The 44712-nt window shown below is 68.3% G+C and carries 50 protein-coding genes and 1 pseudogene; 26 read left to right on the top strand and 25 right to left on the bottom strand.

The window, feature by feature from the left end:
- A partial coding sequence (locus ACYVII_RS17795) for a DUF222 domain-containing protein (RefSeq protein WP_460537614.1) occupies positions 1 to 634 on the bottom strand: 634 nt, incomplete at its 3' end.
- Between the two features lie 224 nt (positions 635 to 858).
- Between ACYVII_RS17795 and ACYVII_RS17790 the strand changes: the two genes are divergently transcribed.
- On the top strand, positions 859 to 1392 hold the full coding sequence (locus ACYVII_RS17790) for an aspartate/glutamate racemase family protein (protein ID WP_460537612.1): 534 nt from the start codon (positions 859 to 861) through the stop codon (positions 1390 to 1392).
- 5 nt (positions 1393 to 1397) lie between these two features.
- The gene (locus tag ACYVII_RS17785; RefSeq protein WP_460537610.1) at positions 1398 to 1919 is read left to right on the top strand and encodes an SdpI family protein; all 522 of its coding nucleotides are present in this window, start codon (positions 1398 to 1400) and stop codon (positions 1917 to 1919) included.
- A gap of 18 nt (positions 1920 to 1937) precedes the next feature.
- Here ACYVII_RS17785 and ACYVII_RS17780 read toward each other — a convergent pair whose 3' ends face one another.
- Entirely contained in the window at positions 1938 to 2258 is a 321-nt protein-coding gene (locus tag ACYVII_RS17780; RefSeq protein WP_460537608.1) for an HAD family hydrolase, read from the bottom strand.
- Positions 2255 to 3160: an aminoglycoside phosphotransferase family protein gene (locus ACYVII_RS17775; RefSeq protein ID WP_460537606.1), complete on the bottom strand. Its 906-nt coding sequence runs from the start codon at positions 3158 to 3160 to the stop codon at positions 2255 to 2257. The genes ACYVII_RS17780 and ACYVII_RS17775 overlap by 4 nt, the downstream gene beginning before the upstream one ends.
- Positions 3161 to 3281: 121 nt before the next feature.
- Here ACYVII_RS17775 and ACYVII_RS17770 point away from each other — a divergent pair, with 121 nt between their 5' ends.
- Positions 3282 to 3752 (top strand): 2'-5' RNA ligase family protein, encoded by a 471-nt coding sequence (locus tag ACYVII_RS17770; protein ID WP_460537604.1) that lies wholly within the window; start codon positions 3282 to 3284, stop codon positions 3750 to 3752.
- 2 nt (positions 3753 to 3754) lie between these two features.
- Here the strand turns inward: ACYVII_RS17770 and ACYVII_RS17765 are convergent, their stop codons facing one another.
- Both ACYVII_RS17765 and ACYVII_RS17760 read right to left on the bottom strand, forming a co-directional pair.
- Positions 3755 to 4501, bottom strand: a complete 747-nt coding sequence (locus tag ACYVII_RS17765) for a class I SAM-dependent methyltransferase (RefSeq protein ID WP_460537602.1) — start codon at positions 4499 to 4501, stop codon at positions 3755 to 3757.
- A gap of 170 nt (positions 4502 to 4671) precedes the next feature.
- Complete coding sequence (locus ACYVII_RS17760) at positions 4672 to 5478, bottom strand: MBL fold metallo-hydrolase (RefSeq protein WP_460537600.1); 807 nt, start codon at positions 5476 to 5478, stop codon at positions 4672 to 4674.
- Positions 5479 to 5657: 179 nt separating this feature from the next.
- Between ACYVII_RS17760 and ACYVII_RS17755 the strand changes: the two genes are divergently transcribed.
- The 7 genes from ACYVII_RS17755 to ACYVII_RS17725 are packed head-to-tail and all read left to right on the top strand — an operon-like array spanning position 5658 to position 12950.
- On the top strand, positions 5658 to 6512 hold the full coding sequence (locus tag ACYVII_RS17755; RefSeq protein ID WP_460537598.1) for a D-glycero-alpha-D-manno-heptose-1,7-bisphosphate 7-phosphatase: 855 nt from the start codon (positions 5658 to 5660) through the stop codon (positions 6510 to 6512).
- Positions 6509 to 7744 (top strand): glycosyltransferase family 9 protein, encoded by a 1236-nt coding sequence (locus ACYVII_RS17750; protein WP_460537596.1) that lies wholly within the window; start codon positions 6509 to 6511, stop codon positions 7742 to 7744. Before ACYVII_RS17755 ends, ACYVII_RS17750 begins: the two co-directional genes overlap by 4 nt.
- Positions 7741 to 8853 (top strand): glycosyltransferase, encoded by a 1113-nt coding sequence (locus tag ACYVII_RS17745; protein WP_460537594.1) that lies wholly within the window; start codon positions 7741 to 7743, stop codon positions 8851 to 8853. Before ACYVII_RS17750 ends, ACYVII_RS17745 begins: the two co-directional genes overlap by 4 nt.
- Positions 8850 to 10139 carry a glycosyltransferase family protein gene (locus ACYVII_RS17740; protein WP_460537592.1) on the top strand — a complete coding sequence of 430 codons (1290 nt, stop codon included), beginning with the start codon at positions 8850 to 8852 and terminating at the stop codon, positions 10137 to 10139. Before ACYVII_RS17745 ends, ACYVII_RS17740 begins: the two co-directional genes overlap by 4 nt.
- Complete coding sequence (locus tag ACYVII_RS17735) at positions 10136 to 10813, top strand: D-sedoheptulose-7-phosphate isomerase (RefSeq protein WP_460537590.1); 678 nt, start codon at positions 10136 to 10138, stop codon at positions 10811 to 10813. Before ACYVII_RS17740 ends, ACYVII_RS17735 begins: the two co-directional genes overlap by 4 nt.
- A complete protein-coding gene (locus tag ACYVII_RS17730; protein WP_460537588.1) occupies positions 10810 to 12264 on the top strand; it encodes a PfkB family carbohydrate kinase in 1455 nt (484 codons plus the stop codon). The genes ACYVII_RS17735 and ACYVII_RS17730 overlap by 4 nt, the downstream gene beginning before the upstream one ends.
- A complete protein-coding gene (locus ACYVII_RS17725) occupies positions 12261 to 12950 on the top strand; it encodes an SDR family oxidoreductase (RefSeq protein ID WP_460537586.1) in 690 nt (229 codons plus the stop codon). The genes ACYVII_RS17730 and ACYVII_RS17725 overlap by 4 nt, the downstream gene beginning before the upstream one ends.
- A 78-nt stretch (positions 12951 to 13028) precedes the next feature.
- Here the strand turns inward: ACYVII_RS17725 and ACYVII_RS17720 are convergent, their stop codons facing one another.
- Positions 13029 to 13292, bottom strand: a complete 264-nt coding sequence (locus ACYVII_RS17720) for a ribbon-helix-helix domain-containing protein (protein WP_460537584.1) — start codon at positions 13290 to 13292, stop codon at positions 13029 to 13031.
- 4 nt (positions 13293 to 13296) lie between these two features.
- Positions 13297 to 13494, bottom strand: coding sequence for a hypothetical protein (locus ACYVII_RS17715; protein WP_460537582.1), 198 nt, complete (start codon positions 13492 to 13494; stop codon positions 13297 to 13299).
- Positions 13495 to 13619: 125 nt separating this feature from the next.
- On the opposite strand from ACYVII_RS17715, the gene ACYVII_RS17710 reads away from it, so the two are divergent.
- Entirely contained in the window at positions 13620 to 13961 is a 342-nt protein-coding gene (locus tag ACYVII_RS17710; RefSeq protein ID WP_460537580.1) for an SdpI family protein, read from the top strand.
- Between the two features lie 11 nt (positions 13962 to 13972).
- On the opposite strand, the gene ACYVII_RS17705 is transcribed toward ACYVII_RS17710, so the two are convergent.
- Positions 13973 to 15118 carry a glycosyltransferase family 9 protein gene (locus ACYVII_RS17705; RefSeq protein WP_460537578.1) on the bottom strand — a complete coding sequence of 382 codons (1146 nt, stop codon included), beginning with the start codon at positions 15116 to 15118 and terminating at the stop codon, positions 13973 to 13975.
- Between the two features lie 149 nt (positions 15119 to 15267).
- On the opposite strand from ACYVII_RS17705, the gene ACYVII_RS17700 reads away from it, so the two are divergent.
- Genes ACYVII_RS17700 through ACYVII_RS17685 form a run of 4 tightly spaced genes read left to right on the top strand, consistent with a single transcriptional unit; the run spans position 15268 to position 19313 of the window.
- Complete coding sequence (locus ACYVII_RS17700) at positions 15268 to 16680, top strand: aldehyde dehydrogenase family protein (protein WP_460537576.1); 1413 nt, start codon at positions 15268 to 15270, stop codon at positions 16678 to 16680.
- Complete coding sequence (gene rfaE2, locus ACYVII_RS17695; RefSeq protein WP_460537574.1) at positions 16677 to 18134, top strand: bifunctional HldE family protein; 1458 nt, start codon at positions 16677 to 16679, stop codon at positions 18132 to 18134. The genes ACYVII_RS17700 and rfaE2 overlap by 4 nt, the downstream gene beginning before the upstream one ends.
- Positions 18131 to 19072: a glycosyltransferase family 2 protein gene (locus ACYVII_RS17690; protein ID WP_460537572.1), complete on the top strand. Its 942-nt coding sequence runs from the start codon at positions 18131 to 18133 to the stop codon at positions 19070 to 19072. Before rfaE2 ends, ACYVII_RS17690 begins: the two co-directional genes overlap by 4 nt.
- Before the next feature lie 49 nt (positions 19073 to 19121).
- A complete protein-coding gene (locus ACYVII_RS17685; protein WP_460537570.1) occupies positions 19122 to 19313 on the top strand; it encodes a DUF2795 domain-containing protein in 192 nt (63 codons plus the stop codon).
- A 4-nt stretch (positions 19314 to 19317) separates the two neighbouring features.
- Here the strand turns inward: ACYVII_RS17685 and ACYVII_RS17680 are convergent, their stop codons facing one another.
- The gene (locus ACYVII_RS17680; protein WP_460537568.1) at positions 19318 to 19779 is read right to left on the bottom strand and encodes a winged helix-turn-helix transcriptional regulator; all 462 of its coding nucleotides are present in this window, start codon (positions 19777 to 19779) and stop codon (positions 19318 to 19320) included.
- Positions 19780 to 19852: 73 nt separating this feature from the next.
- Here ACYVII_RS17680 and ACYVII_RS17675 point away from each other — a divergent pair, with 73 nt between their 5' ends.
- Positions 19853 to 20389: an SRPBCC family protein gene (locus ACYVII_RS17675; RefSeq protein ID WP_460537566.1), complete on the top strand. Its 537-nt coding sequence runs from the start codon at positions 19853 to 19855 to the stop codon at positions 20387 to 20389.
- Positions 20390 to 20662: 273 nt separating this feature from the next.
- Here the strand turns inward: ACYVII_RS17675 and ACYVII_RS17670 are convergent, their stop codons facing one another.
- From ACYVII_RS17670 to ACYVII_RS17625, 10 genes are all read right to left on the bottom strand, one after another.
- The gene (locus ACYVII_RS17670) at positions 20663 to 21097 is read right to left on the bottom strand and encodes a PPC domain-containing DNA-binding protein (RefSeq protein ID WP_460537564.1); all 435 of its coding nucleotides are present in this window, start codon (positions 21095 to 21097) and stop codon (positions 20663 to 20665) included.
- A complete protein-coding gene (locus tag ACYVII_RS17665; RefSeq protein WP_460537562.1) occupies positions 21097 to 24141 on the bottom strand; it encodes an FAD-binding and (Fe-S)-binding domain-containing protein in 3045 nt (1014 codons plus the stop codon). Before ACYVII_RS17665 ends, ACYVII_RS17670 begins: the two co-directional genes overlap by 1 nt.
- Complete coding sequence (locus tag ACYVII_RS17660; protein WP_460537560.1) at positions 24138 to 25262, bottom strand: aminoglycoside phosphotransferase family protein; 1125 nt, start codon at positions 25260 to 25262, stop codon at positions 24138 to 24140. The genes ACYVII_RS17665 and ACYVII_RS17660 overlap by 4 nt, the downstream gene beginning before the upstream one ends.
- Positions 25263 to 25286: 24 nt before the next feature.
- Entirely contained in the window at positions 25287 to 25895 is a 609-nt protein-coding gene (locus tag ACYVII_RS17655) for a hypothetical protein (RefSeq protein WP_460537558.1), read from the bottom strand.
- 5 nt (positions 25896 to 25900) lie between these two features.
- Positions 25901 to 26464 carry a hypothetical protein gene (locus ACYVII_RS17650; protein WP_460537556.1) on the bottom strand — a complete coding sequence of 188 codons (564 nt, stop codon included), beginning with the start codon at positions 26462 to 26464 and terminating at the stop codon, positions 25901 to 25903.
- 15 nt (positions 26465 to 26479) lie between these two features.
- Positions 26480 to 28021 (bottom strand): FAD-dependent oxidoreductase, encoded by a 1542-nt coding sequence (locus ACYVII_RS17645; protein WP_460537554.1) that lies wholly within the window; start codon positions 28019 to 28021, stop codon positions 26480 to 26482.
- A 58-nt stretch (positions 28022 to 28079) separates the two neighbouring features.
- Positions 28080 to 29123, bottom strand: a complete 1044-nt coding sequence (locus tag ACYVII_RS17640; RefSeq protein ID WP_460537552.1) for a LacI family DNA-binding transcriptional regulator — start codon at positions 29121 to 29123, stop codon at positions 28080 to 28082.
- A gap of 133 nt (positions 29124 to 29256) precedes the next feature.
- On the bottom strand, positions 29257 to 30630 hold the full coding sequence (locus tag ACYVII_RS17635; protein ID WP_460537550.1) for an ABC transporter substrate-binding protein: 1374 nt from the start codon (positions 30628 to 30630) through the stop codon (positions 29257 to 29259).
- 66 nt (positions 30631 to 30696) lie between these two features.
- Positions 30697 to 31641 carry a carbohydrate ABC transporter permease gene (locus tag ACYVII_RS17630; RefSeq protein WP_460537548.1) on the bottom strand — a complete coding sequence of 315 codons (945 nt, stop codon included), beginning with the start codon at positions 31639 to 31641 and terminating at the stop codon, positions 30697 to 30699.
- Positions 31641 to 32543, bottom strand: a complete 903-nt coding sequence (locus ACYVII_RS17625) for a carbohydrate ABC transporter permease (protein WP_460537616.1) — start codon at positions 32541 to 32543, stop codon at positions 31641 to 31643. The genes ACYVII_RS17630 and ACYVII_RS17625 overlap by 1 nt, the downstream gene beginning before the upstream one ends.
- A gap of 405 nt (positions 32544 to 32948) precedes the next feature.
- Here ACYVII_RS17625 and ACYVII_RS17620 point away from each other — a divergent pair, with 405 nt between their 5' ends.
- Positions 32949 to 34859, top strand: a complete 1911-nt coding sequence (locus ACYVII_RS17620; protein WP_460537546.1) for a glycoside hydrolase family 15 protein — start codon at positions 32949 to 32951, stop codon at positions 34857 to 34859.
- A gap of 35 nt (positions 34860 to 34894) precedes the next feature.
- On the opposite strand, the gene ACYVII_RS17615 is transcribed toward ACYVII_RS17620, so the two are convergent.
- Together ACYVII_RS17615 and ACYVII_RS17610 are read right to left on the bottom strand one after the other, a co-directional pair.
- Positions 34895 to 35224, bottom strand: coding sequence for a hypothetical protein (locus tag ACYVII_RS17615; RefSeq protein ID WP_460537544.1), 330 nt, complete (start codon positions 35222 to 35224; stop codon positions 34895 to 34897).
- Positions 35221 to 36237, bottom strand: coding sequence for an SDR family oxidoreductase (locus ACYVII_RS17610; protein ID WP_460537542.1), 1017 nt, complete (start codon positions 36235 to 36237; stop codon positions 35221 to 35223). The genes ACYVII_RS17615 and ACYVII_RS17610 overlap by 4 nt, the downstream gene beginning before the upstream one ends.
- A 185-nt stretch (positions 36238 to 36422) precedes the next feature.
- Between ACYVII_RS17610 and ACYVII_RS17605 the strand changes: the two genes are divergently transcribed.
- A complete protein-coding gene (locus ACYVII_RS17605; protein WP_460537540.1) occupies positions 36423 to 36629 on the top strand; it encodes a hypothetical protein in 207 nt (68 codons plus the stop codon).
- A gap of 80 nt (positions 36630 to 36709) precedes the next feature.
- Here the strand turns inward: ACYVII_RS17605 and ACYVII_RS17600 are convergent, their stop codons facing one another.
- A complete protein-coding gene (locus ACYVII_RS17600) occupies positions 36710 to 36880 on the bottom strand; it encodes a hypothetical protein (protein WP_460537538.1) in 171 nt (56 codons plus the stop codon).
- Between ACYVII_RS17600 and ACYVII_RS17595 the strand changes: the two are divergent.
- Positions 36852 to 37130 (top strand): annotated as a pseudogene (locus ACYVII_RS17595) (FtsX-like permease family protein); the annotation flags it as partial. The gene ACYVII_RS17600 and the pseudogene ACYVII_RS17595 overlap by 29 nt on opposite strands.
- On the opposite strand, the gene ACYVII_RS17590 reads toward ACYVII_RS17595, so the two are convergent.
- Positions 37118 to 37327, bottom strand: a complete 210-nt coding sequence (locus ACYVII_RS17590) for a hypothetical protein (RefSeq protein ID WP_460537536.1) — start codon at positions 37325 to 37327, stop codon at positions 37118 to 37120. The pseudogene ACYVII_RS17595 and the gene ACYVII_RS17590 overlap by 13 nt on opposite strands.
- A 113-nt stretch (positions 37328 to 37440) precedes the next feature.
- On the opposite strand from ACYVII_RS17590, the gene ACYVII_RS17585 reads away from it, so the two are divergent.
- The 3 genes from ACYVII_RS17585 (at position 37441) to ACYVII_RS17575 (ending at position 39627) form a co-directional block, all read left to right on the top strand.
- On the top strand, positions 37441 to 38085 hold the full coding sequence (locus ACYVII_RS17585; protein ID WP_460537534.1) for an ABC transporter permease: 645 nt from the start codon (positions 37441 to 37443) through the stop codon (positions 38083 to 38085).
- A 106-nt stretch (positions 38086 to 38191) separates the two neighbouring features.
- Positions 38192 to 38785, top strand: a complete 594-nt coding sequence (gene sigK / locus ACYVII_RS17580; protein WP_460537532.1) for a sigma-70 family RNA polymerase sigma factor — start codon at positions 38192 to 38194, stop codon at positions 38783 to 38785.
- On the top strand, positions 38782 to 39627 hold the full coding sequence (locus ACYVII_RS17575) for an anti-sigma factor (protein ID WP_460537530.1): 846 nt from the start codon (positions 38782 to 38784) through the stop codon (positions 39625 to 39627). The genes sigK and ACYVII_RS17575 overlap by 4 nt, the downstream gene beginning before the upstream one ends.
- 44 nt (positions 39628 to 39671) lie before the next feature.
- Here ACYVII_RS17575 and ACYVII_RS17570 read toward each other — a convergent pair whose 3' ends face one another.
- Positions 39672 to 41378, bottom strand: a complete 1707-nt coding sequence (locus ACYVII_RS17570; protein ID WP_460537528.1) for a cytochrome c biogenesis protein DipZ — start codon at positions 41376 to 41378, stop codon at positions 39672 to 39674.
- Positions 41379 to 41570: 192 nt separating this feature from the next.
- Between ACYVII_RS17570 and ACYVII_RS17565 the strand changes: the two genes are divergently transcribed.
- The 3 genes from ACYVII_RS17565 to ACYVII_RS17555 are packed head-to-tail and all read left to right on the top strand — an operon-like array spanning position 41571 to position 43245.
- Positions 41571 to 42227: a fasciclin domain-containing protein gene (locus ACYVII_RS17565; protein WP_460537526.1), complete on the top strand. Its 657-nt coding sequence runs from the start codon at positions 41571 to 41573 to the stop codon at positions 42225 to 42227.
- Between the two features lie 38 nt (positions 42228 to 42265).
- Positions 42266 to 42679 carry a DUF4383 domain-containing protein gene (locus ACYVII_RS17560; protein ID WP_460537524.1) on the top strand — a complete coding sequence of 138 codons (414 nt, stop codon included), beginning with the start codon at positions 42266 to 42268 and terminating at the stop codon, positions 42677 to 42679.
- A gap of 2 nt (positions 42680 to 42681) precedes the next feature.
- Positions 42682 to 43245, top strand: coding sequence for a hypothetical protein (locus ACYVII_RS17555; protein WP_460537522.1), 564 nt, complete (start codon positions 42682 to 42684; stop codon positions 43243 to 43245).
- 208 nt (positions 43246 to 43453) lie between these two features.
- Here the strand turns inward: ACYVII_RS17555 and ACYVII_RS17550 are convergent, their stop codons facing one another.
- Positions 43454 to 43834 carry a hypothetical protein gene (locus ACYVII_RS17550; RefSeq protein ID WP_460537520.1) on the bottom strand — a complete coding sequence of 127 codons (381 nt, stop codon included), beginning with the start codon at positions 43832 to 43834 and terminating at the stop codon, positions 43454 to 43456.
- A gap of 4 nt (positions 43835 to 43838) precedes the next feature.
- On the opposite strand from ACYVII_RS17550, the gene ACYVII_RS17545 reads away from it, so the two are divergent.
- Positions 43839 to 44712, top strand: an 874-nt coding sequence (locus tag ACYVII_RS17545) for a DUF222 domain-containing protein (protein WP_460537518.1), incomplete at its 3' end; no start/stop codon positions are given.

Below are 44712 nucleotides of genomic sequence, written 5' to 3'. Positions count from 1 at the left end.
CCATGCCGTCCTCGGCCGGTTCCACACACACCCGGCGACGCTTCCTGGCCTCCTCATGACGTTGCTCCAGAGTGTCCGCACACAAGCGCTCCCGCAACAGGCGGGCCCGGCGACCCAACGCGCCGGGAGTCAGACGTTCGGCGATCCCGGCCAGGCGTTCGTCGAAGGTCGCGAACACGGCGGGATCCGAGAGTCCGCTGGACGAGTCGACCGCGGCGCGCACATGCTGCACACTGATCCGACCACTGACGAACAGTTCTTTCAACCGCGGCAACGACGTCGTGAGGACCTCTGCTTCCCACGCCAGGTTCCGCACCACGTTCTCACTGACATGCAACCGCTGCGCGAGATCGAACGCGACCGACCGGAGAGCGAAATCCACCTCATCCGCCTTCGGATCACGCTCCGTGATCCCAACCGGCACGTAGATCCGCGGATCCTCACGCGCCATCTGAAACGCTTCCCGGATCGCGAACATCTGCCGAGCCGCCTCGATGTTCACCATCGTCTGCGAGCCGACCGCATCATCCAGAGCGAAACCGATCACATCCTGCGCCGAGACAAACGACGTGCGCTGCGAAGGCTCCGCCGTCCAATCGACGTCCTCAGGAACATCCAGCTCGTCGAACCACACGCCGAAGTCGTCGGCCGGTGCCGACTCCGCTGCGCGTACTTCATCCATAACCCGACGCTACGCGGCACCTCCGACATTCGATCCGGCGCCCGCGAGCCGCATGCCAGCTGAGAACCTTCAGCTGTGCATATGGCGAGTTCGCATGATGCGTGACTACTGGCGAGGGGGACCGTCTTGTGTGCTCGGATGTCGGCGGTGCCGTGGCCGCTGGTTAGGGTCGGAACGTGATCATCCGGAGTGTGACGGCAGCCGACGCAATTGCCGTGGCCGAGCTCAGTCTGGGAAGGCTTGGCGCGTGCCCCGTTCACAGCAACTCGTCCCTGGAACCATCGGCTTCGCGCCGGCCACGGACTATCGGTATCTGCACGAGATCCAAGCATCGGCAGCAAGCGAAAGCCTTCAGCACCCTTGGCCTGCTCTCCACTCGTCGCACACTCGAGTCCGGCCGGTACCAGCGGGCCGCCGAATCGCTGGGCGCGAGCATCCTGCAGCCACCGGCCCCGATGGTCGCAGAGATCGACGCGATGATCGACGCAGAAGCAATTCGCGGCATCAACACTTCTGAGTCGCTCACGCTTCTGCAGGATGCCGTGAACTCACTCGCGGCTGCGGGCGCGGACGCCGTCATCCTGGGTTGCACGGACTTGGTTCTCTTCGGAGCCTCGAACATCGGAGCAGGAATCTTGCCGGTCGTGGACTCCACGACCGCTCACGCACAAGCAGCCGCAAGGCACGCGCTCAACGGTACGGAGGAGTGACCGGTATGGCCGACGAAGACCGTCCGGCTCTCCCCGATGAGAGCGATCACCACTCGCTCGGCCTCATCATCGCGGCCGTGCTGTCATGGGTTCCGCCCGTCGCCGTTCTTCTGAGTCGTCTCACCTCGCCGGACCTTCCCGCTCGCGTTCCGATCCACTGGAGTACCAACGGCGCCGTCGACGGCTGGAGCTCGATCCGACTCGACTTCTGGACCACCCTCCCGGCCGGCTTGATCGGAGCCGCGCTGGTCACCTTGATCGTGATCTTCGGAGGCGACAACATCCCGCGCATCAAGGGAAGCCTCGGCCTCGCCGGGATCGTCCTACTCGCAGGGGGGATCAGCTTCACCTGGTTCGTGTCGCTCGCGGTCGCACGCCACCACGATGCCAGCGGTCAGGCATTCGGGATGCTCGCGCTCGGCACTGTGATTCTCGCTGGACTGGTGTTCGTCTGCGGCGCTCTGCCGCGACGCAGGGCCGACCGTCGTTCGGAAGGTGCTCGAGCGCCCTCCGACGCTCCGGGCTGAAGGCTCACGCCCACCCATCTACTGGTGCACAGGAACGTTGTTGTCGCGCAACGCCTGCCGCAAAGCGCGCGTGGTCGTGAAATGGTGCGTGCGCATTCCGCGCACTGCTGCTCCGGACCTTTTGGCGGGCGAGTCATCCGTGAAGAACACGGCTATTGTTTCGATCCATTGCCGCCTGCTGATGCGGCCGGTCGTGACGTCGTCGATCACTGGATGCGAGAACGCGAACTCTTCGATGCTGCCCGCTTGAAGACCATGACGGAGCTCGATCGCCGCCACGTATTCGGGATAGAAGTGCCGCACGACGCCATCCAGGTCGAAGAGCACGGCACGAATCATCGTTCGATCATTGCGCGTTCGAAGAGCGGGCGATTGTCCTCGAGGACTCGATGGTCGTTGCTGGCCCACTCCACCGCCGAACGTGCGTGAGCACGACGGGCGTCGCTCAGTGCCTCGTCGTGGGCATTCGCGCTCTCGCACTCGACGATGTGCGACTGCTGACGTTCGATCGCGTCGAGCACGGTCTCTGCTGGCAAGCACGGATCATAGCCAGCCGCGAACTCGCGTAGCCGCCGCGCTTGGTCGTGGACGGGCACATTGCCGAGCGACTGAATGCACCACGTCCATCCGGCGTATCCCACGTCCTCGAGCGGGTCTCCGGGATGCGCGCTGTCCCAATCGATGAGAGCCACGGGCATCCCGTCGCTCATCACCGTGTTGAAGGGGCCCGGATCACCGTGAACCACGCAGATGCCACCTTCGACGAGCGCCGAACCACGGGTCAGGTCATGCAGTTCGCGGAGCAGCCACCCTACGGTCGCGTAGCTTCGTTCGTCTCGTTGAGAAGGATGGTCCGTCGTGGCCCCTTCGACAAAGGACAAGACGTCGCGGCCCTCCTCATCGATGCCCAGGTAGCGGGGCGCCCATTGATAACCGCGCTCGTTCAACTCGCGAAGCACCTTCGCGGCGAACACAGATCGACGGCTGCGAGGTCGGTGAACGGTGTCTCCGTTCTTCACGACGCCGGGCGTGGTGTTGCCGCCGATAAGAACCTCTTCCATGAGTGCCTCCGATCGACCGCCCCAGTGTACGAGCAGAGCTCTTTCAAACTCGGGCTCGATCTCGTGCCGATTCCGGACTTCCTGTCCGAAGTGGTCGTCGCACCAGCCGATGACGGCATCTTGGGACAGGAGGTTTCGCGTCGCGCCGACTTTCCTGTCCGTGGTTGCCGTTTCCGACACGGATAACGACCACTTCGGACAGGGATTCCGGGAAGCGCAGTGCGACACACGTACCAAACCGACTTCAAGAAGGCCCGGGTGTAGGAGGCCGCGGTGACGCGAGTCACGCTACCCTTCCGCAATGTCCACCAACAAAGTGCTCCTCGCGGTCGTTGCGACACCTGAGCCCTTGCCCGAACCGGTGGACCGCTCGCGCTGGCCCGTTCATGTCACTATCGCTGGGAACTTTCGTGTTGACGCAGGATCGGTCGATGCGATTCCGAGCATGTTGCGTTCTGCAGCGGAGACGATTGCTGAGTTCCAGGTAAAGCTCGGCCCGCCCGAGCAGTTCGGCCCGGGGCGGGACATACCTGTGCTTCTCGGGGCACACGCATCCCTCGACCTGTTACATCTCTTCCTGGCTACGTCGTTGTCGGGGCTGCCGGACTTTCAACCGCAGGACCCTCAATATTGGCGTCGCGGCTATCGCCCGCACGCTTCGCTCGGCCCTGCGGTTGACGTGCACGCCGACGAGACGTTGCCTCTACGAGTGCTCACCTTGGTCTCCCTCGACGCGCGCTTGAGCCGAAGCCTTTACGTCGTTCGGCTTTGAACCTACGAGCGAAATGACCCAGGCGCCGCGATGATCAGCCAAGACGTGTAGCTCTCCGAGACCGAACCACCCAGCCCTGCAACGGCGTCGGCCGCCTCCTGCACCTCCTCGCTCGTCCAGTCGCTGAACGTGCTGAACAATCCGCGGAGTTGCTCGGTCGTCAGGTCGATCGTCCAGCGGTATCGGTGGATGCTCTCCACGGTGAATAATCCTGATCGCGACAGCTTTTCGGCGGTCGCGTCAGCGTCTTCCGGGTTTCCGCGACGCGCCTTTCCGCGACGCTCGACGATTCGCTCGACCACTTCGCGGAACGGCGTCACCTCGGCCTCGGCGTCGCCGAACACGTTGCGCCAGACCAGCAGGCGACCTTCGGGACGCAAGAAGTGCCGAACGACCGGCAGGACGACATCCAGATCCATCCAATGGATCGACGTGGCAGCAACCACCATGTCGAAAGACCCCGCGTCGAGCTGGATGTCTTCGGCCCGGGACCGGATGACTGCGGCGCGCGGGAATCGGGCCTGGAGCAGGTCTGCCAGCTGCGCGCCAGGCTCGACAGCGACGACATCCATGCCACGAGCGAGGAGTTCGCCCGTCGCCTCTCCGGTGCCTGCACCGAGGTCGAGAACGCGGCGTCCCGGAGTCGCCAGACCGGTCGCGACGACGTCTCGCCAGAGAGCATCCGGATACGACGGCCGTGCTGCGGCATACGCGTACGCCATGCCGTCGAAATGCAGCGGGTCGACCACGGTATCAACCTAGCGGGCGGTGAGCACCGGAAGGAGTGCGGTGGTTACGTGATCGTTCCGTTGCGTCCGACGCTCGAGCACAGATACCCGCAGCGACGCAGACCTGTTCCAACGGCAATGGCTAGGCCGGAACCGGGGCCTGCCCGCAGACCGTTCGCCTTCGGCTACGGCTACGACGATCGGATGCGATCCGCTCGTTCCCGCGCGTACTCCAGCTGCGATCGGTGCTCCGCGGGAAGCCAGTCCCGGCCGTATGTCGCGGACGGGCCGACCCGGGCGTCGTCGGGGTCGCGTCCGTCGATCAGGGCCGCTACGTAGGCCCGGTCCTGGTCGATCCGGCGGCGCAACTCTTCGCTGTTGCCGATGGACCCGTGGCCGGGGACCACAACGCCGACGTCATCCGCGATCGTGTCGAACATCCGCAAAGCTTCGAGGTAGTCCTCGATTGTCTCCTCGACGTGGAGGTCGAGGAGCGGGACCTCGACATCAGAGAGCATGTCGCCGGCGATGAGCACCCCGCGGTGCTCGACGAGCAGCGCCGCGTGACCGGGCGCGTGCGCCCGATGCTCGAGGATGCGCATGCTCGGGCCGTCCCAGGGCAGCCGAGCCGTCCCCTCGGGTAGACCCTCGATCAAACCGAGCGAGTCGAGCGGCACCTGTTCGGCGATGCGCTCGGCCTTGGTGCGGGCATCCGTCAGCCGAGCCTCAGCCGTGAGTGCGCACCGGTGCGTGCCGTAACGCGGGGCGGAGCCGAAACGTGTGTGCCAGATCAGGTGGTCCCAGTGCGGATGCGTGGAGAATCCGATGGCGACGCGTAGGTTCAGCCGATCCAGCTCGTCTGCGAGCTCGGTCAAGTCGGAACCGCCCACGCCCGGATCGACGAGCAGCACGCCGGAGCCGCCCATCACGACGACCGCGTTGCTCTCACAGAACCGGCTCTGGCGCACCAGCACGCCCTCGGCGACCTCGCGTAGCACCCCATCAGGGTAGGCCCTTCGACGACGGACAGCCGCAGGCCCGGAGTCGTGGTCGCCAGATGCCGCTGAATCTCCGAAAAGCGGCATCTGGCGACCACTATTTGCGTCCCTTGGCTCGAGAAGCAGAAGAAGTACCGAGACCGGGTTTGCATCACCGCCCGTGCGGGCACTACTTCTTCATGACCGAAAGGCACAGTGACGACCGCGACGGCACCGAAGGGCTCGAAACCGTGCGTCTCGGTACCGAACACCGTGGTGCCGAGAGCCGCGCTGGCGGAATTCGCCGGAGCGCCCCCGGAGCGCCGAGCGCGCGGCCGTTCGACGCCGTGCTGTTCGACCGCGACGGCACTCTCGTCGTCGACGTGCCGTACAACACGGATCCGGATCGGGTCGTGCCGATGCCGACCGCGGTCGCGACGGTGCGGCGACTGCGCGAGGCAGGCATCCGGGTGGGCGTCATCACAAACCAATCGGGCGTCGGCCGCGGGCTCATCACATCGGAGCAGCTGCGCGCCGTGAACGCGGCGATCGATGAGGCGATAGGCCCGTTCGACGCGTGGGAGGTGTGCCCTCACTCACCGGATGCCGGCTGCCGGTGCCGCAAACCGCAGCCGGGGCTCATCTTCGCGGCGGCATCCGAGTGGGGAATCGCGCCATCGCGGATGCTCGTGATCGGCGACATCGGAAGTGACCTGGATGCCGCCTCCGCGGCGGGTGCGTCGGCCGTGCTCGTGCCGAACCCTGCCACCCGTGCCGAGGAAGTGGATGCCGCCCGGTTCGTGGCACGCGACCTCGCCGGCGCCGTCGAGCTTGCGTTCGGCAGGGCGCTACGCGCGGCGGGCGCGGGTTCTGCGGAGGAAATCGGCATCCGGCTCGCCGAGGCTACGGCCCCCTCGGCCAGACTACGAACTTCGCGCCGACGCTACGATCTTCGCGCCGCGACTACGGTCGATGACCAAAGTCTCGACTTCGAAACCGTAGTCTCGGCAACGAGGCTTCGCGCGGACGCTCGATCTGCAGGGGCGCGCGCATGAAGCGGGACGGCGTGCTCGTCGCGCGGCTGGACAGCATGGGGGACGTGCTGCTGGCCGGCCCCGCCGTGCGGGCGATCGCGGCCTCGGGCGCGAGCGTGACGATGCTGTGCTCGCCGCGCGGGGCATCCGCTGCCCGGATGCTTCCCGGCGTGGACGACGTTCTCGTGTGGGACTGCCCGTGGATCAGCGCGGACGCCCCTGACGTCGACCCCGCCGAGGCTCGCCGCCTCGTGCAGGCCATCGCTGTGCATCGGTTCGCACAGGCCGTGATCTTGACGTCGTTCCACCAGTCGCCGCTGCCGCTCGCACTGCTGCTCCGGTTGGCGGGAGTGCCGCGGATCGGCGGCGCATCCGTCGACCATGCGGGCAGCCTGCTCGACGTGCGGCTGCGCCCGGGCGACGAGCCCGGCGATGATCTGCCGGAGAACATCCCAGAGGCGGAGCGGGCGTTGCGCATCGCGGCGGCGTGCGGATTCCGCCTTCCGGAGTCCGACCCCGGGCTGCTCGCCGTGCGCGGCGCGGAGCAGGCAAGCGGGTTGGTCCGGCCGTACGTGGTGCTGCATCCGGGTGCATCGGCGCCGGCACGCAGGTGGAGCGTCGAAGGGTTCGCGGCCGTGGCATCCGCTCTTGTTGGAGTCGGGATGAACGTCGTCGTCACAGGCGACGCGGACGAGCGAGAGCTCACGCACCAGGTGGCCGACGCGGCCGGCCGCGGGATGAGTGCCGCATCGGTGACCGACCTCGGCGGGCGCCTCACGCTGCCGGAGCTCGCCGGCGTGCTCGCCGGGGCCGAATCAGTGGTGTGCGGCAACACCGGCCCCGCGCATCTCGCCGCCGCGGTCGGCACACCCGTGGTCAGCCTGTTCTCCCCCGTCGTGCCCGCGGCGAAGTGGGCGCCGTACGGCGTGCCGTGTGTGCTGCTCGGCGACCAGGATGCCGCGTGCGCGGGAACCAGGGCGCGCGTCTGCCCGGTGGCGGGGCATCCGTGTCTGAACCGGATCGCTCCCCGCGAGGTGGTGGATGCCTGCCTGCGGCTCGCGTCTGGATGGACAGCGAACGGGCCTGCGCGAGGGGACGCGGTTCGTTTCTCAGGAGCGGTGTCGTCGGCCCCGACGCTCCGTCCCGGAGTTCCTGGGCGCGACAACCGCACCCGCCATCCCGTCCTGAGAAGCGAACAGGGCGAAGGCCGCGCGCGGCCCACGAACCACAACCGAGAGGCGGTGGCGGGATGAAGATCCTGATCTGGCACGTGCACGGCGGATGGATGGACTCCTTCGTGCAAGGGCCGCACGACTACCTGCTTCCGACCACGCCGCAGCGCGATGCCTGGGGTCTCGGCCGCGCCTCACGCGACTGGCCGGCGGCCGCGCGCGAGGTCTTCCCCGAGCAGCTGCGCGAGGAGCGGCCGGACGTCATCGTGCTGCAGCGGCCGGAGGAGGTGGCAGAGGCGACCAGGCTGCTGGGCGCGGTTCCGGGCAGCGACCTGCCCGCCGTCTACCTCGAGCACAACACTCCGCGGCAGCACGCGGCGACCAGTGTGCATCCGATGGCCGATCAGCGCGAGATCCCGATCGTGCACGTCACGCACTTCAACGAGGTGTTCTGGGACAACGGCATCGCGCCGACGACGGTGATCGAGCACGGCATCCTCGACCCTGGCCCGCGTTACACGGGCGAACTGGGCGCCCTCGCCGCCGTCATCAACGAGCCCGTGCGACGCGGCCGCATCACGGGCACCGACCTGCTGCCGCGGTTCACCGACGTCGCGCCGGTGCACGTGTTCGGCATGGCGACGGACGCACTCGGCCACTCGACCGGCGACGCGAACATCGTGCCGAGCGGCGACCTGCCCACCGACGAGCTGCACACCGAGCTGGCGCGGCGGCGCGCGTACCTGCATCCGGTGCGCTGGACGTCGCTCGGGCTCTCGTTGCTGGAGGCGATGTTCCTCGGGATGCCCGTGCTCGCGCTCGCCACCACCGAGGTGTCGCGCGCCGTGCCGCCGGGCACGGGGGTGACGTCTACGGACCCGGACGAGCTGAGGGCCGCAGCATCCGAGCTGATCGCCGACCCCGAGGCCGCGAGGCGACTGGGCGCCGCGGGCAGGGCTCACGCGCTGCAGGCGTACTCGCTGGCGAACTTTCTCGAGCGCTGGAACACCGTGCTCGACGACACGGTCGCCGCCTGGCGACTGCGGCACCCGCAGGCGCGGATGCACCCGCGGCGCCTCGGATATCCGGGCGCCACGCACATCGATCACTGGCCGGCTAGCGCACCTGCGCCGGCAACGGCCGGTGGCGCGTCCTCGACGACGCACACAACGGAAGGAGCACCATCGTGAGAATCGCCATGGTTTCCGAGCACGCCAGCCCGCTGGCGACGGTCGGAAGTGTGGATGCCGGCGGGCAGAACGTGCACGTCGCCGCGCTCAGCAAGGCGCTCGCCGCCGACGGCCACGAGGTGACCGTCTACACCAGGCGCGACTCCGCCGAGCTGCCGCGCCGGGTCGGCTTCGGCCCGGGCGTCGAGGTGGTGCACATCGACGCGGGCCCGCCCACGCGCATTCCGAAGGACGATCTGCTGCCGCACATGCCGCAGCTGGCCGAGGGCATCGCTGCCGATTGGGAGAACCGGGGCGCACCCGAGGTGGTGCACAGCCACTTCTGGCTGTCCGGACTCGCCGCCCTGGGCGCCGTCGAGAGCCTTCCGCAGGAGCGGATCCCCGTGGTGCACACGTTCCACGCGCTGGGTTCGGTGAAGCGCCGTTTCCAGGGCGCCGCCGACACCTCGCCGACGGCGCGACGCTGGCTGGAACCGTACGTCGGCAGTCGTGCCGCCGCGATCGTCGCGACATCGGCGGACGAGGTGCTGGAGCTCGGCCGCATGGACATCGCGACCGGCAAGGTGCGGGTCGTGCCGTGCGGCGTCGATCCGTCGGCGTTCAGCGCGAGGGGCCAGCGGGTGCCGAAGGATGCCCGTCACCGCATCCTCAGCGTCGGTCGCCTCGTGCCGCGGAAGGGCGTCGACATCGCCATCGATGCGCTCGCGCGGCTGGTGAAGGCCGGGGAGGACGCCGAACTGGTGGTGCTCGGCAGCTCCGGCGGATCGGCCGAGGCGGATCCCGAGATCGCGCGGCTTGCCGAGAGTGCACGGGCATCCGGTGTCGCCGATCGCGTGCGTTTCATGGGCCAGATCGATCAGACGGAGCTTCCGCGGTGGTACCGCTCGGCCGATGTCGTCGTGTGCACACCGTGGTACGAGCCGTTCGGCATCGTTCCGCTCGAGGCGATGGCGTGCGGTGTTCCCGTGGTGGCCGCGGCCGTCGGCGGGCTGCGCGACACCGTCGTCGACGGGGTGACGGGCCTGAAGGTTCCGCCGTTCGACGCGGATGCCACGGCCGCCGCCATCTCCCGCCTGTTCGACGACGACGAGATGCGGTCGGAGCTGGGCCGGGCCGGACGCGAGCGGGTGCGCACGAAGTACACCTGGCAGCAGGTCGCCCACGAGACCGCCGAGGTGTACGAGCGGCTCGCGACGACGACGCTGCGGCAGGGCTCCGGACTCGACGAGCGGATGCCTGCACCTTCGCGCGCTGGAGCCGCTGCTCTGGGAGGTGTGTACCGATGACGAGCGTCCAGGCGCCCATCAGAGGGCATACTCTCCCCGCTCCGGATGCCGCAGCCGACCACATCCGGACGCTCGCGCCATCGCTGCTGTCGTTGCAGGAGCAGTCCGCGACGATCACCGCGTGGGGCGAGGAACTAGCCGATCGGCTGGTCGGCGGCGCGCGCCTGCTTGTCGCGGGCAACGGCGGCTCAGCAGCCGAGGCGCAGCACCTGACCGCGGAGCTGGTGGGACGATTTCAGAACGACCGGCCGGCGTTCTCGGCGATCGCGCTGAACGCGGAGACGTCGAGCGTGACCGCGATCGGCAACGACTACGGATTCGACCAGGTGTTCGCCAGACAGGTGAGCGCTCATGCCAGGCCGGGCGACATCGTGCTGCTGCTCTCCACGAGCGGAGCGAGCGGAGCGAGCGGAAACCTCCTCGCCGCGGCGGCGGCGGCGCACGAATGCGGGGCTCTCGTGTGGGCCATGACGGGTCCCGTGCCGAACCCGCTCGCCGCGGCCGGCGACGAGGCGATCACGATCGAGGGGCCCTCGGCGCACGTGCAGGAGTGCCAGCTGGTGGGCATCCACGCGCTCTGCTGCGTATTCGATCGGCGGGTCGAACAGCTGCAGGGGGCGCGGTCGCAGGCGGTGCAGCCGCAGACGGCTCGATTCGAGAGGAGGACGCCATGAGGATCACGGTGGTGGGCGACGTGCTGCTCGACGTGGACGTGCAGGGCACTGCCGAGAGGCTGCTGGCCGACGCACCCGTGCCCGTCGTCGACGTGCAGACGATCATGCGCCGAGCGGGAGGCGCCGGGCTTGTCGCCAGCATGCTCCTGGCCGACGGGCACGAGGTCGACATCGTCACGACGCTGTCGGACGACGACGCGGCGGGCCACCTGCGCGGATGCCTTGCCGGAGCGAACATCATCGCCTCGCACTCGGGCATCCCGACTCCGGTGAAGACCAGGCTGATCGCCGGTTCGCATCCGCTGGCCCGCATGGACGAGGGATGCGGCGACCCGCCGCCCGTCAGCGTCACGGGCGAGATGCTCGACGCTGTGGCGGGCGCGGAGGTGATCGTCGTGGCCGACTACGGTCGTGGCCTGGCGGATCATCCGGAGTTGCGGCGGGCGATCGCCGAGCGCGGCCTGGACGTGCCGCTCGTGTGGGACCCGCATCCGCGCGGCGAACGGCCGGTGCTGAGCGCGACCGTCGCCACACCGAACCTGGCAGAGGCCACGAAGGCCGCGCACGTGCCGGGCGGCGTGGGAAAGGATGCCGCGGCGGCGGCCCACGCGGCCCGCGCCCTGCGCGAGGAGTGGGCGTGTCCCATCGCGGTGACCCTCGGCGAGATGGGGGTGCTACTGGCAGACTCCGCCGGTGCCCCGCCGTCGGTGCATCCGGTGTCGAAGGTGACGAGCGTTGATCCGTGCGGGGCCGGCGACCGGTTCTCGTCCGCGCTCGCGGTGGCACTGGCATCCGGTGCGTCGTTGCCGGATGCCGTGGCCTCAGCGGCCGACATCGCCGCGCTCTTCCTCGCCCGGGGCGGAGTCTCCGCGCTCGGCACGCAGCGGGCGCCGCGATATTCGGCAAGCGGATCGGCGCCACGTGAAGCGGTCACGACCGCCAGGGAGAGGCACGGCGCCATCGTGGCGATGGCCTGCGACAACGACACGCTGACACCGGAGGACGTCAGGCGCTTCCTCGCCGCACGCGCCCTCGGGGACTCGCTGGTGCTCGTCATCGACGACGCCCTGCAGAGCAGCATCGGGGCGGTGGAGACCCAACGCATCGACGCGCTCGAACAGGCGTTGCTCGCACTGGAGTGCGTCGACGAGGTCGTGCGCGCACCGCGCGCCGACTTCGAGTCGCTGCTGCGGTCCCTGCGACCGCACGTGTGGGTGGAGTCGGCGGATCCGCGGGACGGCGGACGCCTCGACCCGCAGATCGCGGCGGCGTGGGGCGGCCAGCTCGTGACGCTTCCGTACGGGGAGCGGCACGTCGCCGAGTCGTTCGGACGCGGACGCGCGCTGGAGCGCGCGAGTGCAATGGCGTTCGGCGGCAACAGCCGCGCGTTGCGTGAGCAGAAGCCGAGTGAGCAGAAGCTGAGTGAGCAGAACAGGAGTGAGAGCCGATGACAGCACGACGCATCATCGTCACAGGCGGCGCATCCGGACTCGGGCGTGCCGTGGTGGAAGCATTGCGCGCGAACGGAGACGCGCCGATCGTGTTCGACCGCGCGGTCGGAGACGACGTCTCCGACGGTACGGATGCCGTGACCGTCGACGTGACGGACCGCGGGGCAGTGGAGGCTGCTGTGGCGGATGTCGGGGCATCCGGAGACATCGACGGTGTCGTCGCCGCGGCCGGGATCGATCGTTGCGGATACCTGCACGAGGTGCCTGCCGACGAATGGGAGCGGGTGATCGCGGTCAACCTGCTCGGCACGGTCGCTGTCGTGCGGGCCGCGCTGCCGGAGCTCGAGCGCTCGCACGGCCGCATCGTGACCGTGGCATCGACGCTCGCGCTGCGAGTGGCGGAGGGGGCCACCGCGTACTGCGCCTCGAAGTTCGGCGTGCTCGGGTTCTCGCGGGCGCTGGCCGCGGAGACACGGGGTCGCGTCGGCGTGACGACCCTGGTGCCGGGCGGCATGGACACGCATTTCTTCGATGACCGACCCGACTCGTACAAGCCTCCGGCGGACGCGAAGCTGAACCGTCCGGATGACACGGCGCGTGCCGTGCTCTTCGCACTCAATCAGCCGAGCGGATGCGAGGTGCGCGAGCTCGTGGTGTGCCAGGAGTATGAGGGTTCGTGGCCGTGAGGTAGCGCAGGCGGTCTCAGCTGCCCATCAAGGACTGCAGGAGCAAAGCCGATGCCGGCGCCCGGACTATGTGTGGACTCAGAGTGCGTCGATGAGGTCCCGCATCAGCTGTGAGGGCGTCGTGTGCCGCTCCTTCGCAGCTTCATCAAGCTTCGCCCGTCGCTCGGCGTCGAGGCGAAGCGTGAAGGGGCGCGCGCGTGCACCCACGCTGATGGGGCGCCCGGGCATCGACGGGCCCAGGTGCTTGCCGGTGTATCCCTGCTCGGACTCTGCCTCACCGGCCCATCGCTCGATGTCTTCGTCTGTGAACGGGACTCCATTCACGTCGCTGTACTTGTCCATCCGTCTACCTCCTCAATCCGACCTCGATGAGAACCTTCTTCGTCGCGGGCATTGCGTGGAAGACAAGCCAGCCGTCGGGTTCGTCTTCCACCGCGATGTACTCCAGCAGTCGCCCGCCGGTGTCCGCTCCAACCCCGACCCACTGAACCGGATGAGTATCGCGGGCTCGGGATCTCAGGGTGTGCTCGAACGCCTCGACCACGTCCGAAGTCGTGACCTCGGGATGCTGATCGGTGGCCCTGGGATGCACTCGTACCCGCACCGCCACTCCCGTAATTTCGTACCACGTCATTGTAGTACGAAACCGGTGCGTGTTAGCGTTCGGCCATGCTTTTCGGCATCGTCGTCCTGGCCATCGTGTCGATCCTGTCGACCGCGCTGATCATCCTGTGCGCCCTCGGCATCATCCCCCGCAACTCGATCGCCGGGCTGCGACTGCCTGCGATGTTCGCCTCCGACAAGGCGTGGATGATCGGTCACCGTGCTGGCATCCTGCCCGCAGTGATCGCGTCGATCGTCTGCATCATCGCGACCGTGATCGGGTTGGTCGTGCCCGCGCTCACCGCCAGCTTCGTCATCGTGATCGTCGCGCTGCTCGGCGGGCTGATCGTCGCGGCGATCCTGGGCAGCCGGGCCGCTTCGCGAGTCGCGCCGCCCGCGGACCGATAGCCAGAGCGGGTCTATCCCGGCCCGAGTAACTGTCGCGCGCTGTCGTACACGTCGCGCCACGACACATCCGCCACGAACGACTCGTCGTGCTCGCACCGTGCGGCCCCCGGGCTCGCACCGGTGCAATCGGCTCCGCACACCGGGCAGCGTGTGGTCCAGCCGAGGTGCACCCGGTGCCGGGCACGCGTCAGGGGACCGGCGTTGATGAGGTTGCCGATCCAGTAGACGGCGACCGTGGCCGTGCCCAGCGCGTGCGCGAGGTGGCGAGGTCCGCTGTCGTTGGCGATCACGACATCCGCATCGCCCAGCACGGCGGCGAGTTCGCCGAGGTCGAGCCGGCCTGCGACGGATGCCGCCCTGCTCGCCGCCGTTGCTACCGCGTTGCAGAGCGGCCGCTCGCCCTCATCGCCCACCACCACGACGGTGCAGCCCTCCGCCGCGAGCTCGGCAGCGACTCTGGCGAAGCTTTCCGCCGGCCAGCGCCGACGCGGATCCGTCGCGCCCGGATGCACGACGACCAGCGGTCCGTCATCGACCGCAATGCCCAGCCGCGCCAGCACCTCGGTTCCGGATGCCCCCGGCACGCGCGCCAGCACCGGCTCGCATCCGAAACGACTCGGCAACGCACCGGCGAGCGCCGCGACCTCGAGGCCGCGGACGAACTCGTTCTGGTAGTAGAGGTAGGGAATCGTGCGCTCGAGCTGCGCGGCATCCGGGGTGCGAGTGCCGATCGTGTGGCGTGCGCCGAGGCGCTGCACGAACGGGTTGGAGTTGCGTCCGCCGCCGTGCAGCTGCACGGCGAGATCGAAGCCGGATGCACGCATCCTGGCGAAGAAGGCATCCGTCTCTCTGGCGTCGGCGGCCCCCGGCCGCACACCCTCTGAGGGCGGAACGGGGACGACGCGATCGGGCGGCCCCGGGCGATCGCGCATCAGCTCGGCGTGCATCGGGGTACCGAGCACGGTGATCTCGCTCCCCGGATAGGCCTCGCGAAATGCATGCAGCGCGGGCAGCGCGAAGAGGAAGTCGCCGAGGCCGCCGGCGCGGAGCACCGCGATGCGGTGGACGTCCGGGAATCGGTTGCGTGCGATGTCGATTCGGTCGCTCGCGGCATCCGCTGGCGCTTCGGATGCTCCTGCAGACGAAATCGTCGTCATGACACTCCCTCGGTGATGCGTCTCTCTCCCTGTTCCCCGAGGAGCACGGACGGAAACGCACCCTCGCGGGGATCGAGACGGCGCGTGTAACGGGCGGCGGGAGTGGGTACCAGGGAGAAGAACCGCAGACGAGACGAGGGAGGGCGAACATGGCCGAACCGGTGCTATGGCTGAGCGAGCCGGACGTGAGCGGCGAGATCAGGATCCTCGACCCGCACGATGGGTCGCCGTTGCCCGCGGTGCCGGTCGCGTCCGAGCAGGACGTGGCGGATGCCGTGCACGCGGCACGCCACTCGCTGCCCGGCTGGAAGAGCACCCCCATCGCCGACCGCGGGGCCGCGCTGCACCGCATCGCCCGCGCGCTCGGCGAGCGGGCCGAGTCGATCGCGGAACTGAACCATCGCGAGACCGGACGTCCCACGAGCGAGGCCCTCGCCGGTGTGATGGCCGGCGTCGCCGGGCTCGAGCAGTACGCCGAATACGCGCCGCTGCACCGCGTAGCCAGCCTCAACGGTCCGCCCGACGCGCTCGACCTCGAGCGCCGCGAACCGCGTGGGGTCGCCGCGATCGTGACGCCGTGGAACGACCCCATCGCCGTCGCCTGCGGGCTCATCGGAGGCGCCCTCGTCATGGGCAACACGGTCGTGCACAAGCCGAGCGAACGCTGCCCGGCGACGGGACGCATGCTCGGCGAGGTCTTCGCAGGCATCCTCCCGCCAGATGTCTTCCACACCGTGATCGGCGGCCCGCAGCTCGGCGCCGAACTGGTCGGAAACCCGGGTGTGGATGTCGTGGCGCACGTCGGATCCACGGCGACCGGCCGCGAGATCGCCCGCCTGGTCGCCGCCACGGGCGCGCACTTCATCCGCGAGAACGGCGGGAACGACGCGCTCATCATCGATGATGACGTCGATCCCGACTGGGCAGCCGAGCAGGCGGCCACCGGCGCGTTCACGAACTCCGGCCAGCTGTGCACGTCGGTGGAGCGCATCTATGTGGCCGAGCGCATCGCATCCGCGTTCACCGACCGGCTCGTCGAGCGCGCGAACGCGCTGAACGCGCCACAGCCGGATGCCCCGCACTCGCTCGCCCCGCTGGTCGACGAGCGGCTGCGCGAGGCCGTGCACGAGCAGGTCGAGGACGCGCTGCAGCACGGTGCGACCGCACGCACCGGCGCGCAGATCCCTTCTGCCCGCGGTTCGTACTATCCGGCGACCGTGCTGACCGGATGCTCCAACGACCTCCGCATCATGCGCGAGGAGACCTTCGGTCCGGTAGCGCCGATCCAGGTGTGCGCGACGTTCGAGGATGCGCTGGCCGCGGCATCCGAGGATCGTTACGGCCTCGCCTGCACGGTGCTCACTCACTCGCTCGAGCACGCACTGGCCGCGGTCGACCGCATGGACGTCGGCACGCTCAAGGTGAACGGCGTCTTCGGCGGAGCGCCCGGCGGAGCCGCGCAACCGCGTCACGACAGCGGCGACGGATTCGGGTACGGCCCCGAGCTGCTCGACGAGCTCAGCCACGTGAAGGTCGTTCACCTGCAGGCAGGTGCACTGTGAACGGCCGCACGCTCGAGGTGGTGCGGGCGATCGGCGAGCGCCGGCCGCGCATCGCCGTCGTCGGCGACCTCTTGCTCGACGTGTGGTCCTACGGCGTGGCCGGACGGCTCGCGCGCGAGGCGCCTGCGCCGGTCGTCGAGGTGCGGGAGCGCCGCCACGCACCGGGCGGCGCGGGCAACACGGCGATGAACCTCGCCGCCCTCGGCGCCGAGGTCGTCTGCTTCGGTGTCGTCGGCACCGATCCCGCGGCGGGCAGCCTGCTGGAGTGCTTCAGCCACGCGGGCGTCGACACCGCTGGCGTCGTCGAGCATCCGGATGCCCACACGCCGGTGAAGCACCGCATCGTGTGCGACGACCAGGTGCTGCTGCGTCTCGACGAGGCGCCGTCGGAGCTGCCTGCGGATGCCGTGCAACGGATGCTCGAGGCGGCGAACGCCTGCGAGGCTGACGCGTTCGTGATCGGGGACTACGGATCGAGCGCCATGGCGTCCTCAGCGGAACGGTTGCGCCCGACCGGGGCGAATGGGGAGCGTCCGTTGGTCGTCGTGGACGCGCACGACCTGCGTCGCTGGCGGAGCATCCATCCGGACATCGCCACGCCGAACGCCGCCGAGGCAGCCGCGCTGCTCAGCGCCAGCCTTCCCGACGGGGTCGATCGGGCATCCTTCTTCGCGGAGCGCTCGCGGACGCTGCTCGACCGCTCAGGCGCGCGGGAGCTCGTCGTGACACTCGACCGCGACGGTGCGGTGCTGCTCGACGAGCGCGCGCACCGCACCCGCGCGCACCGGGTATCGGAGAAGAACGCGAGCGGCGCCGGCGACACGTTCGTCGCGGTGCTGGCCGCCGCGTGTGCCTGCGGTGCACCGATCGCCGACGCGATGGATGCCGCCCAGGCCGCAGCCGACGTGGTCGTGCACAAACCGGACACGGCGGTGTGCACGCTCGACGAGCTCGTCGCCCGGGCCGACGGTGCCCACGGCGTCACACTGGCGGGAGACGAGCTGGCGCGGCGCATCCACGAGCATCGCGCGCGCGGCGAGCGGGTCGTGTTCACCAACGGATGCTTCGACGTGCTGCACCGCGGGCACACCACCTACCTGCGTCAGGCGAAGGAGCTCGGCGACGTGCTCGTCGTCGCGGTGAACGCCGACGAGACGGTGCGGCGACTCAAGGGGCCCGGCCGGCCGGTGAACTCCGCCCGGGATCGCGCCGACGTGATCGCGGCACTCGAATGCGTGGACTACGTCACCGTGTTCGCGGAGCCGACGCCGGTCGAGCTGATCGGCGCGCTGCATCCGGATGTCTACGTCAAAGGCGGCGACTACACGGCTGAGATGCTTCAGGAGACGGCGGTCGTCGAGTCGTACGGCGGGGAGGTCGTGTTCGCGGACTACGTACCAGATCACTCGACGTCGGGCATCGTCGAACGCATCCGCTCGGGGGTCGTATCGTGACGGATGCTCCGCTCGGCCGCGGCATCGCCCCTCGCCTCGAGACGGCCGTTCCCTTCAGCCGCAGGACAGCCGCCACGTGGGCGCGCGAGCACACGCCGCAGACGCCCGGCGTCGACGTGCTCATTCCGACCCGCGATCGCCCGTCAGCCCTGGCCGTGACGCTCGCCGGACTCGCCGCCCAGGACGATCCGCCCTTCGACGTGATCGTCAGCGACCAGTCGATCGCGCCGGTCGCCGACGACGCAGCCGTCGCGGCGATGGTGCGCGTGCTGCGCGCCCAGGGCAGGCGGGTGGACGTGCTGCGACACACGCCGCCGCGCGGCATGGCGGAGCAGCGGCAGTTCCTGCTGCTGCAGGCATCCGCCGATCGCGTGCTGTTCCTCGACGACGACGTCTGGCTCGAACCGGGCAGCGTGCAGCGCATGTGCGACGCCCTCGATACGCTCGCCTGCGGCTTCGTCGGCATGGCGGTGCAGGGCCTCTCGTACCTGGGCGATCGCAGGCCGAACGAGCAGGCGGTGTACGAGCCATGGGTCGGGCCGGTGCACCCGGAGCACATCGACCGCGAATCGCCGGAGTTCGCGCGGCACAAGCTGCACAACGCGGCGAATCTCGCGCACCTGGCCGCCGAGCTGGAGTGCTCTGACGCGGCTGCGGATGCCCGCGACTGGCAGGCGTACAAGATCGCGTGGATCGGCGGCTGCGTGCTCTACCGCACGGCGTGCCTGCTCGATGCCGGCGGCTTCGAGTTCTGGCGCGACCTGCCGGACGTGCATGTCGGCGAGGACGTGCTCGCGGAATGGCACGTGATGGAGCGGTACGGAGGGGCGGGCATCCTGCCGAGCGGTGCCGTGCACCTCGAATTGCCGACGACGCTTCCGCATCGCGAGGTCGAGGCGAGCGTGGCCATCGCCCGGCGGATTCTCACCACCCCGTGAGGCCACGACCACCGGAAAGGCCATGACCGCCACAAGGAAAGGAAAGAAGATGAACGACCTCCCCAACCCGATTCAGGTGCAGAAGTTCCTCGGCGGGATCGACTACCCGGCGTCGAAGAACACGCTCGTCTCGACGGCCGAGAAGCAGGGCGCCGACGACAACGTGCTCGACGCACTGCGCGGCATTCCGGACAAGGAGTACGACGGTCCGAACGCCGTGAGCGAGGCCGTTGCAGGGTGAGGAGCTAACCTCCTCGCCGCGTGGCAAGGTACTCCGGCGGCATCCCCGGCCCGATTCGCACGGCGACATCGTCGGCCGGGATGCCGCCGCACCGTTCACAGGTCGCTTGGGCGTGCACCGCGCCGTCGCACCCGGTATGCGTGTACAGAATGGGCGGCTCGATCTCGGATGCCCAGGCATCCCCCCATTCGGTCAGCGCGATGAGCGCGACCGCGAGAGATCGCCCCTTCGGCGTGAGCACATAGTCGGATGACTCGGTGCGCTCCATGATGCCGCCCGCCACGAACGCGTCGAGCCGGGAAGCGAGCACGTTCGTCGCGATGCCGAGGTTGTGCTGGAAGTCCCCGAACCGCGTCACGTGGCCGAACAGGGCGTCACGGATGATCAGCAGACTCCAGCGCTCCCCCACGAGTTCCAGCGAACGCGCGATCGAACAGACCTGGGTGTCATACGTGTTGCCGAGCATGTCGCGATTCTAACGCTTGCGTCATGCAAGTGGTCGGTATAGCCTGACTTGCATCAAGCAAGGGAGCAACGACATGTCCAGCGATTACACCGCCACTATCTCCGTCGCCGCGACGCCGCAGCAGGCGTATGAGGCGATCAACGACGTTCCCGGCTGGTGGGGACACATCACCGGTTCGACCACCTCGACGGGCGACGAGTTCGTCTACGTCGTGCCAGGGCTGCACTACAGCGGATTCCGTGTCACAGACCTGCAACCCGGCCGGCGCATCGAGTGGCTGGTCACCGGAAGCTATCTCGACTTCATCGCCGACAAGCAGGAATGGAACGGATCCACGGTGCGGTTCGACATCCGAGAGGCCGACGGCGGCTCCGAGATCGTCTTCACGCACGAGGGGCTTCGTCCGGAGGTCGAGTGCTACGAGGCGTGCACCAACGCGTGGGCGACGTACGTGCGCGTGAGCCTCAAGGAGTTCATCGAGACCGGCACGGGCACGCCGAACCTGTTCAAGGGCGACGAGGAGCTGACCGGCTCCGACCACGCGGAACTGCGGGAGCGCATCGAGGGCTCCGCCCCGAGGGAAAACGAACCCTTGCCCGCCGGGCGCTGACCGCCATTAGAGCAACTCGATTCGCGCGTCGTGGCCGCTTGACCGGCTGAGGCGCGCGTCACGAGTCAGCACGGGGCACTCGAGCGCCTCGGTGCATGCATACAGAACGTCTGTACATGGACCAGGCGTGGGCACGCTCCGCGGCTCTGCTGCAAAATACGCATTTTGCAGCACCCCGCTCGGGGCATGAAGCGCGGAAGGGCTTGCAAAACGACTGCAGGCCGGTATCGGGACGTTGCCACCCACCCTCTTGGCTGCAGCGCGACGGCCCACTTACTCCACGCGAATGAGCGGCAGACCCGACTCGGGGTCGACGCGCTTGCGCAGCCGTTCCTCCGTCTCGGTGAGCACGACCTCGCACGTTGGCCGCACCACAGCACGCCGCAGGTGCCCGCCGAGCGCGTCGCCGGTGGACCGGGCGATCACCACGTGTGCATGCACCGACGGCTCACCCTTGTTCTCCGCGACGTCGCCCACCACCGAGACGAGTTCGACCTGCTCCTCGAGCTCGACCGAGGTGCGATACTCCTTCGCCTCCCAGTCGAACCAGGCCAGCTTCACGGATGCCAGCGCGCCGATCGCCGTGAAGCTCGCGCTCTCGATGCGCTCCCGCTTCACGAACTCGCCGAGCCCTCCGAAAAGCTCGTCGCCCGTCTCGAAGATCACCGCGAACCGGCGCGGATCCTCGCCCACCTGCTTGTACTGCATCAGGACTTCCTTCCCGTCAGAGTGCTCATCGCCTCGGCCTGCACTCGCCGGGGCACGGTATCGCGCCTCGTCCGGCGCGCACGGAATCCGCCCGGCAGACCGGATGCCAGCACCTCTGCGAGGTGGAGCGCCCGCGGGGCATCGCCTGTATTGCCGTCTTCGCCCGGCACCGATGCACGCCAGTTCACCGCGCCGAGCTGGTCCGCCTGCGTTCGGCAGCTGAAGCCGTCCGCGATGACGCGCGTGCCCTTCGACGCATTCCGCAGCGCCGGCAGCATGGCGTGGTCGGCGACCGCGACGGAGACCGGCAGGTGACCGCGCTCGAAGCCGAAGTTGCCCGCCAGTCCGCAGCATCCGTCCAGCTCGTCGAACTCGACTCCCGCGTCGCGCAGGATGCCCCGCTCGGCATCGAACCCGAGCACCGCGTGCTGATGGCAGTGCTCCTGAACGATCGCCCGCCCGCCGACGTGCGGCGGCTTCCATCCGTCGGTGTCCGCGAGCAGTTCGGCGAGCGTGACGGCCCGCTCCTTCAGGAGGCGGATGTTCGCATCGCCTTCCACAAGCTCCGGACCGTCGGAGCGGAACACCGCAAGGCAGCTGGGCTCCAGCACCACCAGCTTCTCGCCGTTCGTCAGCTCCTCCGCGAGGTGCGCCGCCGTTGCCTTGAGCATCGCGGTCGCGGCGGTGAGCTGACCCGTCGAGATGAGGGTGAGGCCGCAGCAGGAGCGGCGGCGTGGAACGCGCACCCGGTAGCCGGCATCCGTCAGCACTGCGACCGCCGCATCGAGCACGGAGGGCTGGAAGTTGTCGCCGAACGTGTCGGCGAAGAGCACGACGTCGCCGTGCGTGCCAGCGCCGGCCGATGGGAACCCATCCGTGAAACGCTTGCGCACGAAGCGGGGCGCCGGTCGCTCTGGCTCCAGACCCGCGAGCCGCTTGGCGAGCGCGCCGAGTACGGGCGCATGCGAGATCGCGTTCACGATCGGCGGTGCGACGTGCGCGATGCGCGCCCACAGCGTCAGCCAGCCCATCGAGTAGTGGCCGAGCGGGCGCATCCTGCCGGCGTAGTAGTGCGACAGGAACTCCGCCTTGTACGTGGCCATGTCGACGTCGACCGGGCAGTCGCTCTTGCAGCCCTTGCACGACAGGCAGAGGTCGAGCGCGTCCTTCACCTCGGGCGAGCGCCAGCCCTTGTCGACCGGGGTGTCCCGGTTGGTGCGATACGTGCCCTCGACCATCTCGAACAGCAGCCGTGCGCGGCCGCGGGTGGAGTGCTCCTCCTCGCCGGTGGCGCGGTACGACGGGCACATGACGCCGTCGCCGTGTCCACGGCAGTCGCCGACGCCGACGCACCGCAGCGCGGCGGCGGCGAAGCTGCCGTCGTCATCCGGATACGAGAAGTGCAGCTTCACGGGCTGCGGGCGTCCGGTCGGCGGGGGCGCGTAGCCCTCGCCCATCCGAAGCCCCTCGGTGCGCGGCTGCGGGTCGACCATCTTGCCCGGGTTCATGCGTCCGCGCGGATCGAACAGGCGCTTCAGTGCCTGGAACCCCTCGATGACGCGTTCGCCGAACAGCATCGGCAGCAGGTCGGCGCGTGCCTGCCCGTCGCCGTGCTCACCCGAGAACGACCCGCCGAACCGCACCACGAGCTGGGCCGCCTCGTGCGTGAACCGCCGGTACTCGTCAACCCCGGGAGCGCCGGAAGCGAAGGGGAACGGGATGCGCATGTGCAGGCATCCGTGCCCGAAATGCCCGTACCGGGCGACGGGCTCGTACCCGTAGCTGTCGAGCAGGGTGCGCAGCTCGCGCAGGTAGTCGCCGAACACGCCGGGCGGCACCGCGGAGTCCTCCCATCCCGACCACATGTCGGGCAGGCCAGGCACGTTCGTCGCGGCGCCGAGGCCCGCCTCGCGCACCCGGCGGATGGCATCCTGCTGCTCCTCGTCGTCGAACCGGCGCACATCGGGGCGGATGCCCCGCTCACCGAGCGCGCGGATCATCGCGTCGGCAGTGGCATCCGCTTCGTCCTTCGTGTCGCCCGGCACCTCGACGATGAGGTATCCGTCGCCGGCCGGCAGCAGGTCGAGCGCGTCGAGGTTCTTGCCCTTCGTGCGCTGGAACCCGATCAGCGTGCCGTCGAGACCCTCGACCGCGATCGGATCGAAGCGTCCGGCGTGGGGTGCGGCATCCGCTGCGTCTTCGATGGTCGGGTAGCCGAGCACCACGAACGTGCGCGCCTTCGGCACCTCCACGAGCTCGAGCTCGGCGCGCAGCACGGTGACGAGCGTGGACTCGCTGCCGACCAGCAGACCCGGCACGTCGAAGCCGTTCTCGGGCAGCAGCGCGTCGAGGTTGAAGCCGGAGACGCGGCGCGGGATCTTCGGAAAATGCCGTCGCACGTCGCTGCCGTACTGGTCGATAAGGTCGCGCAGCGCGGCGTACAGCCTGCCCTTCGGACCGCCCTCCGCGATGACCAGTTCCGGATCGTCGTCGCGCCGCACCCACATGCGGTCGCCCTCGTACGTGAGTATCTCCAGCGCCAGCACGTTGTCGCCGGTCTTGCCGTACTTCTGCGCGGATGACCCGCACGAGTTGTTGCCGATCATGCCGCCGATGGTGCAGTGCGAGTGCGTCGCCGGCTTCGGCCCGAACATGAGGCCGAGCGGGTTCACGGCGTGGTTGAGCTGGTCGAGCACGATGCCCGTCTCCACGATCGCGGTTCGGGATGCCCGGTTCACCTCGATCAGAGCGTCGCAGTACTTCGACCAGTCGATGACGACGCCCTCGTTGCACGTCTGGCCGGCGAGGCTCGTGCCGCCGCCCCTGCTGAGCACCGGAACGTCGAACCGGGAGCAGGCGAGCACGGCATCCGCTCCCGCTTCGACCGTGCGGGGCAGCACGACCCCGATGGGCACGTGCTTGTAGTTCGATGAGTCGGTCGAGTACGCGGCGCGCGTGCCCGCATCGAACCTCACCTCGGCATCCAGAGAATCCAGATCACTCATGAGCCCGCGGAGGTCGAGCCCGCCGTTCGTGATGGTCACATCTCCGACCCTGCCGCGAAGCGTCCGGAGGGGGAAGGGGTTGACCCGATCTCGAGCGCGCGCCGGGATGCCTGCAGCAGCAAATCGGCGAGCGCGAGCAGCTCGTCGATGGCCTGTTCGCGGGGTTCCGCCGGGAGGCTCCCGCGGCGGATCGGGCCGTCGTGCTCGACCGCGTCAGCCAGGTCGGCGAGCAGCTTCCAGCGCAGCGCGGCCGACGCGTCGAGCCCGAGACGCACCTCGCCCAGCGTGATCGCGCGGTCTTCCTCGCGCGCACCCTGCCAGTACGCCTCGACGGCGTCTGCCATGACCTCGGTGACGACGGATGCCATCGCGTCGCCCCGTCGCACCGACGAGAACAGCAGCGAGGCGACGTCGGCGCCGACCGGGCCCGGTCCCACGGATTCCCAGTCGATGAGCACGGTCGCGCCCGACGAGATGAAGACGTTCGCGCCGACGGCGTCGTGGTGGCACAGGGTGCGAGGCAGCGACTCCAGGATGCCTCGCGCGCGAGGCTGCAGCTCGATCAGTCGTCGTGCGGCCGCCAGCCGATCGCCAAGCCGGGCGACGACTGCCGGATGCCGCGTGGCGAGCGTCGCACGCCGGGCATCCATCGCCTGCGGCTGGCTGTGGCGGTCGATCCACCCGGTGAACAGCCACGGCTCCTCGGGCACTCGACGCAGCCAGCGGCCGGCCATGGTGCCGAGGTCGTGGGCCGCGGTCAGCAGGGATTCGGCGTCCAGGGGGCGCGGGCCCTCGTGGACGACCTCTTCCAGCCTCAGCGTCCGTCTCCCCTCCTCCGTTGCCACGGATCCGTAGAGGCGCGGTGCACGCACCGAGGGTGGAAGGCCGCGCAGCAGGCCGGACGCGTACGCGTCGAACTCGCGCACCCCGTTGTCCAGCAGATACGGATCGGCGAGCGCCGGACCCTCCGTGGTCTTCTCGATCAGCGACCAGGGCACCCATCGGTCCCCGACACGCGCCCGCCCACGCAGTCGGTGCACTGCGCGGTGCGCAAGGAACGCGTCGTACTCGAGCTCCTCCCGGTGCACGTCATCGAGCGCGTCGATCTCGCACTGCAGCGCCGACGCCACGGCCGACTCCAGAAGCGTGTCCCGACCCATCGGCTCGAGCCTAGGCGGCCCAGCTCACACGCCGCGGACGACGAACGACCCGGGTGGCGTCGGGATACCCGAATGGTGGCTGCCCGCGACGCCGTGCGCAGCGGTGTGCGGCTCCTTCTGCTCGCACAGCTTGCCGCAGTACGGGCAGATGTAGCCGTCGCCCATCTGCGCCTCACCCTGCAGCGCGTACTCGAGCACGCCGCCGAAGGCGCCGTTAGCCCCGTCTTGCGCTACGTCGTCCGCCCAACCGACGAAGGCGAACTCCACGTACGCGGGCTGTGCCAGCGAGGGAATCGGGATGCGCGTCCGCTCGTACGGTTGCCCGTCATCGTCCAGCGGCACCCACAGCTTCTCCGGTGCGGGCCCGAACAGCGAGCCCGGAACATCCACCCGCGCTCTGCGGTGGTCGTCGCGAACGTGCAGCGTGTGGCCGCCTTGGATCATGTCGCGCGGCAGCGCCTGGTACAGCTCCTGAACGCCGTACGCGATGGAGCCGCGGCGAAGCCTCGCGAATCCCTCCAGTGTGTCGTCGCCCATCACGACGAAGTCCGGCGGCACGGCCCGGCGCAGCAAGACAGCGGTTCCGCCAGAAGGGGACTCGGAGAGGAGCAGAAGGATGGCGGTGGCATCCATACGAGTCATGCGACCACCACCCGGTACCTGCATTCCGCGTTCGAGTCGCCGAGCAGCTCGAACTCGTGCCACGACGCCCGATCGAGAGAGGGAACGGGCACGCGCACCCGGCGGTGTGGTTGACCGCCGGCGTCCCGCGGGAGGAAGACTGCCGCATCCGCCGCGCCGAACACCGACGCGGAATGCGCGAAACGCGCTCGCACGAAGCCCGTCAGGTTCACGATCATCGCCGGGGTGACGGACTCGGCCGGATACTCCTCGGTGAGCTCGCGGTACGGCTCACGCAGTCCGTGAGCGGGCGCCCCCTTGCGCACCCGCACGAACATGCGCGGGTCGGAGAAGACGTCCAGGCGCAGCGAAGACGGCGCGGTGCCCTCGACGAGCACAACGACCGGTGCCACGCCGGTCTGGGGCACCATCATGAGCACACCGCCCACCGTGAATTCGCCGCCGCTGCCACCCGTGACCGGCGCGCCGGCGGGCTCGCCGGTGTCGGTGGCGAACATCTCCATGGCCCGATAGTGCATCGCGAAGCGGTGATCCCGCGCTTCCAGGCGGGGGATTGACACTCGCCCGAATCCGCCTTAGGGGTTGTTCGCCATGTCCAGCCGCTCGCGCAGGCGCCCGCGCGAGACATCCTGAACCGCGCAGCCGGCATCCACGGCGAGCGCCGCCGCCGTTCCCGCCGCCGCACCGAGCATCATGTACTGCGGCTCCATACGCACCGAGGCGAATGCCACCGCCGAGGCCGAGACGCAGACCGGGACGATCAGGTTGGCGGCGTGCTCTCGGCGGGGAACGAGCGCGCCGTAGGGGATGCCGTACAGCGGCACGGGAACCGACAGGTAGCCCTCGGTGAAGACCGTTCCGATCGGTGCCGGATGCTCGTACACCCACCGCCAGATGCGCTGCACCTCGCGGATGTCGATGTGGTACGAGCCGAGCGTCACCGTGTCGTCCGGCATACGGCCGGCGAGCAGGTCGTGCTCGGTGAGCACGGTCTGGCCGAGCATCCTGCGCGCCTCACGCACGTACAGCTGGTGCGGCAAGTGACCGGTGTCGGCGAACTCCCCGGCCGGCAGTCCCCAGCGGGAGAGCTCGTGGCGCACAGACGCCGGCACCGCCGGGTCGTGCGAGAGAAAGTACAGAAAGCCACGGGTATGGCTGAGGTGGTGCTCGACGATCTGGCGGCGGCGCTGCGGTGACGCATCCGGATACTCCCACGCCGACCCGTCGAGCACGTTCAGCGAGACCGGCCCGAGCGAGTTGCCGTCCGCCATTCCGCCCGGAAGGTTGGGCTCGAGCCCGATCATGCGCCCTGCCGACCGCTCGACGCCGTTCCGTCGGTCGTTCGCGAAGAGGCGCCTGCCGAGCTCCCAGTACTCCTCGTCGTAGTCGTCGGGCCGCTCGAACGGGATGCGATCGGCTGCCGTCGTCAGGCACACCCGGTATCCGTACGCCATGACACCGCCGTCGGCGGAGCCCACGGGTGCAAGGGGGGCATCGTGCAGTTGCGGAAGGATGCGCGACGGGATGCGCCCACTCTCGTCGTCCGAGAACGGCGAGATCCACGGCGGCATCGCGTGCATGCCGGGCACCAGCTCCTGGCGGCCCGCGAAGCGCTCTCCGTACAGCGTGCGGTCCTCACGGCCGATGCGATACGGCACGCCGGATGCCGCCATCACGTCGCCCTCGTAGCTCGCGTCGATCACGACGCCGGGCAGTGCGGTGCGCCCTGCCTCGAACACGAGCTCCGCGATCTCGGCTCCGTCCCGTCCGTGCCGCATGGTGGCCGAGCGGAGGGCCGAGTCGAACACGACGTCGACCCCGGCGCGTTCGAGCCACCGAGTGAAGATCTGCTCGGCTACGTGCGGCTCCGGTCCGGCGTAGCGCCCGATCGGAACGCCGTAGTGCTCAGCGATGTCCGCGCGCAGCCGGGCGGCCGCACCGGTCAATGCCCGCTCGTCGCCGACATCCGTGTACCCGAGGCCGCCCGACGTCATCCCGCCGACGTGTCTCCCGGGCTCGACCAGCAGGACGCTCGCTCCCGCTTCGGCGGCAGCCACTGCGGCGCAGACGCCGGCCGACGTCGCACCGTAGACGAGAACGTCGATCGATTCGGGCATCCCACCATGCTGTCATTCTTGTGGGATCGATTCCAGTGCGATTCGACCAACGGGAGCGTCAGGAAGCGGCGAGCAGCCGGGGTGCCGCGGTCGAGCCACGCGGTCGAACCTGGGCGGCGAGCACGACGACCTCGGGGTCGCCCTTCGGATCCGCGAGACGCTCGAGCAACCGGCCCAGCGCGGTCTCGCCGAGAGCCACGGCATCCTGAGCGACCGCGGTGATGCCCGGGCTCACCATGCTCATCCACTCGGAGTCGTCGAACGAGACGATGCTGACATCCTCCGGAATGCGCATGCCCAGGTCGTTCGTCGCACGCCACACGCCCTCGGCCAGCAGATTGTTGGCGGCGAAGATGGCGGTCGGATGCTCGCGACGGGCGAGCATGTCGACCGCGGATTTGCGGGCGGCGTCTGCATCCCACCCGCTCGACACGATGAGTGCGGGATCGACATCGACTCCCGACCCTTCGAGCGACGCGCGGTAGCCAGCGGCGCGCTCACCGCCCGTGGTCCAGGTGGTCTCGTCGATGAAGAGCGCGATGCGCCGGTGGCCCAGGTCGATGAGGTGGTCGGTCATCCGGCGGGCCGCTCCCGCGTTGTCGATGATGACGGCGTCGCACCGGCCCGTGGAGAACTGGCGGTCCGCCTCCACGACCGGGATGCGCTGGCGCACGAGATAGTCCGAGATGTCGCCGGAGAGCGGGGTGACGATGACCCCGGCGACGCGCGTGGCGACGAACGCGCGGGCGGCATCCATCTCGGCCTCTGTCGATCCCTGATCGTCGACGAGCATCATCGTGTAGCCCTCGCGACGCGCCCGCGCCGCGATACCGGCAGCGAGGTCGGCGTAGAACGAGTTGCGAAGGTCGGAGACCAGAACGCCGATGGTGCGGCTGTCTTTCTTGCGAAGGCTGCGTGCCATGGCGTGCGGAACGTACCCGAGCGAGTCCGCTGCGGCCAGCACGCGCTCGCGCACGTCAGCGGCGACGTAGCCCTCGCCGCTCAACGCGCGCGAGGTGGTGGACTGCGAGACGCCGGCAGCGAGCGCGACGTCTTTCAGGGTCGCCCTGCGGGGGATTCCATCCGCCTCGTTCTCGATCATGGCATCCTTCCCACGAGTGCCGCCGAGGCGAACGGCCCGGCGAACTCACCCTAATAGGGCCATCTGCGCGACGTGAACGAAGGCGAGGTGCGGACGATCCCCACCGGACCGCCCGCACCTGATGACGCCGCGGCTACTCGCCCTGCACAGCGCTGTTGTACGCCCGCAGGGACGCAGCCTGCGCTGACTTCAGTGCCGCAGACGCGCTCTTCTGCCCGAGCAGCACGGCGGTCATCGCGTTCGACAGCTCCGTGTTGATCGTCTGCCCGGCAGGGCTGGATCCGTACGTCTTGCCGTAGTCGAGCACCTTGTAGTAGGTCTGGATGACCTGGTCGAAGTCGGTGTTGCCCGACGCCTTCACGTACTGCTTGCGGATCGCCTGATCGGCCTGCGGCGAACCGGTGAAGAGGCCGGTGTTGATGCCGTGGTTCTTCGCCAGGGTCGCCACGCGAGCCTTCTCGGCTGCGATCCACGAGTCGTAGTTCGTGATCTCATCCATCCACGCGCACGCGGCCACAGGGTTCTTCGCACCCTTGGGAATAGCGAAGGCCGTTCCGCTCGCCACGGAGAAGGGCTTGCCGTTGGATGCCATGAACGGCACCGCTCGCACGTCGATCTTGTCGAGGTACGGGGCGATCACGTTCGGGTACCACTGGGCGTCCACCTGCGCACCGACCTGGTTCTCGACGAACTGGTTGTTGTCGCCGAACGAGTTGAACGATCCGGTGAAGCTCTCCACCTTCGCGTACCCGCCCTGGGCATCCATGATCTTCTTCAGCAGGTCGAGACCGGCGACGTTCTTGGGATCGTCGAGGGTCGGCTTGCCTTTGGAGTCGTTGAGCTGACCGCCGGTTCCGAGGATCCACAGGCCGATGTTGCCCGGAACGTTCGGGTCGAGCCCGAGCGTCGTCGGGTTGCCGCCGGACGCCTTGTACATCTTCGAGATGGCAGTGACGAGCTCGTCCGGCTTCGACGTGTTGATGTCGGCGTCGGTGACACCGGCGGCCTTCATGACCTTCTCGTTGAGCAGGATGGCCGGTGGCTGGTAGAACTGCGGCGTCGCCCAGATCTGCCCCTTGTACCTGACATCGTCGACGACGTACGGGTACCAGCGCTTGTCCGGGTTGATCTTGCGCGCCGAGAAGCACTTGTCCAGCGGCTCCAGGAGCCCCTGGGCGGCGTACTGCGTGACCGCCGTGCGATCGAGCTGCACGATATCGGGCACGTTCCCGCTCGCGAGCCTGGTCGTGAACTTCTGGGCGTCGAACGGCGTGCCGTCGATCTTGATCGTCACGCCCTTAAGGTGTGCCGCCGCGTACGCGAGGCGGGCCTTGCCGACATCGTCGGCGTTGTTGAACGACCAGGAGTTCAGCGTTCCGCTCGGCTTGGCGCTGTAGTCGATGTTCGAACCGGACTTGTTGTTGTTGCCGCCGCCGCTGGAACAGGCGGAGAGGGACAGCACAGCGACCGTCCCCAGGGCAAGGAGCCCGATGAGTTTCTTGCGCATTTCATTCCTTTCCGTAACCGGCAGCCCGGCCTTTTCTCCTCCACTGCGGGAGGGATGTGTGAACCGTCAGCCCTTGCGACCCGTCGTGGCGATGCCCTCGATGAAGAAGCGCTGGCCGAACGCGAACAGGATGAGCATCGGCAGCGTCACCAGCAGCGACGCCACCATGACGTACTGGTAGTCCCCGTGCCCTCCCGACGCCGGATTGAACTGGGCCATGGCATACGAGATGCCGAGTGGCGCCGTGTAACCCGACGGGGAGCCGGCGTTCAGGTAGATCAGGGCGCCCTGGAAGTTGTTCCAGCTCGCCTGGAACTCGAACAGCAGGATGATGATGAACGACGGGATCGACAGCGGCATCGCGATGCGCCAGAACATGCCCCAGTAGCTCGCGCCGTCCAAGCGCGCGGCTTCGAACAATTCCCGCGGCAGTCCTAAGAAGAACTGGCGTTGCAAGAAGATGTAGAACGCCGAGCCGAAGAGGTTGGCCCCCCACAGCGGCGCCCAGGTGCCGAGCAGTCCGACATCTTTCCAGATGAGGTAGATCGGGATCATCGTCACCGCGCCCGGCAGCATCATCGTGGCCAGCACGAGCCCGAAGAGCATCCCGCGGCCCGGGAACTTGAAGTAGGCGAAGCCGAACGCGACGATCGAGCTCGACACCGCGACTGTCACGGCCGCCAGGATCGCGATCGCGAGGCTGTTGAAGATCCAGTTCAGAAGCGGCAGCTGATCCCACACCTGAACGTAGTTCTGCGGCTGCCACACGTTCGGGATGAGGTTGTTGTCGAAAACCTCGCCCCGCGGCTTGAAGCTGGCGGAGATGAGCCACGCGAACGGGTACAGGAAGAGCAGCACGAGCGCGATCGCGACCAGCACCAGGATGAGGCGGCCGATGAAGGTCTGCGGCGTGCGCATCCACGCCGGGCGGCGCTTGCGCGGCTGACGGATGACGACCGCCTGCTCGGGGATGGCGGGGGGGATGCCCGGTGTCTGCTGCTGTATCGACATCAGCGGTCTCCCTCGTAGTAGACGAATCGGTTTCCGACCTTCACCTGGATGACCGTGATGATCAGGATGATCACGAACATCAGCCAGGCCATGGCGGCGGCGAACCCGAAATTGAACTGCTGGAACGCCTGCTGGAAGATGTAGATCGCATAGAAGAGCGCCGAATCGGAAGAGCTCTGCGCCTGGTTGTTCCAGAACAGGACGTACGCCTGGTCGAACACCTGGAAAGCGGCGATCGAGAGCACGATGACGTTGAAGAACAGCGCGCCGGAGATCATCGGGATCGTGATCGTGAAGAACTTGCGGAACGCTCCAGCGCCGTCGATCGAGGCGACCTCGTAGAGCTCGGTCGGAACGCTCTTCAGCGCGGCGAGGAAGATCACCATCGTGCCGCCGACGCCCCAGAGCGTCATGATGACGATGCTCGGTTTGATCCATGCCGGATCGACGAGCCATTGCGGACCTTGGATGCCGAACAGTGCGAGGAACTTGTTGACCGCACCGGTGTTGCCGTTGAGCAGCAGGAAGAAGACCGTCGCCGTGGCGACGGTCGGCGTCATCTTCGGCAGGTAGTAGACGGTTCGCAGGAACCCTTTGGCGCGGGTCATCTTGTCGAGGAGCATCGCGAGCAGAAGCGCGACGATGATCTCGGAGGGCACGGCGAGCACGGCGTAGTAGAGCGTGTTCGCGAGCGAGAGGGCCACCTTCGGGTCTTGGATGAGCTCCGCGTAGTTGGCACCGCCGACCGGGCGAGCCTCGTTCGTGGCGAGGCTGTAATGGCTGAACGAGATGTACAGGCTGTAGATCATCGAGAACGCGGTGAAGATCAGGAACCCGACGATCCAGGGCGAGATGAAGAGATAGCCGGCGATCGCTTCGCGCCTGTTGTAGTGCTCCTTCATACGGAACCATCGACGACGACGACGACCGCCATCGGCCTCCGCGGTCGTGATCATCTCGGTCGCCGTGGCAGTTCTGAAGCTCATGGTGCTGTCCTTGCGGGCGGAGCGCTGCACATGAGGGGTACCTCCAGCTGTGTGATGTGGCATCGTTACCACAAAATGAATATAGGGCGAGGATGGCGGGTTTGGCAACACCGTGTCAATCCCTTGAAAGTCACCCGCTCGAGGTGCATGGTCGCCTGATCCAGCGGCCGTGAGCCGTGTGCGGGGGAACGCTACTGGAATCGTTGCCAGACCGATACCCGCGACCACGAGGCCGGGCACCGAAGCACTTCGTCTCAGCCTTCGTGAGCGGCGTGTCAACCGCCTTGCCGAGCATCCGATCCGGCGCGTATTCCTGGATGCATGGCGTTGGGGATCGAGGACTACGGGCTGATCGGCGACTGCTACTCTGCGGCGCTCGTCGGCCGCGACGGAAGCATCGACTGGTTGTGCCTGCCGCACTACGACTCGCCGTCGATGTTCGGCGCCCTGCTCGGCACGGAGGAACACGGCCGCTGGCTGCTCGCGCCGACCGACCCCGGCGCGACTTCGGCAAGGCACTACGACGGCGAGACCATGATCCTGGTCACGCGATGGCTGACCAGCGAGGGCGAAGTGGAGGTCACCGACTTCATGCCGGCCGCGGACGACAGGGCCACGGTCATCCGTCGCGTTCGCGGCATCTCCGGCACGGTTGGGATGCATGTGGCCATCCGAATCCGGTTCGGGTACGCGGACGCCCTGCCCTGGGTTCGGCTGGAGAAGGAGGGCTCAGGGAAGGTGCTGCTGGCCGTCGCCGGCGGCGACTCCGCGATCGTCCGCGGTCCTGCGCTCGAAGCCGACGGGAATTCCCATGTCGCCGACTTCACGGTCAGCGAGGGCGATGAGGTCGACCTGAGCCTGTCGTGGTTCGCGTCGCACACCTCGCCTCCCGAACCGCCGAAGGTGGACGCCCTGCTCAAGGGGACCAAGACCTGGTGGACCGAATGGGCGGAGCGCTGCGACTACGAGGGTCCGTACCGGGAGGCGGTCGTGCGCTCCCTGATCACGCTGCGGGCGCTGACCTTCACCGAAACGGGTGGAATCGTCGCGGCGCCCACCACGAGCCTGCCGGAGGAGTTCGGCGGCGAGCGCAACTGGGACTACCGCTTCGTATGGCTGCGCGACGCATCCATGACGATCTCGGTTCTGATCCGGCACGGTTACACGGGGGCGGTGGTCCACTGGCGCGACTGGCTCCTTCGCGCCATCGCGGGGGACCCGGCCGACGTGCAGATCATGTACGGGCTGAAGGGCGAGCGCTATCTCGCCGAGCGTGAGCTGACCAGCCTGCCCGGATACCTGGGCTCATCCCCGGTGCGCGTGGGGAACGCCGCCTACAAGCAGTTCCAGGCCGGTGTGGTCGGGCAGGTCATGCTCGCCTTGCAGGAGGCGAGGCAGGCGGGCATCAAGGAGACGCCCTTCTCGTGGGAGCTGCAGAAGTCGCTCGTGACCTTTCTGGAGAAGCACGGCGACCGGCCAGACAAGGGCATCTGGGAGATCCGCGGAAGACCGCGCTATTTCACGCAGTCCCGCGCGATGATCTGGGCCGCCTTCGAATGCGCGGTGCGCGGCGTGCGCGACTTCGGCCTGGACGGGCCCGTCGAGCACTGGGAGGAGCTGCGCGACCAGACGCGCCATGACATCGAGACCAAGGGATACGACGCGAAGAAGAAGTCGTACACCCAGTTCTTCGGCACGAGCGAGGTGGACTCCTCCCTGCTGCAGCTGCCCCAGGTCGGCTATTGCGAGCCCGACGATCCGAAGATGCTCGGGACCGTCGCGGCCATCGAGAAGGAGCTCATGCACGAGGGTTTGCCGCTGCGTTACCGCACGCGGAAGAGCGTCGACGGTCTGCCGCCGGGCGAGCATCCGTTTCTGGCCTGCTCGTTCTGGCTCGTGGAGCAGTACGCGAGGTCGGGCCGGCTCGCGGATGCCCACGAGCTGATGAGCAGGCTGCTCGGCTACGCGAACGACCTCGGCCTGCTCAGCGAGGAATACGACCCTGTCGTGCACCGTCAGGTCGGCAACACGCCGCAGGCACTCACGCACCTGACTCTCGTACGTGCCGCCGAGGCGATCGCGAAGGCGAGCGAGCCCTCCGCACCCTCGCCGCAGCGCGTGGGCAAGTCGAAGTCCGCGTCGTCATCGAAGTCGAAGTCCACCTCTCAGCACAAGGCCGTGAAGAAGGGCAAGAGCGCCTCCGGGTCGAAGGTCGAACGCAAGTCGAAGTGAGCCCGACCGCCCGGGTCGAGCATCCAGGCCGGTGCTCAGTCTCGCGTCTCGAAGCGGTACTCGCACACAGCGAAGAGGAAGGCGATCGCGGCCGTGGTGAGTGCCGCACGCCGGTGTTCGGGGGCGACGACGGCGAGCAGCAGCATGCTGGCGCAGTGCAGGAGGTCCACGTCGGCACCGAACACATGGATGCCCGACCCCGCTTTGTACGTGGCGCCGGCCTGCACCAGGTGCCGCACACCGAGCACGCGGGCGACGGCGACTTCGCTGCCGGCGGGCTTTCGCCAGAGCAGCAATCGCGCGACCAGGGAGGGCGCCACCAGTTCGGCGCTGCCGAGCGCAGCGCGCACCGCCTCGAGCTTCATTGCGCGGCCTTGCGCACCAGGGCGGCACCGGCCGCCACCGCGGTCAGTGCGAGCGCAGCGAGAGTTCCGACGGTGCCGTGGTGCTGGGACGCCCACAACTGCACGCTGCTGGACGACGAGCGGCTGTCGAAGATGCCGTGGGTGCCGAAGTCCTTCTCGGAGTCGGCCGGCTCCCACAGGTTCACCGGCTGGTCCGGATCTCGCGGCTGTGGTGTCTGCTGCGACTTGTATCCGGTCTTGGCGAGGTAACGGTCGCCCAGCCCTGCGGCGAACTTGTTCCCGATCAGAGTGATCGCCGTGCTGCCGCCGACCCAGTACTCGCGTCGCTGCGGATGCTCCGCGGCGAACACGACGGCTCGCCCGGCGACTTCGGGCTGGTAGATCGGCGGCACCGGCTGGGCATGGTTCGGGAGTCGAGAAAGCACCCACGAGAACTGCGGCGTGTTCACCGCCGGCATCTGCACCATCGTGTTGTGGATGCCGCTGTGCTCGTGCAGCAGCTCGCAGCGCAGCGACTCGTTGAAGCCCTGGATGGCGTGCTTCGCACCGCAGTACGCGCTCTGCAGCGGGATGCCGCGGTAGGCGAGCGCGGAGCCCACCTGCACGATGGTTCCCCTGTCGCGTTGTCGCATGTACTTCAGCGCGGCCATCGTTCCGTACACGAAGCCGAGGTAGGCGACCTCGGTGACGCGCTTGTACTCATCCGGTGCTATCTCGTGGAACGGAGCGAAGACGGAGGTGAACGCGTCGTTGACCCACACGTCGATCGGTCCGAGCTCGCGTTCGACCTGGTCGGCTGCCGCGTGCACGGCGTCGGAATCGGAGACGTCGACGTCGATGGTGATGGCCCGGCCGCCTGCTGATTCGACCTCCCGCGCGGCGCCGGCGAGCCCGGCTTCGCCGCGGGCAAGGAGCGCGACGGTGTCACCGTGGCGGCCGAACTCGATGGCGGATGCGCGTCCGATTCCGCCGCTGGCCCCGGTGACGACGACGATGCGAGAAGAAGAGGTCATGGATCTCGTCTACTCCTGTCGGGCATCCGCTCATACGGGTTGACGTCGACCGCGGTGGATCGCAACAACCCCGGAGGATCGCAATACCGGCGCCCCGGAGAGTAACTCCCGAGGATGCCTCCTGTCAGCCCCTTCGGGCCGCTCTCTCAACTATTTAGCGTTGCTCCGTCGGCGATGGAGGCCTCGTGGTTGTGGTGGATGTTGATGCGGGAGAACGCACCCTCGGTGGGACGAGATCGATGCGCCACAAGGGGAACATCCTCGTCTCCTGGCTGACCGCAACCGATCACAAGGTGATCGCCTACCTCTATCTGGACTTGCCAACGCCGTCATCCTTCGGATGTATCGGACGCTTCCCGTCGGCGGATGTGCGCGGCCATGCTGCCTCGTAGCCTGCCGATATGCAGTCGACTTTGAGCTCGCCGGAAGTGGCGCGCAGACCCACAGCACTTCGCACCGGTCGGCGTCGCGATCACGCTTCGACGCTGGTCGTGGCCGGAATGACGGCCTTCTTCGGCACCGTTCTGGTCGAGGCGGTGGCGGTGATCGAAGGGGTGGTCTCTGCGACGGGGGCGTCGGCCGCGTCGGTCAAGATCGGGATCGGCCTGTCTGTCGTGGCGGCGGTGTTCTTGCTGGTGGCCATCTACGTCGGATGCGTGGTCACGACGAACGCATTCGGCACGGTGATCGCCGGTCGCCGCCGCTCGATCGCGCTCTTGCGCCTCGTCGGCGCGGAGGGCCGGGTGCTGCGTCGCGCCGTCGCGATCGAGGGACTGTGGGCCGGAGCATCAGGTGCCGCCATCGGGGTGGCGACCGGCATCGCCTCTGCCGTGATCGTTGTCGCTGCCGGCATCAGTGCCCACTGGTTGCCCAGCACCGCTTACGCATTGCTGTCGCCGTACCTCGTCGTTCCCGGGTGCGTGGTGGTGCTCACCACCTGGTGGGCCGCGTGGGTCGGCTGTCGTGCCGTGACCACGGTCAGCCCGCTCGAGGCCACTGCCGTTGCAGCGACCCAGGATGCCCGGGGCGGGCGCTCATCTGTGCGCTTCACCGCCTGCATCGTCCTGATCGCATCGGGAGCGGTGCTCATTGCCCTCGGCGTCATGGTCGGTCTGATCCTCCCGGTCGGCCTACTGCCGGCGTTCTTCGGTGGTGTGCTCTCGTTCACGGGCATCGTGCTTGGTGCTTGGTGCTGCGCGCATCATGCCGCCGCTGCTCGGTCTGACCGGACAGGCGTGGAGCCGCGGGGCGGTCGGCCGCATAGCGGTTGGTGGGGTCAGCCGCTACCCGGAACGAAGTGCTCGCACCGGCATCGCACTGGTGATCGGCGTGACTCTCGTGACCACCTTCGCCGTCGCACTGACCGGCTTTCACGACGCCGCCGCCGCGAAGCTGGCTGCGTCTCCCGGCGAGCGGGCCATCCTGAACCAATCGGTCACCACCGCACTCTGGGCCCTGACCGCGATCATCGGGTTCTCCGCGTTGATTGCCGGTGTGGGCCTTGTCAACACCATGCTGATGGGCGTGCTGCAGCGAACACGAGAGCTGGGGTTGCTCCGCGCTCTGGGCCTCAGCCGGTTGCAGCTGCGGTCCATGATCGCCGTCGAGAGTGCGCACGTCACGGTGACTGCCCTTGTCTTCGGGTTCATCCTGGGCTGCCTCTACGGGTGGGTCGCGGCTCAAGCGCTGATGGGCAGCGCCGTGCACCGGCTCATGCCGCCGGATGTTCCGTGGGACATCGTCGTGATCGTCGCGGCGGCCGCCGTCGTGCTGTCCACCGTCGCCGCAGCGACCGCCGCACGCCGAGCCGTACACATCTCACCCGTCGCGGCCATGGCGGTGGAGTAGAGGGACTCCGAATCAAGACTGCGGCAACTGGGCGGCAGCGCTGCCCGCCGGTGCAGCCGGGAGCGCTGTTTTGTCTCGACCGGGCCGCACTTGCTGGAATGCTGTAGTGGTGCATCCTGAGCCGACCGAGGTGACGACAGGTGCCGCCGTCGACCCGTCGCAGGATGCCGACGGTCTTCTGGTGCGGGTCGCGGCGGGCGACCAGCCGGCCTTCGGCGCGTTGTACGACGCTGTCGCCTCCAGGGTCTTCGGCGCGGTGCTGCGCTTGGTGATCGACCGGTCGCAAGCCGAAGAGGTGACGCAGGAGGTCTTTCTCGAGATCTGGCAATCCGCTTACGTCTTCGATCCGAATAGGGGACGAGCGATCGGTTGGATCATGACACTGGCGAAGCGACGGGCCATCGACCGGATCCGCTCCGCGCAGGCCGCGCACGATCGCGACCTGCGGGTGGGCATCCGCGAGTACCGCGTGGAAGACGATGTCGCCGATGCGGCCGAGGTCGCGGTGGAGAGCGAGCGCGTGGCTGTCGCCCTGGAGCGGCTTCCGGATGCCCAGCGCCAGGCGATCGCGCTCGCCTACGACGGCGGGCTGACGCACACGGAGATCGCCGAGGTGCTGGGCATTCCCGTTGGCACAGTGAAGACACGGCTTCGCGATGGAATGATTCGGCTCAGACACGAACTGGGGGTGACGACATGAGCGAGACGCACGACGACGATGCGCAGCAGGACGACGCGCGTCTTCTCGCCGCCGGTCACGCCCTCGGATCGCTGTCGCCTGGCGAGCGGGAACGTTACGAGCGCCTTCTGCAGTCCTCTCCGGATGCTCGCGCGGAGGCATCCGCGTTCGCCGACGTCGCTGCGGCGCTCGACGCCGCCTCGGCTGAGGCCGAGCCGCCCGCTGACCTCAAGGCACGTCTGATGGCGCAGATCGCGGTCACGCCGCAGGAGCAGCCAGGCGAGCGCCAGGCCACCGACGAACGCGCGTCCACCCCGTCTCAGCAGGCCGCCCCGCACGCCGATCCGGAGTCCGGGCCGGGCGCGGCCCCGGCAGAGGTGCGCACTCCTACGAGAGCGGAGCGGGAGGCGCGGCGTCGCTGGTACAGCCGTCCGCTCGTCGCGGCCGCTGCGGCCGCTGCGGCTGTCGTCCTCTTCGCCGGCGGAACGGCCGTGGGCTTCTCGATCGCGCAGCACCCGCAGAGCACCGCGCAGGCCGACGTTCTCGCCTCGATCACTTCTGCTCCGGATGCACAACGGTCCCTGGCGAAGGTGGCGGGCGGCGGAACGGCGACCCTCGTCTGGTCTGCGTCGCTGGGCAAGTCCGCCATGATCGTGCACGGCGTGCCGGCGGCGCCGGCCGGCAAGACGTACCAGCTCTGGTACATCAGGGACGGCCGCGCCACCTCTGCGGGACTCATGTCGGGGCAGTGGGATGTTCTCCACGGCAGCATGCGCGCCGGTGACGTCGTCGGACTGACCGTGGAGCCCGCCGGCGGATCGAAGCAGCCGACCACGAAGCCCGTCGTCACGATCGCGAGCTGACGCCGCAAGCGGCCTCCGACCGCGCTTCGCCGGTCGTCGTCGGCCTAGCCGAACGTGAACGAGTAGACCTTCACACCGGGGCCGACCGCCGCGTCGAGTGTGCCCGTGCCCACCGAGCCCTGGGTGTGGGCCACGTACTCCCGCGGAACGCCGGATACACGGATGACCTCCGTGTCCTTCCCATCGCGCACCGTCACCGTGCCCTCTCCGCCGAGAACCAGCTGCACGCGAGAGGCGGTGTATGAGAGCCGGATGCCTGCGGTTCCGTCGGTCGGCTGCGCGTACTGCGTGCCGAGCGTCCAGGCACCGTCGAGCCCGAACGTGTTCTTCGGCTGGGTTTTCGCAAGGCTGAACTGGTTCGTCTTGGCCGAGTAAGGTTGCGGGCCGCTGTAGTTCACCTGCTTCGTGGTGCCGAGGTAGGTCTCGGGGGTGAGGTTCGCGGTGGGAGTGGTGTCTTTCGTCTCGGTCGGCGGCGGAAGCTTCACACCGGGTCGGGCATCCGCGAGCAGCGTGCGGATCATCCGCTCGGTCGCGGCGTAGTCGCCCTCGCCGAACTGCACGTTGCGCACGACGCCCTTCGCATCGATCAGATAGTGGGCCGGCCAGTACCGGTTGCGGTAGTTGGTCCAGGTGGAGAGGTCGTTGTCGATCGCGACGGGATAGGTGATGCCTAGCTGCCTGGCGCCGGCCTTCACGTTGCCGATGACCTTCTCGAAGGCGTACTCCGGCGAGTGCACGCCGATGATCTGCAGACCGTCTTTCGCGTAGGCCTTGTTCCACGCGACGACGTGTGGCACCGAGCGCTGGCAGTTGATGCACGAGTACGCCCAGAAGTCGATGAGGACGACCTTGCCGCGCAGGCTCTTCAGAGCCAGGGGCTTGTCACCGGGGGTGTTGAACCACTGCTGGATGCCGGTGATGTCGGGCGCCGTTCCGCACGATTCCAGCTGCGTGGCGTCGTTGCGGCACTTCGAGAGGTCTTTGTTCTGGCTGTTGACCAGGCCTCCGAGATCCAGTGCCTTCGAGACCTGGTCACCGGAGAGTCCGCCCTGCAGGCCCGCCGTGTAGTCGGGCACGAGCGTCTGCAGGTATTGCGGCAGGTTGAATGTGAGACCGGCTGCGAGTGCGATCATCAGGATGCCGCCGGTCATCCGGATGCCCTTCTGGTGCTTTCGGAACGACCGCACCCGGTTGGCCACGCCCCGGCCGGCGAGCGCGAAGACGAGCAGCGGCACCGCGGCGCCGACCGCGAACGACAGGGTCAGCACGATCGTGCCAGGGCCGATGTGTCCCGTGGACCCGGCAACCGTGATGGCCGCCAGAACGGGACCTGCGCACGGCACGTAGACCGCGCCGAGTGCGATCCCGAGGACGAAGCCGCTGCGGTTCAGGCCCACGTTGCGCTGCGGGATCCAGGAGAACGGCTTCTCGAGAAGCTCCTCGAAGCGCGGCACGATCAGGCCGATGCCGATCAGCACGAGCACGACGATGCCCGCGTACCTCAGCACGTCCTGGGGCAGGTGCAGGAGAGCCAGGAGCAACGAGCCGAGCAGGGTGAACACGCTGAAGCTCGTGATCAGCCCGAGGATCACGAGGAACGGTCGCCAGCGCGAGACCCGCTGCTCCGACAGCGCCGAGGCGGACTGCACTCCGCCGGAGAAGAAGATCACGGGGAGCACCGGAAGGATGCAGGGCGAAATGCCGGTGATCAGTCCTCCGAGAAGACCGATCAGGGTGAGTGTGGCGTACACGCGGGACTCCTTCATGTCGGTGTCGAGGGGTATTCGGCGCGCTCGACCCCGCGGTTTGCCCGACCTGCATCCGGCGGCACAAGAGCTGTTCGCGAAATCCGGTCCAATCCGTTCCCGTCGGATGCTCCGAAGTCAGTTGTGAGGCCGCAGTCGCGGCCATGCAGGCACCACAGCAGACGAAGGAGACTCACGATGCTCACCAGGAAGCGCACCACCATCGCCGCAGCGGCGATCGCGGCAGCCACGATTCTCAGCCTCGCCGGATGCACCGGCGGAGGAACGAGTTCCGACAAGAGCACGTCGATGAAGACCACGAAGCCCAGCGCCGCCGCAAGCGCCAACCCGGCAGCCGACCTGGTCGGCCCCGGATGCTCCGCATACGCGAAGCAGGTGCCGAGCGGCGCAGGATCCATCAAGGGCATGTCGCAAGACCCGGTCGCCGTGGCGGCCTCGAACAACCCCATGCTGACCACGCTCGTCAAGGCGGTCTCCGGAAAGCTCAACCCGGACGTCAACCTCGTCGACACGCTCGACGGCGGCCAGTTCACCGTCTTCGCACCCGTCGACTCCGCCTTCGCCAAGCTTCCGGCATCCACCGTGTCGGCGCTCGGCACCGCGGCCGGAGCGAGCACGCTCAAGACGGTTCTCACCTACCACGTCATCTCCGGACAGCTCGCTCCTGACGCGATCGACGGAACCCACAAGACCGTCGAGGGTCAGGACGTCACCGTCACCGGCAGCGGAAACAACATGAAGGTCAACGACGCGAACGTGATCTGCGGAGGCGTGCACACCGCCAACGCGACCGTGTACCTCATCGACTCCGTGCTGATGCCGCCGGCTCAGTGATCGAGACGTCCGATACGGATACGAGAAAGGGACCCATCATGAAGTCCTCCCCGAACCGCCTCCTCGCCACGATCTTCGGCGCCGTGTATCTGCTCGTCGGCCTGCTCGGCTTCTTCGTCACCTCCGGCGTCGGGTTCGTCTCGACCCAGGGCGGACTGCTGCTGGGCATCTTCGAGGTGAATCCGCTGCACAACGTGGCTCACCTGCTGATCGGCGCGGCGCTGCTGATCGCAGGTCTGGCATCCGTTCCCGCGGCGAAGGCGGTGAACATCGTCATCGGCGCGGCGTATCTGCTGCTGGGCATCGTCGGGTTCTTCATCGCGAACACCCCGGCGAATGTGCTCGCGTTGAACACGCCTGACCACTTCCTCCACCTCGCGAGTGCGATCGTGCTCCTGGGTGTCGGGCTGAGCACCGACAAGGCGACCGGCCGTCACCCGGCCACCGCTTGATCGTGCCGGTGATCACACGCACCTGGCCGGCGCTGAGCGCTCTCGGCGCCGGCCTCGTGCACCTCGCCGTGGCGTCGTCGTCGGTTGTATGGATGGCCGTGGCTCTGATCGCGATCGGCCTCGCTGAACTGGCGTGGGCGATCACGGCGCTGGCCACGCTGACGGTGCCGATGCCGCGTCTCGCGCTCGCGGTCGCCCTGCTTCCGATCGCGATGACGGGCACGTGGGCACTGGCATCCGTTGCGATGCACCACGACGGCATGGCCATGCCCATGCCTGCCGCATCGAGCGCGACCGCGCCTGTTCCCCTCGCGCTGGCGTCCTGCCTTGTTCTCGTCATGGCCTTCGCCTGCGCACGAGCGATCCGGCTCGGCCCACGTCGCTGCGAGACATCAGCGCCGGAGCAGCCGTACACCGGACAAGGTCGTGCTGCACCCCCGGGCGCCACGGCGATGCGGGCGCTCTCGGGCGTCCTCCTCGGCGCCGCACTCGTGGCGGGTGTCACCGTGCCCGCACTCGGCGCCACGGATGCCGGCCGTCACGCGAGCATGCACATGCAGATGTGACGCTGGAGCCGCCCGATCGCCGGGTTCAAGAGCCCGCGCCGGGGCTGTCGGCATCCGCTCGGACGAACCCGCGGACGATGATGGCCGCCGCCCGCTGAACGGCGGGATGCGAGACGCTGAGTTCTTCGAAGTTCAGAAGCCAGTGCGGATGATCTTCGCCGGGCGGGACCCAGATTGCGAACACCGGCCACTGAGGCGCCCCGATTGATCACCAGCGGATGCCTGCCCAACGCCGGCTGCCATCCGGGTTCGTTTCCCGGTAGAGGCTCTGGGCGAGCGGTTGAGTGAAGGCAAGATTGCGAATGACCACCTGGGCGGGGTGCAGATTCCGGGCCACGAGGCTTGCTGCGTGGTCGAGGTCGCCGCTGGTGGTCGCGATCGCGGTCCGCTGTTGTCGCAGGTTGAGCAGGGACTGCGCGGTTCTGCCGCCGTTGGGCGGCGACCGTAGACCGCCCGTCGAAGCCCCGCCGATCACCCGCTGACCCGTCACGTCTTTCCGTCCACAGGTGTCCGTTCTGCACGGTTGTTCACAGGTGAATGTCCCGGTCAGGAGCGGGTTCGGAATGTCGGTGGGTGCTGGTTGACTCATCGGTATGAACACCCCGAACGCACCGGTCGCCGCCACCACGGCGGCACTGTCGGATGCGTTCGACGCGCTGGCCGCGGCACTGGATGACGTGCTGCCGGCGCGGGATGTGCACGGCCTCGAGGGCGAGACTCTGCTCGCGGCGACCCGTGCGGTGGAAGCGCTCGGTCGGAAGGTGGACGCGTTGCGTGCGCACTGTGCCGGGGAGATCCTGGAACGCTCCCCGAAAGGACTCGGCGCCGACCGGCTCTCCGCCCGCAATGGGTGCCGCACCCCGGCGGAGTTGACCGCCCGACTCACCGGGGTGTCGGAAGCCACCGCTGCCCGGCGTGCTGGGTTGGGGCAAGCCGTCAGTGTGCGTGGGTCGCTCACCGGTGGCCTGTTGCCGCCGAAGTTCCCCACCGTCGCACAAGCGGTCGCTACCGGGGACCTGGGTGAGGATGCCGCCCGGGTCATCGTCAACACTCTCAGCAGCATTGAGCACCGTGCCGATCCGGAAGACTGGGCCGCCGCCGAGCGCGACCTGGTCGCTTCCGCCGTGGAGGGCGGGTTCACGGCGGATCAGACCCGGGTGCAGGCCACCGTGTGGCGGGTCGCGTTGGATCCGGACGGGGTGGAGGGGGATGCGGAGGAGGCGATGCGGCACCGTGCGCTGACCCGGTTGGGCACCAGGGGTGGTCTTGTCAGGTATCGGATGGAGTTGATGCCGGAGATCTCCGGGAAACTGGAACAAGCCATCGCCGCGGTGGTGTCCCCGAAATCGAAACCCGCCTTCCTGAACGGCGACCAGGCCGCGGACGGTGATTTGGATGACCGGTCGTCGCCGCAGAAACGGCATGACGCGTTCGCGTCGTTGATCGATGCCGCCGCCCGTAGTGCGG

It is taken from the genome of Humibacter ginsengiterrae (genome assembly GCF_054780115.1).
Note: the sequence above shows the minus strand (reverse complement) of the source record. Positions and strands in the feature narration are given on the sequence as shown.

What these genes read in the sequence shown, in the direction of transcription:
- ACYVII_RS17785 (WP_460537610.1), top strand. Translation starts at nt 1,398, where the DNA reads ATGGCCGACGAAGACCGTCCGGCTCTCCCCGATGAGAGCGATCACCAC.
- ACYVII_RS17780 (WP_460537608.1), bottom strand. Translation starts at nt 2,258, where the DNA reads ATGATTCGTGCCGTGCTCTTCGACCTGGATGGCGTCGTGCGGCACTTC.
- ACYVII_RS17770 (WP_460537604.1), top strand. Translation starts at nt 3,282, where the DNA reads ATGTCCACCAACAAAGTGCTCCTCGCGGTCGTTGCGACACCTGAGCCC.
- ACYVII_RS17755 (WP_460537598.1), top strand. Translation starts at nt 5,658, where the DNA reads ATGACCGAAAGGCACAGTGACGACCGCGACGGCACCGAAGGGCTCGAA.
- ACYVII_RS17750 (WP_460537596.1), top strand. Translation starts at nt 6,509, where the DNA reads ATGAAGCGGGACGGCGTGCTCGTCGCGCGGCTGGACAGCATGGGGGAC.
- ACYVII_RS17745 (WP_460537594.1), top strand. Translation starts at nt 7,741, where the DNA reads ATGAAGATCCTGATCTGGCACGTGCACGGCGGATGGATGGACTCCTTC.
- ACYVII_RS17735 (WP_460537590.1), top strand. Translation starts at nt 10,136, where the DNA reads ATGACGAGCGTCCAGGCGCCCATCAGAGGGCATACTCTCCCCGCTCCG.
- ACYVII_RS17730 (WP_460537588.1), top strand. Translation starts at nt 10,810, where the DNA reads ATGAGGATCACGGTGGTGGGCGACGTGCTGCTCGACGTGGACGTGCAG.
- ACYVII_RS17725 (WP_460537586.1), top strand. Translation starts at nt 12,261, where the DNA reads ATGACAGCACGACGCATCATCGTCACAGGCGGCGCATCCGGACTCGGG.
- ACYVII_RS17720 (WP_460537584.1), bottom strand. Translation starts at nt 13,292, where the DNA reads ATGGACAAGTACAGCGACGTGAATGGAGTCCCGTTCACAGACGAAGAC.
- ACYVII_RS17710 (WP_460537580.1), top strand. Translation starts at nt 13,620, where the DNA reads ATGCTTTTCGGCATCGTCGTCCTGGCCATCGTGTCGATCCTGTCGACC.
- ACYVII_RS17705 (WP_460537578.1), bottom strand. Translation starts at nt 15,118, where the DNA reads ATGACGACGATTTCGTCTGCAGGAGCATCCGAAGCGCCAGCGGATGCC.
- ACYVII_RS17700 (WP_460537576.1), top strand. Translation starts at nt 15,268, where the DNA reads ATGGCCGAACCGGTGCTATGGCTGAGCGAGCCGGACGTGAGCGGCGAG.
- ACYVII_RS17685 (WP_460537570.1), top strand. Translation starts at nt 19,122, where the DNA reads ATGAACGACCTCCCCAACCCGATTCAGGTGCAGAAGTTCCTCGGCGGG.
- ACYVII_RS17680 (WP_460537568.1), bottom strand. Translation starts at nt 19,779, where the DNA reads ATGCTCGGCAACACGTATGACACCCAGGTCTGTTCGATCGCGCGTTCG.
- ACYVII_RS17675 (WP_460537566.1), top strand. Translation starts at nt 19,853, where the DNA reads ATGTCCAGCGATTACACCGCCACTATCTCCGTCGCCGCGACGCCGCAG.
- ACYVII_RS17670 (WP_460537564.1), bottom strand. Translation starts at nt 21,097, where the DNA reads ATGCAGTACAAGCAGGTGGGCGAGGATCCGCGCCGGTTCGCGGTGATC.
- ACYVII_RS17660 (WP_460537560.1), bottom strand. Translation starts at nt 25,262, where the DNA reads ATGGGTCGGGACACGCTTCTGGAGTCGGCCGTGGCGTCGGCGCTGCAG.
- ACYVII_RS17655 (WP_460537558.1), bottom strand. Translation starts at nt 25,895, where the DNA reads ATGGATGCCACCGCCATCCTTCTGCTCCTCTCCGAGTCCCCTTCTGGC.
- ACYVII_RS17645 (WP_460537554.1), bottom strand. Translation starts at nt 28,021, where the DNA reads ATGCCCGAATCGATCGACGTTCTCGTCTACGGTGCGACGTCGGCCGGC.
- ACYVII_RS17640 (WP_460537552.1), bottom strand. Translation starts at nt 29,123, where the DNA reads ATGATCGAGAACGAGGCGGATGGAATCCCCCGCAGGGCGACCCTGAAA.
- ACYVII_RS17635 (WP_460537550.1), bottom strand. Translation starts at nt 30,630, where the DNA reads ATGCGCAAGAAACTCATCGGGCTCCTTGCCCTGGGGACGGTCGCTGTG.
- ACYVII_RS17630 (WP_460537548.1), bottom strand. Translation starts at nt 31,641, where the DNA reads ATGTCGATACAGCAGCAGACACCGGGCATCCCCCCCGCCATCCCCGAG.
- ACYVII_RS17625 (WP_460537616.1), bottom strand. Translation starts at nt 32,543, where the DNA reads ATGAAGGAGCACTACAACAGGCGCGAAGCGATCGCCGGCTATCTCTTC.
- ACYVII_RS17620 (WP_460537546.1), top strand. Translation starts at nt 32,949, where the DNA reads ATGGCGTTGGGGATCGAGGACTACGGGCTGATCGGCGACTGCTACTCT.
- ACYVII_RS17615 (WP_460537544.1), bottom strand. Translation starts at nt 35,224, where the DNA reads ATGAAGCTCGAGGCGGTGCGCGCTGCGCTCGGCAGCGCCGAACTGGTG.
- ACYVII_RS17610 (WP_460537542.1), bottom strand. Translation starts at nt 36,237, where the DNA reads ATGACCTCTTCTTCTCGCATCGTCGTCGTCACCGGGGCCAGCGGCGGA.
- ACYVII_RS17600 (WP_460537538.1), bottom strand. Translation starts at nt 36,880, where the DNA reads ATGGCCACCAGCAAGAACACCGCCGCCACGACAGACAGGCCGATCCCG.
- ACYVII_RS17590 (WP_460537536.1), bottom strand. Translation starts at nt 37,327, where the DNA reads ATGAGCACCGCTCCCGATGCGATCAGGACGATGCAGGCGGTGAAGCGC.
- ACYVII_RS17585 (WP_460537534.1), top strand. Translation starts at nt 37,441, where the DNA reads ATGCCGCCGCTGCTCGGTCTGACCGGACAGGCGTGGAGCCGCGGGGCG.
- ACYVII_RS17575 (WP_460537530.1), top strand. Translation starts at nt 38,782, where the DNA reads ATGAGCGAGACGCACGACGACGATGCGCAGCAGGACGACGCGCGTCTT.
- ACYVII_RS17565 (WP_460537526.1), top strand. Translation starts at nt 41,571, where the DNA reads ATGCTCACCAGGAAGCGCACCACCATCGCCGCAGCGGCGATCGCGGCA.
- ACYVII_RS17560 (WP_460537524.1), top strand. Translation starts at nt 42,266, where the DNA reads ATGAAGTCCTCCCCGAACCGCCTCCTCGCCACGATCTTCGGCGCCGTG.
- ACYVII_RS17550 (WP_460537520.1), bottom strand. Translation starts at nt 43,834, where the DNA reads ATGAGTCAACCAGCACCCACCGACATTCCGAACCCGCTCCTGACCGGG.